The following is a 57,396-nucleotide window of genomic DNA, read 5'->3' as shown; positions in this document are numbered from 1 at the left end:
ATGAAGATGCATGAGGGGTCGGCGATGAGGCCGCGCACGCGGCCGAGATAATCGGCGAGCGCAACCCGAAGGACGGAACTCCCGCGAATTTCGCCATAGCCGAGATCGCTCGCCGGAAGCGTCTGGAGTACCTGCCTGACGGCGCTCACCCAAGCTTTGCGCGGAAAATGGCCCACGTCCGGCATGGCCGGTCGCAGGTCGTAGCGGATCACTTGATCGGCGGACCGCTGCTCTGCCGGGGCGGCGACATTCGCCAAGCCGGCGGCGACCATCGGCCGTGCGCCCTGACGCACGGTCAGGAATCCTTCGGCGGCGAGTTGCGCATACACGTCGACCACAAGTGGCCGCGAGACACCCAGTTGAGCGGCAAGCGCGCGGGTCGAGGGAAGGAGGACGCCAGGCCGCAAGGCCCCGGATCGAATTCGGGTCAGCAGGCCGCGGCGGAGCTGGCTGCCGAGGCTCTCATCGATGGAGCGGTCAAGGCTGAGAGCGATATCCGCGTTCAAACTGGTCAACAAAACTCCTCGACAACTGGCCATGTCGTTAAGACCAGTAGCACGGTAAGCCTGGCCTCGTCATCTGTGAGAACAAGGCCATGCCGACAACCGCAATTACCGCGCCACGGGCGCGAACCGCTCCTGAACCAATTTTGATGGCTCCCATGCTGAGCGTTGCAGGAGTGATGCTTTCAGCAATGAGCAGCTTCTATCTGCTCCTGTCGGCCATTCCGGCGCATGCGTCGGCTATCGGAGGGACCGGCGGCGCAGGCGCCGCAACCGGCGCTTTGATGGCGGCCACCATCGTCGGCGAAATTGCCGCGCCGCATGTGACCAACCGCGTCGGTCGCAAGGGCGCGCTGGCGCTCGCCCTCGGGTTGCTCGGTCTAGCCTGCTTTACGGCCTTTCCTGCTTCGCTTGCGCTGCTGCTCCTGAATTGCGCAGTTCGCGGGCTTGCACTTGGCGTGCTGCTCGTCGCCGCCAGCGGTCTCTCGGCCCAGATGGCACCGCCGTCGCGGCGTGCCGAAGCCATGAGCATATATGGGGTCGCGTCGGCGGTTCCGGCGATCGTGGCCGTTCCCCTTGGCCCTTGGGTGCTGACCAATCTCGCTGCACCGGGGACAGCCGTCTGCGCGGCGGCGCTTGCCTTTGCCGCCCTTGCCGCGACCGCGGTCCTTCCTTCCGAGAGGAAGATCGGAACGCACGAGGCTCATTGCTTTCCGCCTTTGGCCGTGGCGATCTGGCCGGCAATCTCGCTCGGCTGCGGCGCGGTCCTTGTCGGTGCAACGGTCACCTTCCTTCCTCTCGCCCATCCGGAGGCGACCAGCGGGACGATCACACTGGGCCTGCTGCTTCAGGGTTTGGGAGCACCCGTTAGCCGCTGGCTTTCGGCACGGCATGTCGACAGGCACGGCACGCGCCTGCCTATGCTCGCCGGCCTCGCCGCGTGTGTCGTCGCCGCAATCGGCCTGGCCGCCACGGGCGAGGCAGAGGTGCTCTCCGGCATGCTCTTGAGCGGGATAGCCTTCGGCGTGCTGCAAACCGCGACGCTCGCCGAGCTGCTCGCCCGCGCGGCTCCCTCGCAGGTGGATGGTGCAAGCGCACTGTGGAACGGCGCTTATGACGCGGGCCTCGGTCTCGGCGGGTTTGCGTTCGGCGGCCTTGCGACAGCGATCGGGTTCAGTACGGCGTCCGTCGCGACAGCTGGCGTTTTCACGCTCGTTGCCCTCCTCCATCTCGCCACAACGAGAGGGGGCCGTGAATGCTGAGGCGCCAATTTCTTTCAGATATCGTCACCGGACTTCGTGACCAGATGGATGCGATCCCTGGACTGAATCGGGCCGGAACGCGCCAGGGGCGCCGGTTGATCGATGTTCGCCACAGCGACGTCCATGTGCCGATCGCTACCGGCGCGCTGAGGCGTCATGTCGGTAGCCAATCCGCTTCGCAAGAAGGGCGACGGGACCGGCGATGGTTAGCGCAATCGAGTACTCCTCGCCGACGACAGGTGGAGAGATTAAAAGGCGCGACCCAGATGGGCCCGCCTGTGTTTTGGCACGCAACACAAGGAGTGATGACATGAGAAAACTGCTGGTTTCGAGCTTCGTCTCCCTCGACGGCATCGTCGAGTCGCCGATGACCTGGGCCTCACGGTTTTTCGACGACGAGGTCAAAGCGTTTGCCCATCGGAAGCTAGACGACGTCGAGTTCTTCCTTCTCGGGCGCAAAGCCTATGAATACTTCGTTCCGGTGTGGCCAAACGCGACCGGAAGCGCTTACATGGATCGCATCAACGGGCTGAAGAAGCTGGTAGCGTCAACGACGCTCAACGAGGTCAAGTGGAACGCGTCACTTATCAAAGGCGATGTGGCCGAAGGACTTGCCACGCTCAAGAGGCAGGCCGGCGGGCATATCCTGAAATACGGTATCACCGGGCTAGACAAGACACTGTTGGACAACAACTTAGTCGATGAATACGACCTTTTAATCATGCCTACCAAAGTCGGTGAGGGCAGGCGCGCTTTTGCGGACATCGATGCGGACAAGATGAACATGGAACTCGTCCGCACGCACCGCTTCGCGAATGGTGTCGTGGCGCTCACATATCGTCCGCACTGAGCAAGGCGGCGTCTGAACCTTCAGGAATGACGCCGTCGCGCGCGGAGCAATTGGCGGTAGCCGCGCTCGACCATCTTCAGGCCGTCGCGCACTAAGCGATGCGTCTGATAGCGAAAAGCCGAGTCGTGCCAGTCGGCGGCGCTGACCAGCCGTCGGCCGAACAAAGCGGTCGCGACTTCGAAATGGGACGCCTGCTCTTCCCGACCATCGAGGCATCGCAGCATGTGGGCAAGGCGCCGGCGCTGCGCCGCGGTCAACCGCGCGTCGGGAAGGTGCGGCCTGTGGATCGAGCGGATGAACCGTTCGATGGCTTGCAGCCGATCGTGCGCCATGTCGTCGAGCGGGATGAGGGCGGCAAGCGGTTCGGCTGGCTTGGTGTCGCCGAGAAGCGCCAGTTGCGTGCCGCCCGGTGAAGAGCGCATGTGAAGGCCGACTTCGTCACGTCGGCCCGCGGCAAGCGGTACGTCGAAGGCGCTGCCCTCCCGCGTTTGCAGATCCGGCGGAACCTCGACAAGGTTCACGACCCCAGGGTTGATCTCCGGTGCCCAATAGACGGGCTGCTCTACCGCGGACTGGTCAGGCCGGGCGGCGAAACTGCAAACCCCAGCGCTTGCGGAATGCGCGCATCGCCTTAGCCGAGCGCGAGGTGGCGAAGTCCTGCTGATACCGCGGATTGCGGCGCAGGAATTCCCAGGCAATCTCATCGGCGGCTGCGCCTTTGATGAATGCATATGCCTGTGGGTCACGCCACTGCGATGTATCCGGCTTCATCCGCATCCTTCCCTTCTCAAGGATTTGATAGGGAGATGCGGCGTTAAGCGAAATCCTTGGATTCCGTCATTGACGAACGGACGAGGAGAGAACCCGGCGGCGAGCGATCAGGCCGGGGCGCTAGCAAGGCCTATTGGCTTGCGCCCTGCAGTATTTTGAATGTGTTCGTCCAGCTGCGATAGGCCTCGTCATCACCTTGGCTCCACGCGCTGAAGGCGCGCCAGGCCGCGAAGGACGAGGCGGGCTGCTCGAACAGCGAGCCGATCGACTGGTCGCCGGCGGGCCAGCCGACCGGCTGGTCGCATATCGTGACATCAGCGAGGCGCCGCAGATCGGCCAAGGCAGAGCGGATCTGCGGAAGCGGAAATTCGCAAAGATCGGTGTTGTCCTTCGCTTCCCGAACTACGACCGCAAGCTTGGCGACCACGCCTGCCAACGATTGTGCCGGCGTCGCGGCAATCTCAGCCAACAGGGCGTCGGCCTTGTCCGCGGCATTCTCTTCCCGGCCATCGAGATCGTCGCAGTCGGCGCTAGCCCCCTCCCCGCGCCCAATAAGAGCGCCGACGGACAAGAATTCGTGCTCTAACAGCCTCTCCTCTTCTTCATGCTGCTGCCGGACGCACGAAGCCAGCATCTCTATATGGGCATCAATCCAGGCAAGGGACAGGAGAAGTGCGGGATCGAGTGACGACGGAGCTTCGGCTGAAGAGCCAGCACGGTCTTTGGTCAACAGAGATTGCATCTCCCGTCCAAGCGTGACGGAAGGCAAAGTCGTGGTATTGTCGGAATCAGCCATGATCCGAGCTCCCACACAGCTTGGCTTTGGTCAGGTCGGGCAAGGTGTTCCTGCACCCTGCTCGACCGTTTCACCCCCGTCCATGACCTGGAGATGATCTCTCGTGGGTCGCAGGCGGTGGCAACTAGCGGTGATTTAAGTGAACGCAGGCAAAAAATCAAGCCCTATGGCATCAAATGATACTTTTGGTATAGCTGAACTTACAAGCGGACAAATTCGAGCCGCACGTGCTTTGCTTCAATGGGATCAGAAAACGCTTGCGGAACGGTCCAAGGTTTCGCTCGCTACGATCAAACGACTAGAGCCTCTAACCGGTCCAATAAGTGCAAACAGGGTAACCATTGACGCGTTGCGACGCGCACTCGAATCCGCAGGCATTCAGTTCATCCCGGAGAATGGCGGTGGTGCGGGCGTCCGGCTCGCCAGCCGCTCTGATCCATCGTAGTAAGGTTTCGCAGTCAGCATCAGAGGACGCCTCGCCCGGTGTCGGGCGAGGCGTCTGCCGATTCACTCGCCGCTGCGGCGGTTGGGGCGGGACCAGATCAGGCTATGGCCCTCGCCTTCCTCGTCGGCGAAGAGATTGGCGTAGATCGGAGCGGTGAAGCTCGGATCGTCCAGCTTGAGCCCGAGATAGTCGCGGCCTTCGTTGGAGCGCTTGGACCAGGCGGCGCCTATCTCGGCCTTGCCGACCACCACGCGGTGGCTTGGGGCGTTCTCGCCGCTGGCCCGGGTGTCGGGGATGATGCGCACGCCCTTGGCCTGGACGCTGAGGGTGATGATCTCGCCGGTGAACTCGTTCGCATTGGTCTTCTTGAAGGTGCCGATGGTGGCCATTTTTCAGTCTCCGTTTTCGTTTCCGAGCCCGCACCATGCGGCCTCGATGGCGATCGTGAGGCCGAAGGCGACCGCCGCCGCATCGCTTGCGACCGCAGCAGAGCGGAGGATGGCGCAGGCGCGCGTTTCTTGGTTGCGCGAGGAATGGGCTTCGCCCAGGGGAAGAAACGCGCGCCGCGCCATTGCGGCATAGGCGGTCGAGGCTTCAGCCGTCCTTCGGCCAGATCAGCCCGTTCGAGAGGTCGCTGGTGCGCTCTGAGAAGTGGCCACGGAGGCAATGGCGGCATGGCGGCTCAGAAACAGAGCGGATTGGTCCGTCAAGTTATGAGCTACAACGGCTTGCCTACATCAAGCCTTCGCCTACCCGGCGACAAGCGCCCATAACGACGACCATGAACGTCTTATTTGGGCCGGAAGCGGACTGGCGGCTGCTGGACTTCAAAGGTCGGAAGGCTGCCATTGATCTTGGTCAACCAAGACCGTCGGTCTACAAGAAGCGCTCCGCGGCACGCGTCGTTGGGACAACGGCTTGGCGTGGCGACTGCACGATGGCCACCATATCGGAACGACACGATTGAGCAGCAATCAGATCATAGAAAGAGCGATCGGCAGCTTAGCGAACATCATGCGAATGTATGTCGAGACGCATATGCGCTTTGGTGAGCTATTCAAAGTTGATCCCGAGGAGGCGATTGACAACCTAGATCGCACTTTCGAAATGAAGCTTGAGGCCTTTCACACGCTCTATGATGTCTCGAAGGGTCTGTTCCCATATTTCGGTCACGGCGATACCACCGTGCTCTTAGCGGTACGCAATGCCATCCATCATCGTAATCATCCCCTGTTCCACAGTTTGAATCGTCGTCTGTACCTCGATACCGATCTGGATCGCTGGTGCGGCGCTTCCTTCCTTCTTGCGCGCCACCCCACGCTTCATGGCACTCCAATCCAGACGTCCCATTGCGTCAGGCTGGACGATCTTGACGCGCGGCTTGATCCTTCATGCGCCTCGCCGTACCTCGACACCACCGTCGGCAGCGACAAGGCAGTGCGGAGGATGGAAGGGATCGATATGCAGCTCAAACTTCCGGCAATCCGCGACCGCGGCTTACGTGACCGATACCCGAAGGATCAAATCTATTTGGACTTGATGCCCATCTTCGTTTCTGCCGTTTGCAAGGTATTCAAGGCGATGAAGGCTGCCGGAGTCGCTTTCAGGGGATTCGACGCCGAAACTTACGCAGTTCCCTTCACGTCAGAAATTGAAGTCGATCTCAGCAGCCCGTCACTGAAACGACTACGGGTTGGCGGCTTAGGACCTCCCGTTATCGTCGACGTTTAGCTGGTGCCCGAGGGGCCAAGTCCTGCCAGTCCGCTCCCGGAACTCAAACGCGCTAGACTAGGCGTATCCAACGGGCGCGGTCGCAGTTCAAATGTTGTTGCGACGGAAGTCCAGTTTGAGTTTCTCCTGGTAGACGCCAATGCGTTTTTTGGCGCGGTCGATCACATCACTGAAATGCAGTATCTCGAAATAGGTCTCGCCCAGCGATTGTCGCGTCTCGGGATCCTTCAGTTCGCTTGATTGAAACCAGCCCTTGCCGGTCGGGAACGGCGTCCAGTTCCCGCTCAGACGCAGCGTATTGACGCTATCGCCGATCAGATAGCCATAGAATTTTCTAAGTTTGCCGCCGGATTTCGCCGCAAGCAGCTGAGCATATTCAGAAAGATCGCCGATATGCTCATCAGTGGAAACACCAGGCGCCTTGAATTCGACGATGATCGCCGAGCCCTCCTTGCTGAACACCGCGATGTCGGGACGCTTGCCCCCGTTGTCACTCGTGCGTTTCGCAAGAATTTTTCGAAGTGCCTCATCGATATCACTTTCGAATACACTGGTGTCATCGTTCCATTTGATGTTCGCGAGCGGCAAGTCCGACGCGATATAGTCATAATATTGGTACTCTTCGCTCAGCAACCAGATATCGTGATCAGTCGTTTCGGTGCTGTCCTTGCGCATCGGGAAAAAGATGCTGTGGATGATCTGCTCATCCTTGCGTCTGATGCCGTCGGCGGCCGCCTGCATGGCAAGCCGCTGGCCGCAGGCGAGATCGAGGATATCGACGATCGCGGCGCGACGCACGATTAGCTGCGACAGGTTGGCCATGTCGAAGTTCTTGAGCGATGACGTATATTTCCAGGAAAGCTCATGGATCTTCTGGCGGAACTCGTCGGAGTCCGGCTCGGCTGCCATGATCTCCTCCTTGAGGCTGAAGATCGCGGCAGTCTCGTCGATGACGGCCTTCTGGTATTTGCTCAACACGCGTTCAGCGACCGACTGGGCGGATTCGCCGTACACGATCCTGGTCTTGGTATCCTGTAGCATCGCTTCGCTGATGCCGAACTGGAGGGTGGCCTCCTTGAGCACCGCCTCCTTCTTCCAGTCGGCAGGAGTGACCATCTCGTCGATGACCGGATCGAGCGCCTCATGAATGTCGGCGTAGGACAATTTTTCCGACGAAAACATATCGCCGCTCGGAATCTCGTCGGGAATATTGTCGAAGTCGTCACGCTGCTCGTTGACGCGTGCGTCCAGATAGTCAGCCTCGATCAGCACGATATGATGGAAACCGCCCACCGGGTTGTTTTGCTCGGTACGCGTCCTGAGGTAGTGACCCGTGATGTCCTTCACAGGCGTGGACTTGGCACAGAAGGCGATGGCGTTGCGCGGAAGATCATACTGTTCGGCATCGAGCTGATAGTGGGAGAGGTTGAATGTTTGCCGCGTGCCGAGACGGTCCCCTGAGGCAGGATCACGCTCTTCGACATCAATAACACGCTCGGCAGTGACTGCCGGCAGGTCTGCGAGCCGTAGCACTTCGATCTTCGCTTGGTCGTCCTTCCAGTGCCGTGTGGTGAACCGAATCTCGAAATTGCCCAGCTGTTCACTGAGTCCGACGAGCCGCTGCAGGAAAGCGACGAGCATCTGCTTTTTCAGCGCCGGCGCCGAGAAGAGGGTGCTGAGGGCCTCGCCGTGGGATATGCGCGGGCGAACCGCCTCTTTGAATTGCTCAAGCCGGATGACGGTCCCGATGTCGGCTTCAGCGACCGGCACCGTGGTAAAATCATCAGCCTCGATTTGCTTCTGCGGTTCGCAATACCGAAACACGCGCTTCAGAAGAGCGTCGCCGTCCCGGTAGGTACTGGTGATCGTCATTGCTGCGAAATGATGGAAGAACTGGATACGTCCCGCGCCCTTGCATTTTCCGATGCCAGAGATGGAGAGATCATCCTTGTAGGACGTATCCTTTGTCAGGAAGGCCTTGAGTTGGTCGTCGCCGAGACCGCATCCGTTGTCGCCGCACGACACGTTCATCAGTTCGCGATCCTCGAGCAAGTCTGCACGCAAGAAATCGACTTCGATTGTAATATTCATGTCCGGCGCGGATTGGTCGCTCGCTCGCCGAATGAGATAGGCATCGATCGCATTGGCGATAAGTTCTTCAAAGACCACGTATTGGTTCAAGCTGAGCTTGGTGTTCTTGATGCTTCCCCTGATGTCGAGCGTCATTTCGTTTCGATCCAAACCCCTAACATAAGCCAGCCTGCTTCTGGCCGCCTGCGCATGTGCAAGTCAAGCGATGCCAGTTCCCAGCCTCCACCGCAACTCATGACGAGCGTACCGTCGATAGTGTTCCTCATGCCAGCCTAAGCGGAGCTAAATCCTACGTCCGCATTTGGCGACTTCCGATGGCACCTCGAATGGCCGAAATGAGGCGCATAGCTGCCGTTTGGGTTGCGTGGAAGCTGCATGTCATTTCGCAAGCGGCGGCGCGAATACAGACCGAGCGGCCGGCGCGTCCCCACTTGACTCCCACCGCCCAATCGTAGAACAAATGGAGAACATGCTCATATACCCTTTCATGGAGGTCAACGACCATCTTGCGGCAGGAGCCCGCCATAGACGACTTGCGCGCACGGATCGAAAAGATCGAGGGTCGGCGCCGACCCGCCAGATCGGTGCTTCCTTTCGGGATCGCCGATCTGGACGCACGACTTCCGGGCGGCGGATTGGCGCTTGGCGCGCTGCATGAAATCTCGGGCGGCGGCAACGGAGCCATCGATGGCGCGGCCGCGGCGCTGTTTGCGGCCGGTGTGGCCGCGCGCACGCGCGGCAAGGTCTTGTGGTGCATCACCCGGCCCGACCTGTTCGCTCCGGCGCTGGCGCAGGCCGGCCTGAAACCGGACCGCGTCATCTATGTCGAGGCCGGCGATGACAAGACGATCCTCGCCTGCATGGAGGAAGGCATCCGGCATGGCGGCCTGGGCGCGGTTGTCGGTGAAGTCGCGCGGCTGACCATGACAGCCTCGCGGCGGCTGCAGCTTGCCGCCGAAGAAGCCCACACGATCGGGATCGCGCTGCGAAGATGGCGACGGCAGACGGAGGCGGCCGATTTCGGCCAGCCGACGGCCGCCATGACCCGCTGGCGCATCTCGGTCCTGCCCTCGGCGCCGCTGCCCGTGCCCGGTGTCGGCCGGCACCGATGGCTCGTCGAATTGATCCGCGCCCGCGCGGGTGAAAGTGCCGATTTCGAATTGGAGGCGTGCGATGGCACGGGTCGTCTCGCTGTTCCTGCCGACCTGGCCGACCGACAGGGTGCGGCGCAAGGCCGGCAACGCAGCGCCGCCGGCTGAGGTTCCGCTCGTCCTGATCGGCCGCGACAAGAACAGGCGCGTGGTGCTCGCGGCCGATGCCGCAGCACTCGCCGCCGGCCTGCAGCCCGGCATGCCCGTGACGAAGGCGCAGGTGCTGGTGCCGGGCCTTGCGATCCAGGACGCCGACCAAGAAGCGGACGCCGAAGCGCTCGAGCGGCTCGCCGTCTGGATGCTTCGATTTGCGCCGATCGTCGCGCCCGATCCTCCTGACGGGATCGTCATCGACACGACGGGCGCCGACCATCTCCATGGCGGCGAGGCTGCGATGCTCGAGGGCATGGTCGGGCGTCTTGCCATGTCCGGCATCGTCGCCCGCGCGGCGATCGCGGACAGCTGGGGCGCGGCGCATGCGCTGGCCCGGTATGGCCGCCAAGAAATTTTCATCGCGCCACCCGGTCACGGCCAACCCATTTTGGAACCGCTTGCGCTCGAGGCGCTGCGGATCGCGCTTTCGACGGCCGCCGAACTGCGCAGGCTTGGTTTCCAACGGATCGGCGATCTCCTGAAACAGCCGCGCGCGCCGCTTGCCCTGCGCTTCGGTCCGGAGATTCCCCGCCGCCTCGATCAGGCTCTTGGCAACACAGCCGAACCGATCGACCCGGTGCGCCCGCCGGACATCGTCGAGGTCCGCCGTGCCTTCGCCGAGCCGATCGGCGCGGCCGAGACAATAGCGCGCTACATCGGCAAGCTCGTCGCCCAGCTCTGCACGCTGATGGAGCAGCGCGGTCTCGGCGCGCGCCGGCTCGATCTCATCTGCCATCGCGTCGACAGTCAGGCCCAGGCGGTTCGTGTCGGCATGGCGATGCCCGTCCGGGATGCCAAGCGGCTGACCCGGCTGCTTTGCGACAAGGTCGAGACCATCGCGCCGGGCTTCGGTATCGAGATGATGGTCCTGGCGGCAACAGCGGCCGAACCCCTGGAGCGCAGCCAGGTCGTGAACTCCCTCGTCGAGGAAACCGCGCCGGACGTGTCTGACCTCATCGATACGCTGATGAACCGCGTCGGCGAGCGCGCCGTCTACCGGCTTGCGCCTGTCGCCAGCGACGTGCCGGAGCGTTCGGTTAGCAAGATCCCGGCAATGGCGGCCGACACCGGCGCGGGCTGGCCTGGCCACTGGCCCCGGCCAGCCCGCCTGCTGCCGCAGCCGGACCCGGTTGAGACGGTGGCGCTGTTGCCCGACCATCCACCGGTGTCCTTCACCTGGCGCGGCGTGCGCCGGCGCGTGAAGCGCGCGGACGGTCCGGAGCGGGTCTTCGGCGAATGGTGGAAGCGCGACGCCGAGCTGGTGGCGGTGCGCGATTATTTCCGGGTCGAGGATGACGCCGGCGAGCGCTACTGGCTCTACCGCGCCGGCGACGGCGAGGATGCGGCGACGGGCTCGCACCGGTGGTTCCTGCACGGGGTGTTCGGATGAACGACGCGCGTTATGCCGAGCTGCAGGTCACCTCGCATTTCAGCTTCCTGCGCGGCGCATCCTCGGCCGAGGAGCTGTTTTCGCAGGCGGCACTTCTCGGTATCGAGGCGCTCGCCGTCGTCGACCGCAACAGCCTCGCCGGGATCGTCCGCGCCCACGAGGCGGCCAAGACCACCGGCGTGCGCCTCATCGTCGGTTGCCGCCTCGACCTGACCGACGGCCTGTCGCTGCTCGCCTACCCGACCGACCGCGATGCCTATTCCCGGCTCTGCCGGCTGCTCTCGCTCGGCAAGGCCCGGGCCGGAAAGGCGAAATGCCATCTCGAATGGAGCGATGTCGTCGCCTATGGAGAAGGCCTCATCGCCGTGCTCCTGCCCGATATGGCCGATGAGACCCTGGCGCTGCGCCTGAGACATCTGCGCGAGGCATTCGGCGACCGCGCCTATATGGCGCTGACGCTCAGGCGCCGGCCCAACGACCAGCTTCGCATCCACGACCTGGCTGCGCTTGCCTGCAAGATGAAGGTGCCGAGCGTCGTCACCAACGACGTGCTCTTCCATGAGCCGGACCGCCGCATCCTGCAGGACGTCGTCACCGCGATCCGGCACAATGTCACCATCGACGCGCTCGGCGAGCGCCGCGAGCGGCATGCCGACCGTTACCTCAAGCCGCCTCAGGAAATGCACCGGCTTTTTGCACGCTACCCGGAAGCGCTGGCGCGCACGATCGAGATCGCCGACCGCTGCCGGTTCTCTCTCGGCGAGCTCGCCTACCAATATCCGGAGGAGCGCGACGACCCATCGCTGACACCGCAGCAGGCGCTCGAAAAGCTGACATGGCAGGGCGCCGCGACGCGCTACCCGGAAGGCGTGCCGGACAGCATCGCCCGCTCGCTGCGCCACGAATTGCGGCTGATCGAGAAGCTCGACTACGCACCCTATTTCCTGACCGTGAATTCGATCGTGCGCTTCGCGCGCTCGAAGGACATCCTCTGCCAGGGCCGCGGCTCCGCCGCCAATTCGGCGGTCTGCTACGTGCTCGGCATCACCTCGATCGATCCCGGGCGCAACGATCTGTTGTTCGAGCGTTTCGTCTCCGAGGAGCGCCGCGAGCCGCCCGACATCGACGTCGATTTCGAGCATGAGCGGCGCGAGATCGTCATGCAGTGGGTGTTCGACACCTATGGACGCGACCACGCGGCGTTGTGTTCGACGGTGGTGCGCTACCGCACCAAGGGCGCGCTGCGCGATGTCGGCAAGGCGCTCGGCCTGCCGGAGGATCTCATCCGCACGCTCTCCGGCCAGGTCTGGGGCTGGTCCGAAGAGGGCGTCGAGGAGCGGCATGTCGAGGAACTCAATCTCAACCTTGCCGATCGCCGGCTGCGACTGACGCTCGACCTCGCGCCTCAGTTGATGGGCGCGCCGCGTCACCTCAGCCAGCACCCAGGCGGCTTCGTGCTCACTCATGACCGTCTCGACGATCTGGTGCCGATCGAGCCGGCAAGCATGAAGGATCGTCAGGTGATCGAGTGGGACAAGGACGACATCGACGCGCTCAAATTCATGAAGGTCGACGTGCTGGCGCTCGGCATGCTGACCTGCATGAAGAAAGGCCTCGATCTGCTCGCCGACTGCAAGGACATCCGGCTCGACCTTGCCACCATACCGGCGGAGGATCCGCGCACCTATGCCATGATCAGGAAAGCCGATACGCTCGGCACTTTCCAGATCGAGAGCCGGGCGCAGATGTCGATGCTGCCGCGGCTGAAGCCAAGGACCTTTTACGATCTCGTGGTGCAGGTCGCGATCGTGCGGCCCGGGCCGATCCAGGGTGACATGGTCCACCCCTATCTGCGCCGCCGGGAAGGCATCGAGCCGGTGCATTACCCAAGGCCGGAGCTCGAGAAGGTGCTCGGCAAGACGCTCGGCGTGCCGCTGTTCCAGGAGCAGGCAATGCGGGTTGCCATCGAATGCGCGGGCTTCACGCCAGGCGAAGCGGACATGCTTCGCAAGTCGATGGCCACCTTCAAGTTCACCGGCGGCGTTTCGTCCTTCAAGACGAAGCTGATCGACGGGATGGTGGACAATGGCTATGAGCCCGCCTTCGCCGAGCAGACATTCAAGCAGCTCGAAGGTTTCGGCTCCTATGGTTTTCCGGAGAGCCACGCCGCTTCCTTCGCGCTGATCGCCTATGCCTCGGCCTGGCTCAAATGCTGGCATCCCGATGTCTTCTGCGCGGCGCTGTTGAACAGCCAGCCGATGGGCTTCTACGCGCCCGCCCAGATCGTGCGCGACGCGGCCGCGCACGGGACCGAGATCCGGCCGGCCTGCGTCAACGCCTCGCGCTGGGACTGCACGCTGGAGCCCATTTCCGATGACGGACATTTCGCCGTCCGGCTTGGGTTGCGCATGGTGCGCGGCCTCGCAAATGCCCATGCAAGCACAATCGTCGCAACGCGAGCCGACCAGCCCTTCGCCTCGGTCGACGATCTGTGGCGGCGTGCCGGTGTGCCGCAGGCAGCACTTGTCCAGCTCGCCGAGGCGGATGCGTTCCGGCCAGCACTTGGTCTTGCGCGGCGGGATGCGCTTTGGGCGATCAAGGCGCTGCGCGACGAGCCCCTGCCCCTGTTCGCGGCCGCATCGGCCCGTGAAGCGGAGTTGGTTCCGGAGATCAAGGAACCGACGGTGGCGCTTCGGCCTATGACGGCCGGCGGCGAGGTCGTGGAAGACTACCGCCATATCGGCCTGACACTGCGCAGCCATCCGATCTCTTTCCTGCGCGACGATCTGCGCCGTCGCCGCATCGTTTCCTGCGCCGAGGCGATGGAGGCGCGCGACGGCCGCTGGTTGGAAACGGCAGGCATAGTGCTCGTGCGGCAGCGCCCGGGCTCGGCCAAGGGTGTCATGTTCATCACCCTCGAGGACGAGACCGGGATCGCGAACCTCGTCGTCTGGCCGAAAGTGTTCGAGCAGCACCGGCGCACGGTTCTGTCGGCGGGCATGATCGCGGTAAGGGGCCGGATCCAGCGCGAGGGCGAAGTGGTCCACCTCGTGGCTCGCAAGATCAGCGATCTGTCAGCCGAGCTCGCCAGCGTCGGCGAACGCGAGGGCAGCTTTCCCGTGCCGCACGGCCGCGGCGACCAGGTGCGCAATGGCGACTCGGGACCCGATCCGCGCGAGCTGCCGCCCAAGGGGCTGCGCAGCCGCGACATCTACATACCCGACCTCCACATCGACAACATCAAGGTCAAGACGCGGGATTTCAGGTGAAACGCCGAATTTCTTGCCCGGCTCAGGATCGCAAGACGACCCAAAGCGTTAGAGGTCGAACGTCGTGACCGCGCGGCCAAGGAGCAGAGACGATAATGGCAGACAACAAATCGAAGCGAGGCGCCGCAGACCGTCGGCAGGTCTCCGGCGGTGAAGGCTACGAGGTCAATTATTTCGCCCACAAGCACGGTATCAGCAGAGAGCAGGCCGAAGCCCTGATCAAGCGGGTCGGCAACGACCGCGACAAGCTCAATGCCGCCGCGGAGAAACTGAAGAAATAGGCTGCGGATTACGAATGGCGCATCGGGCAGTTGGGTTTTGTTCGAGTGAGGTCAGGTGAGCAAGTCAGCTTTACGTCGGCCCGGAACCAAAGGATCTTCAACTCTCCTTGCGAAGCCAGTCTCGCGCGGCGCAGCCGAACTCGCGCCACCCGCGTTCCGCCCGGTCCAGCTTGCAAAACTGGTGGATACGGTTCCCCCTGGCGACCGCTGGATCCACGAGATGAAATATGATGGCTACCGCATTCTCGTCGCGGTGGGCGGAGGCGAGGCGCGCGCCTACACGCGCTCCGGCCTGGACTGGTCCGACCGCTTTCCGTCCATTTTGGCGGAGGCGCGCAAGCTCAAGGTTGGCTCCGCCCTGATCGACGGAGAGGCGGTGGTCATGGATGCGGAGGGCCGATCCAGCTTCCAGGCGCTGCAGAACGCGTTGAAGAGCGCTCCCGCGATCATTGATTTTTATGCCTTCGACCTGCTCCAGCTCGATGGGGAAGACCTGACGAGGTTGCCGCTCCTGCAGCGCAAGCAGAAACTGGAGAAAATCCTGCCGGCGAAGCACCCCGTCCTCCGCTACTCCGATCATATCCAGGGCCGTGGGGAAGAGTTGCTGAACCGCTTCTGCGACGCCGGCCTCGAGGGGGTGATCTCGAAGCTGGCGGATTCGGCCTATGTCGGCGCCCGCGATGGAAGCTGGTTGAAGATCAAGTGCATCAAGCGTCAGGAATTCGTGCTCGTTGGCTGGACGCCGTCAGACAAGGATCGCGCGTTTCGATCGCTGATCCTCGGCGTCTATGACGGCGCAAAGCTGCGCTATGCCGGCAAGGTCGGGACCGGTTTCGATGCCGCCGGGATGGCCCGGCTCATGAAGACCATGGCGCCGCTCGAGCAGAAGGCGGCTACGGTCGAGGCGCCGCGCGCGGAGGTCCGCGGCGCGCACTGGCTGCGTCCCAGGCTTGTCGCCGAGATCGCCTTCACCGAGATGACCAATGAAGGGACACTGCGCCATCCAAGCTATCTCGGCCTGCGCGAGGACAAGAAGCCGGAAGCGGTCGTGCTCGAGACGGAACACCGCACGGCGACCCTGCCGCCGCCGGCGACAAGCGCGGTCGCGATCAGCAATCGCGGCCGCGTGATCTACCCCGAATCCAACATCACCAAGGGGCAGCTTGCCGATCATTATTCCGAGGTTGCCGCGATCATGCTTCCCTGGGCCGCCAGCAGACCGATCAGCCTGGTCCGCTGCCCGCAGGGGCGGGCGAAGAAATGTTTTTTTCAGAAGCATGACGCCGGCAGCTTCGGCGACAAGGTGCATCACGTCGGGATCACCGAAAAGGACGGCCATGAGGAGCCCTATCTTTACGTCGACGATGCCGAGGGGCTTCTAACCTGTGTCCAGATGGGAACGATCGAATTCCATGGATGGGGAGCACGCATCGAAGACGTCGAGAAGGCCGATCGCCTCGTGTTCGACCTCGACCCCGACGAGGGACTGGATTTCGAGGCGGTCCGCGCTGCCGCATTCCAGTTCCGGGACATTCTGAAATCCATCGGCTTGACCACGTTCCCGATGCTGACGGGCGGCAAGGGTGTGCATGTGATCGCCCCGCTCACGCCGCAAGCCGAATGGCCCGAGGTGAAGGCCTTCGCCTCCGGGCTTGCTCAGGCGGTCGCGCATAGCGACCCCAGCCACTTCACGGCGGTGATGTCGAAGGCAAAACGCAAGGGGCGGATCTTCGTCGACTATCTGCGCAACCAGCGCGGCGCCACCGCAATCATGCCTTATAGCGCCAGGTCGCGGCCGGGCGCCCCGGTCGCAGCACCTGTGACCTGGGCGGAGATGAAGACGATCGATACGCCCTCGCATTTCCATGTCGGCGATGCGCCCGAGCTGAAGAAGCGCGCCGCATCGAAGGCCCTCGCGGACTGGGGCCGGGCCGATCAGTTCCTGCCGGACCTCATGAAGCCATGAGGATCGCCACCTACAACGTCAACGGCGTCAATGGCCGCCTGCGGGTGCTGCTGCGCTGGCTTAAAGAGGCTGCGCCGGACATTGCCTGTCTCCAGGAACTCAAGGCGCCGCAGGAGAAGTTCCCGGAAGGGCCGATCCGCGACCTCGGCTATGACGTGGTCTGGCATGGCCAGAAAAGCTGGAACGGCGTCGCGATCCTGAGCCGGGTCGGCAACATCCACGAAACGCGGCGCGGCCTCCCCGGCGACCCCGACGACAGCCATAGCCGCTACATCGAAGCAGCAGTCAACGGCATTCTGATCGCATGCCTTTATCTTCCTAATGGAAATCCAAGGCCCGGCCCGAAATTCGACTACAAGCTGCGTTGGTTCGACCGCCTCATCGGCCACGCAGCCGAACTTGTCGCGTGCAAACAGCCGGTGGTGCTGGCGGGCGATTTCAACGTCATGCCGACCGAACTCGATGTCTACAAGCCCGAGCGCTGGCTGGACGACGCTCTGTTCGCACCCGAGGCGCGCGCTGCCTACGCGACGCTGCTTAAACAAGGCTGGACCGACGCGCTGCGCGCGCGTCATCCCCGTGAGAAGATCTACACATTCTGGGATTATTTCCGCAACGCCTTCGGCCGCACGCAGGCCTGCGCATCGACCACCTTCTGCTGAGCCCGTCGCTCAGGAAGCGGCTGATCGATGCCCAGGTCGACGTCGAGGTGCGCGGCTGGGAAAAGAGCAGCGATCACGCGCCGGTCTGGATCGAGCTCTCGTAAAAAACAGCGCCTCGCGGGCGTTCAACGCCTGACGACAGGAGCAGCCCAGGGCGCGGCTGGAGCATTGGTTGCTCGCCGATGATGAAACCTTCACGATGTATAGCTGCGGCGCCGACAGGGGTTCGTGCGCCTAAAATGCCGACGCCCACGTCGCGGCCGCATTCAGCAGCGCACCGCCTCGCATCACCCGACCTGCTCCACGACCAGCGTCCCCGGCTGAAGCGGCTTGATCAGCGATTTGGCGGATACCGACGGATCAAGCCAGCTCGCCCAATCCTTGCGCTCCAAGATCACGATCTGCCGATCGTGATACAGCGCGATATCGGGACCGGGTTCCATCGTGAGCATGGTGAACGCCTCCCCGACATCATCGGTGTCGCGCCAGATCCCGGCGATGCAGAAGATCGGCTCGTCCCTCTTGGTGAAGAGCCACTTGTCCTTGCGCTTCTTGCCCTTGTCTGTCGGCTCGGTGAATTCGTAAAATCCATCGGCTGGTATCAGGCAGCGGTTCGAGGCGAACTCGCGACCGTCCGAGCGGAAGTTGTAGACTGGTCTCTTGTTCGGTCCAGGCCAGCTCCACCGGCGCTGAACAAGGTCACCCTCGCTGTCCGCGCCGTCGACCGAGCGGATGATCGGCCCGATGTCGGTTATCTTGATGTCCTCGCGCGCCTGGATGTTCGGCGCTCCTTCACTAAAGCGAATTTTTATCTTGAGATCGGCGAAGTCCTCCACGATCGAGGCGACATCCACCATCAGCCGATAATCATTGCACATGTCTCACCTGTCTCTGCGGCATTGCGCGGCGGCTTCGTTCCTGTTATGTTCTTTTTGCTATGAGCGCAACAGTTTTCGATTCCGACAGCCCGCTGGACGAGCTCCGCGTCATCATAAGGCGCTACGGCGGCGATGTTGAGATGCTCAAGCTGCCGTGGGGACTTCAACCGAAGGAACCAGGGGGACGCCCTTTCACTGTGGTGCGCGCGGAGGACCGATCGTTCCCGAGCCATCGCTGCCTCGTGCCGGCGTCCGAATTCCGGCACCGAAGCCAGGGGAAGAACTACAGCTTTCGCCTCGCCGACGGTGACTGGTTCTATTTCGCCGGCATCTGGCGGCCGGCGAGCCGCGATTGGCCGGAAGCCTACGCAATCCTCACGATCCAGGCCAATGACGACATCGCGCCCTATCATGATCGCCAGATGGCGGTGCTGCGCCGAGACCAGCGCTCGGCATGGCTGGACATGACGCGTCCCGAACACGAATTGCTTCGTCCCCTTGCCAAGGACAGTTTTCGGATTGACCGCCTCCATCAGGGCCGCGCGCAGGCTGAATTTGCAATTTGAGTTGTAGATCCGGCAGCACGAAGCGCATGTCCAGGCGAAACGCACTTCAGGCATATGGCCCCCGACCGCAGCGCCGACCTGCGTAAGATCATCCATGTCGACATGGATGCGTTCTACGCGTCTGTCGAACAGCGCGACAACCCGGACCTGCGCGGCAAGCCGCTTGCCGTTGGCGGGGCCGCCGCGGGCGGCGTGGTGGCTGCTGCAAGCTACGAGGCTCGCGCCTTCGGCGTTCGCTCCGCGATGCCTTCGGTCACGGCAAAGCGCAAATGCCCCGGGCTGGTCTTCGTGCCGCCCCGCTTCGACGTCTACCGTTCCGTCTCGGCCCAAATCCGCGAGGTGTTCGCCGAACATACCGATCTCATCGAACCGCTCTCGCTCGACGAGGCCTATCTCGACGTGACGCAGAACAGGCTCAAGATTTCCTCTGCCACGACGATCGCCGAGATGATCAGGGCGAAGATCCTGCTGGTGACCGGTCTCACCGCTTCCGCCGGCATCTCATACAACAAATTCCTGGCCAAGATGGCCTCCGGCCAGAACAAGCCAAACGGCCAGTTCGTCATCACGCCCCGTCATGGGCCAGCCTTCGTGGAGACGCTGCCAGTCAAGAAATTTCATGGCGTCGGTCCCGCAACGGCCGCCAAGATGGAGGCGCTGGGTATTAAGACCGGCGCCGATCTCAAGGACCGCTCGCTTGCCTTCCTGCAGCAGCATTTCGGCAAGTCAGGGCTCTGGTACTATCAGATCGCGCGCGCCATCGACGAGCGCGCTGTCGAGCCGGATCGGCCGCGCAAATCGATCGGCGCCGAGGATACGTTCGCAGCAGACATCTCCGAACTGCCAGCAGCAATCGCCGAACTTAAGCCGCTGACAGCCAAGGTCTGGGGGTACTGTGAAGGCAAGGGCATCCGGGGCCGGACGATCACGCTCAAGGTCAAGTTTGCCGATTTCCAGCAGATCACGCGCAGTCGCACGGTTTCGGTGCCAATCGAGTTCTCTGACATCGAAGCTCTCGCAGCCGATCTCCTGAGCTCGGTGTTTCCGGTTCGGAAGGGAATTCGGCTGCTGGGCGTCACGCTTTCGTCGCTAGACGATGTATGGTCGGCAGAACAACGGCAACTTCGGTTCGAACTTTAGGATGGATCGGATTTGGCGATTGTCTTGGATAGCTAGTCCGGCATGATCATCGGCCCACACGGCCGTGCGAAGCAGAGGGGAAGGCGCATGGCCTCCCCTTCCAAGGGTTCATGCGTGAAACATCAGGCGGCCTCGCATTCTTCCGCGGCCTCCGGCTGGAGCCCGTGCAGGAAAGCGACGGCGCGCTGCGCATGGGCAGCGGCCGAAAAGATTGCGCGCTTGTCGCAGCGTAGGACTTTCAGCCACGAGCCGAGGTAGCTCGCGTGGTCCGGCCGGGGCTCGAGTTCGGGCACGATGCCAAGATCGGCGCAGAGGAAGCAGCTTCCGAACTCGGCAATCAGTTCCTCGCGCGCTCGCTCGCTGCGATCCTTGGCGTAGCGACTAAGGTCGCGGTTCACGCGATGCGGCGCCGAAGTCCAATGGGTAAGCTCGTGACTGAGCGTGGCGACGTATGACGCGGCGTCCCGGAACGTCTGAAGCGGCGGCATCTGGATGTGGTCCGTCGCCGGGGCAAAGTAGGCGCGATCCCCGCCGTGCCGGATTACCGCCCCGGTATTGGCAAAGAACCGGTCGGCATGCTCGATCGGGGCGATCGGATCGCGCACCGGCTCCGCCCGCCTTTGATAGAACTGGTCCGGCAGGCCATCGATCTGCGCAATGTTGAAAACGGAATACGCCTTGAGGAACGGGATCTCGTGCTCGATTTCCTCGCCCCTGGTGTCCCTCTTCGTCCTTGTAAAGCGGCTGGCGAAGACCACCACCGAGCCGGTCTCGCCCCTGCGAACCCCGCCGCCAAGTTCGAGCGCCTGCCTGAATGTCATCCACATCGGGTTGGAAAAGCCTCGGGCGACAGCCTCCGACCAAAGCAGCAGCACATTCATGCCGTTATAGGGCAGACCATTGTGCCTGAGCGGCCGGGTGACGCGGCCGGAGACGTTGCTCGATTGCCACGGCTGCATCCAAGGACGGACACCCTTCTCCAGCTCGGCTACGATGCGATCGGTGATCCGCGCATAGATATCGATGCGTTCTGCATTTTCTTTCCTGGTCACTTCATGAACCTCCAATTGGAGGCCGCGCCGATCGCGGCCCCGTCGCGGAGGTCCGCTTGGGCGGAGCAGGAAGGCGGGCCGCGCACCCGACCCGAGTCCCGTCGTGCTTGCACGATTGGGTAGTCATGGGCCGCAGCGACAGCGGAGGACGGCGAAGCCGTTGCGCTGACTGCCTGGCTTCGCCAGGACCTCGAGGCAGGACGGGGCGCGAGCGGGCGTCAGAAAGCAGAAAGGCGGCGCCCGGCGGGGACTTCGTTTCGCGAAACAAGGCCTTTCCGCATTTGGGCAGGAACAGCACTATCGCGGCCTCGCAGACAGCATAGGCCGTCTTCCAGTCCCCAGCAGCATCCGACGATCCGAAAGCAGTCTCCAGCGCCGCGTGTGGCGTGGCGGCGTTGACGCCCTGGCCGCGTTAGAGATGCGGAAGGAGAAGTCTCGCTGCAACGACGACGGCGGTTTGCGAGGCGGATAAGGCGGCCGCCCGAAGAGGAAAGGCTGCGGACGATTGAGTCATATTCATGGATCGAACCTCGGTGAGCGGAATGGGGAGCGAGCCAGGCGTGCTCTCTCTAAACCTTGCCCGGCTCAAATTGGACCCGGACCGCCTCTCCCTCTCGACGGAAAGATTCACAGTGTCTGCAACGCAGCTCTTTTTGCGATTGGCGAAAGCCGAAATGAGCGCTGATTTCGCCTCTTTCTTCTGGGGGAAGGAGATGTGGCAGGACAGCGAGGACGCGACGAATCGCGGCTTACCCAATTGGCCGACCGGCGCCGTTACGCGGAGCGGCGCAGCATCAGTTCGGCGTTGAGCAGGATGCGCTCACCCTTGTGTCTGGCGGGGGCGTTTTCATCCAGCCGCTGCAGCAGGAGCTCTATAGCGAGGCGGCCGATCTCGTTGTAGTTCTGCGCCACCGTCGTGATAGGCGGGCAGGCATAGCGCGACAAGGGATGGTCGTCATGGCCGGCGACGCGCAGGTCGCAATCGGCGCCGTGGCCGATCTTGAGGCCGAGCGTGTAGGCCGCGCTGATGACGCCGAAGGCGATGCGGTCGTTGGCGCACAGCACGGTTCCGGTCGGGAAACCCTGCCCCTTCAGAATGCGCAGCGCCTCGTCATGGCCGAACTTCTCGAAATCCCACGAGCCGGCATCCTCGACAGCCACGATCGACGGCGTCATCTTGAATTCGCGCATGGCCTCGACATAGGCCTCCTGCCTGGCCGTGGCGTTGTTGTTGACCAGCGGCATGGCGAAATAGCAGGGCGGCTCGCCCGAGCGGCAGAGATAGTCGACGATCAGCCGAAAGCTCTGCCGGTTGTCGGTGCCGACGAAGGACGACGTCTCGTCGAGCGGCGAGTCGACATAGATCAGAGGGATCGACGCGCCGAGCTCGGCAAGCACGCGATGGTGCGAGCGCACGCCGAGCGGGGCGATGATGGCGCCGGCGATGTTCATCGAGCGGAACGTCTGGATCGCCTGGTCCTCCATCTCGGCGCGGCCGTCGGAGGACAGCACGAAGGCGAGGAAGCCGGCCTCGTTGGCGATCGTCTCGATGCGGCGCGTCAGCGCCATGTAGAACGGATCGGTCGAATTGGGGATGATGACGCCGAGGATGTTGGAGCGGCGGCGGTTCAGATTGACCGCGAATATGCTGGGCCGGAAGTCCGACTTCTTCAGCGCCGCCTCGATGACGCTGCGGGTCTTCTGCCGCACGGAACCCGGATCGTTGAAGTATTTCGAGACCGTGGTGCGGGACAGGCCGACAAAAGCGGAGAAATCCTCCATCGTCCTGATCGTCTTTGCCATCCTTCTGCCCCCGTCGGTACCGCCGTCACGACTGTCTACTTGAGTCACCGCTCGGCGCAAAGGCGGGCAATCGTGCTCTCCGTTCAAGCCTCGGCCGAGAACTGGACCTTCATCGTCGCAGGACTGTCGCCGCTCTTGGCGAAGAACGGCAGCACCTCGCCAAGCGGCAGCCGGTGACTGACCAGCTTCGCCATCGTGCCGTCGTCGCAGCTCAAGATCGCAAGCGCCTGCGGGATATTGCGGTTCAGCGAATGCGATCCGGCCAGCCTGATCTGGCGACGGAATATCTCGAACGGCGCGACCGCGATGCGAGCGTCCGGCGGGCAAACGCCGAAAACCAGCGCCGTGCCGCCATCGGTCGTGAGGCCGATCATGCCTTCGACCACCTTGGCGATGCCGGTCGCGTCGGCGACGAAGTCGAAGCCGCGCGCCCGCGCCGCGATATCCTGCGATCCGGACACCAGCGGTTCCAGTCCAAGGGAGGCTGCGAAGGCAAGACGCGGCTCGCTGATATCGGCCACCGCCACTTTCGGCACGCCGCTGGCCTTCAGCGACAGCGCCATCAGCAGACCGATCGGTCCGCCGCCGAAGACGAGCGCGTTGCCGGGCACGTGGCCGCGCGCCCCTACCCCGGCCGCGCCGAGGCCGTTCAGCACGCAGGCCAGCGGCTCGGCGAGCGCCGCCGTCTCGAAAGCGAGATCGCCGATGCCATGGAGATGATCGACGGCGACGAGGCTGTACTCGGCAAAACCGCCATTCTCCGTCACGCCATAGGCCTTCAGCGTGGAGCAGAGGTTGGTCAGGCCTTTTGCGCAAGCCGGGCAGTGCCCGCACGGGATGTTGGGGTCGACAGCGACGCGATCGCCGGGCTTCACCGACGTCACGTCCTCGGCGACGGCCTCGATCGTTCCGGCATATTCATGGCCGGGCACCAGCGGAAATGCGCCTGAACCGTAACGACCATGCAGCACGTCGATATCGGTGTGGCAAAGGCCCGCCGCGCGCACCCTGACCAGAGCGTGGCCGGGCCGGATGCCCGGCATATCGAGTTCCGCCATGCCGGCAACGCCCGCGGCGGCAAATCGGATCGCCTTCATCGTCGTCTCCTGCTTGACGCAATTCCGGACGGAAAACCGCTTCGCACTTTTTCCAGAATTGCTTTGCGTCTCAGCTCATCCAATTGCCGCCGTCGACATTATAGGTCTGCGCGAGGATGTAATCGCTGTCGGATGAGGCCAGGAACGCGGCGAGCCCGGCAATATCCTCGGGCTGCGCGAAACGGCCGATCGGCACCGACTTCGCCACCGCCGCCTTCTTCTCGCCCGGCTCCAAACCTTCCCATCTGGCGAAATGCGCGTCGACCACATCCCAATGCTCGCCGTCGACGACGCCCGGCGCAATGGCGTTGACGTTGATGCCGTGCTTGACCAGCGCAAGCGCCGCCGACTGCGTCGCAGAGATGATCGCCGCCTTCGAGGCGCAATAGAGCGTCACCAGCGCCTCGCCGCGGCGGCCGGCCTGGCTTGCCATGTTGATGATCTTGCCGCCGCGGCCGCGCGCAATCATCAGATTGGACACCGCCATCATCATGAAAAGCGGCCCCTTGAGATTGATGCCGAAGACGCGCTCATAGCTTTGTTCGGTGATGTCTGTGATCGGCGCCATGTCGAAGATAGCAGCGTTGTTGACCAGGATGTCGATACCGCCGAACTCACGGTCGACGTGCGCCGCGACGCTCTCGATGGCGGCGAGATCAGTGACGTCGAGCTTCTTCGCGCTGGCCGCCGGACCGATTTCGGCCGCCCCCCGTGTCGCACGCTCGATGTCGACATCGGCGATCACCACTTTGGCGCCTTCGCGCGCAAAAGCCTGCGCGAAACCGAGGCCGATGCCGCGCGCGCCCCCGGTGATCAGGGCAGTTTTGTCCTTCAGCTTCATTCCAGGATCCGATTCTTCCACGTTTCGAAAAATGATGTCGGCACAGGTGCTCGCGAGGAACGCACGGATCCACCTTTGCTCAAGCGATTGCGAAGGAAGAAGCGCTGCGCGCTTCTCCTCGAAATGCCAGGCGGATCCGCGCATCCTCCGGCCCGGCCGCAAGGGAGTTCTGCGGCGGGTCGGATGACCGGGAGCGGCGCACGTTCCGCTTCCCGGCTTGCCTCGAGCGGACGCCTATTTGATGTAGCCCGCTTCCTCCATCGTCTTCTCCACCGAGGCTTGCGCAGTGTTCAGCGCGTCGTCGACCGACTGCTCGCCGGTGACCGCCGCGGCGACCGCCTGGCCGACCTGGGTGCCGATGCCTTGGAATTCAGGGATGGCGACGAACTGGATGCCGGTATAGGGGACAGGATCCTTCGTCTGCTTGGTCGGATCGGCGGATTCGATCGCGGCAAGCACGGTCGCGGCGAACGGCGCCGCCTTCTGGTAGTCCGCACTGGCATAGGTCGACTTGCGCGTTCCCGGCGGTGCCGCGACCCAGCCTTCGGTCTCGCCGACACGCTGGACATAGGCCTTCGACGTCGCCCATTTGACGAAGGATTTCGCCGTGTCCGCCTTCTTGGTCGAAGTCGGAATGGCGAGGCTCCAGGCCCAGCCCCAGGCCGACCCGTTGGGCGTGACCGCAACCGGGGCCTTGGCGAAGGCGACCTTGTCGGCGACTTTGCTCTGCTTCGGATCGTAGACGCGGCCGGCGGCGGAGGTGGCATCGATCCAGATCGCGCAATGACCGGAAGCAAACAGCGTCTGGTTCTCGTTGAAGCCGTTGGAGCTGACGCCGGGAGGGCCGTCCTTCTTCATGGTGTCGACATACCAGCCGATCGCCATCTTCCACGCTTCGGAATTGAGCTGCGGCTTCCAGTCCATGTCGAACCAGCGGCCGCCGAACGTGTTCACCAGCGTGCCGACAAAGGCCATGTTCTCGCCCCAGCCCGGCTTGCCGCGCAGGCACAGCCCGTATTGCTGCTTCGATTTGTCGGTGAGCTTGCCGGCGAATTCCGTGATCTGGTCGTAGGTCGGCTGCTCCGGCATCTTCAGACCGGCGGCGTCAAACAGGTCCTTGCGGTAGAGCGTGAACGAGCTCTCGGCATAGAAGGGCACGGCATAGAGATTGCCATCGACGGTCAGGCCGCTGCGCACTGGCGCAATCAGGTCGTCATAGTCGTAGTCGGCGCCGAGGTCGTTGAGCGGCGTCAGCCAGCCGGCCTTGCCCCAGATCGGCGTTTCATAGCCGCCGATGGTCATGACGTCGAACTGGCCACCCTTGGTGGCGATGTCGGTGGTAACGCGCTCGCGCAGCACGTTTTCTTCGAGCACCACCCAGTTGACCTTGTTGCCGGTCGCCTTTTCCCACTCCGGCGTCAGTTTCTGCATGATGATCATGTCGCCATTGTTGACGGTGGCGACAGTGACTTCCTCAGCGAGCGCTGCGCCCGCCATCAGCACCGAGGCGGCGGTGGCCGCGGCGAGAATTCCCATAGACCTACGCATTGGCATTTCGTCTCCTCCTTTACGAATGCGCATGCAAAACTGAACATGCGTCCATATTCTATTGCGCTACACGATCCGACAGTCAAGCCCCGTTTATAAGCTTCTGCGGCCACCTGCTGAAGAAGCGCCTTCTTTGTCCGGAACGAACGCCATCGCGTACCGGCTTTAAAATGGACATACGTATAGTTTCTGTTGACATCGTCGATGCCGCGATTTAGCTCCATTGGAGTCCGGCGCTATCGTGGCCGGCCGCACACCGGCGATGGTCCGGCCAAGGGAGAAGGAAGCCTGAGAATGAGCCGAGGGAAGATCGCCCCCGAAGCTACAGGGCCGACGATCGTTGCCGGCGAGATCCTAGTCGAGATCATGGCGAGCGAGCGCGGCCTTGGCTTCCTCAAACCGCTGGCGCTGACCGGGCCCTACCCCAGCGGCGCGCCGGCCATCTTCATCGACCAGGTGGCGAAGCTCGGCGGCGGCGCCGGCATCATCGCCTGCGTCGGTCGCGACGATTTCGGCACCATCAACCTCGAACGGCTGCGGCATGACGGTGTCGACGTTTCGGCCGTATCGGTCAGCGAGCGCTACCCGACGGGAAGCGCCTTCGTGCGCTACCGGCCCGATGGCGGCCGCGACTTCATATACAACATTGCCGAATCCGCCGCCGGCCGCATCACGCTGACCGATGCTGGGCGGCGGCTTGCCGACGGCGCAGGCCATCTACATGTGATGGGCTCGGCGCTGTCGATCGCCGGCCTGAAGGAGATCGTCGCCTATGCCTTGAGGGCGATCCGCGCGCGTGGCGGCTCGACCTCTTTCGATCCGAATGTGCGCAAGGAACTGATCGACGGCGCCGACGGCGGGCATTTTTCCGCCCTGGTCGATGATGCAGACCTTTTGTTGCCCTCTGGCGACGAATTGCTCGCGGCGGCCGGCGTCGAGGACGAGCGGCAGGCGGTAGCGGCGCTGATTGCGCGCGGCGTCGGCGAGATCGTGCTGAAGCGCGGCGCAGCCGGCTCGACCCGCTTCGGCGCCGACGGCAGCCGCACAGATTGCGCCGGCTTCCTGGTCGAGGAAATCGATCCCACCGGCGCCGGCGACTGTTTTGGCGCCACCTATCTCACCTGTCGGCGCAAGGGCATCGAGCCCGGCAAGGCGCTGCTCTACGCCAATGCGGCCGGCGCGCTCAACGTGACGCGGCTCGGGCCGATGGAAGGGCCGGCCGGCTTCGACGCGCTCGATCAGTTCATTGCCGGGACAGATCGAGCCCTATGACGATGACGGCCAATCCGCTTCAAGGCCTCGCCACTGCCCGCCGCAACGGCAAGCCTTACGGCATCACTTCGGTCTGCTCGGCGCATCCGCTGGTGATCCAGGCGGCGATCCGGCGTGCCATCGCCCACCGGGACTCGGTGCTCCTGATCGAGGCAACCTGCAACCAGGTCAACCAGTTCGGCGGTTACACCGGCATGACTCCGGACCTATTCGTCGCCTTCGTCAAGGAGATCGCCGGGCGAGAGGGGCTCGATGCCTCGCGCATCATCTTCGGCGGCGATCATCTGGGGCCGAATCCGTGGAAGGGCGAGCCGGCGGCGCCAGCGATGGCCAAGGCTGAAGCGATGGTCACGGCCTATGTCTGGGCCGGCTTCAGCAAGATCCATCTCGACACCTCGATGGGCTGCGCAGGTGAACCGGCTGCGCTCGACGACGAGACCATCGCCGCACGCGCGGCAAGGCTCGCCAAGGCGGTCGAGAAGGCCGCGCGGGCGCGGGGCGGCGCCTTGCCGCTCTACATCATCGGCACCGAGGTGCCGGTGCCGGGGGGTGCCGACCACGTCATCAGCGGCTTGAAACCCACTGAGGCTGCCGCCGCGCGCCGCACCATCGATATCCATCGCCACATCTTCGCCCGCGAAGGACTGAACGAGGCGTTCGAGCGCGTCATCGCGGTCGTCGTCCAGCCCGGCGTCGAGTTCGGCAGCGAAAATGTCATCCGCTATCGGCCGGAAGCGTCGGCGCCGCTGACTAGGCTGCTCGATACTGAACGGTCGCTCGTCTACGAGGCGCATTCGACGGACTATCAGAGCCGCGCGGCGTTGACGGCGCTGGTCGCCAACGGCTTTCCGATCCTTAAAGTGGGGCCCGGCCTGACGTTTGCGTTGCGCGAGGCGCTTTACGGGCTCGACCTAATCGCATCGGAGATGGTCGCCGGCTACGGCGAGCGCTCGCTCGCCATAGCAATGGAAAAGCTGATGCTGTCGGTGCCCGGCCACTGGCGCAGCCACTACCACGGCAGCGAAAAGCGCCTTTATCTGCAGCGGCATTACAGCTACAGCGACCGCATCCGATATTATTGGACAAACCCGGTGGCCAGCATCGCCGTCGCCAGGCTGATCGATGCGCTGAACGGCAGTGCCATTCCCGAGACGCTGATGCGGCAGTTCCTGCCCACACTGCCGGCGGAGCTCGGCGCTACCGGCGACCCGCAAGCCGTGCTGCTCGCCGCGGTCGACTTGGTGCTTGCCGACTACGACGCCGCCTGCCGGGGCGGTTGAGCCGACGCTGATCCTGTTGGACCTATCTAACAGGAGGCCGCGTGGATTGGCCGTCGACCTTCGACGAAATCGGCGCAGACCTCGTCAGCGGACACCTCGTCAACCAAGCCCTGTGGTGGTTTTTGTTGAGCCACAGGACGGCGGCCTCGCGGCTTTCGGCGAGGTGCAGCAATTCGAGATTGTCGCCGACCGAGCGCAGCACACCGATCAGCTGACGCGCGCAATCAGAAGGGCGCACCTACCCGAAAATCGACCCCTTCCAAATCATCCGAAAGACTCTCTAGAGGTGACCAACGCCGGAAAGGGACAACTTTGCTGGGGTGATGCTGTCGGATAGAAAGCGGGAAGGCCGGACGCAATGGCTGCGCTTCAGGCCCGTTGCCCGAGCCTGCGGACATGATCTCGCTTGAGACATCGTGGCAAACGAGCGAACGGTCGCAGTCAGCATATTCGGGCTCGTGGCGATGCCGCTGTGATGAAGCGGCTATTCTTAAAAGAATCCGACGACCGCGCCATCGCAGCGCTCAGGAAAGGCTTGGACTTCCTTCCCCCTCGAACTTCGTGCCTCGAAACGACCTCGATCCTGGCGAAAGCATCGGAGCAGGTTAAGGAAACGCTCGGCGTCCATGCCAGGCTTGCTCAAGCAACGTTTCCATAGGCGGCATCGTGGAAGGCAATCTCCAGCGCCTGCACGCGGCCGAAGACGGCGCTGAGCTGCGCCTGCCCTGCATCATCGAGGCTGGCGTTCGCCTCGTCGATCTGCTGCCTCAGCCATCCAGCCTGCTTGGCGAAGGTATCGCCGGCGTGCATAGCCACCCACTCCTTGACCAGCGGATCGGCGATGGCCGCCGCCGCGACACGCGTCGACCAGGTCCAGTACATCCATTCCGCCGCAAACATCGCAACGATGGTATCGAGGAATGCTCCCTTTTCGGCTATGTCCAACATCCCGGAGCAGAATGCCTTCACGCGCGGATCGCCTAAATCGAAGCGGCTGGGATCGATGGCGCGGGCCGCCAGTGTCCGTTCGAAATAGGCGATCTGCTGGTTGGCCAGATCGTCCAGCACACAGATTAGCCAGCGCTTCTGTTCGATCGTGCCGGCCTTGGCAGTGGCAAGCGCGAAGATGGAGATGGCCGTATCCACGAAGTCGCCCTCGTAGACAAGATAGCGATCGAACACCTCGCCCGGCAGATGCCCGGCTTCGATGTCCGTGGTGAAGCGGTGGTGAACCATGGCTTCGAAGACGACCTTGTTTTCGCGCAAAATGCGCTCCGAAAGCGTTTCGCCCATCACCCCTCAGGCTCCCAGGACCGGCTCGGCAGCTGCGCGGAAGGCACGCACGCGCTCGATGTCGACCGGGTTCCACCACACGCCGCCTGCTTTCAGCGACGAGGCGACGATGACGCCGCTTGTGCGCTTGAGGATCTCCACGACATTGGTCTTGTCCACACCCGAGCCGACCAGCAGCGGCAGATGCGTGGCGGCAGCGATCTCCTCGATCTCCTCGATGGTTGCCGCGTTGCCGGTCCGCTGGCCGGTGGCGATTACGACATCGGCATCAAAAAAGGCGAGGTCTCGCGTCAACTCGGCAATGGTTCGATCGGCGACAATGGCGTGGCTGCCGTGCTTGACATGGCTGTCGGCGAAGACCTTGATGTGCTCGGCCCTGAGAAGCGATCGATAACGCATGGCCTCCGCCGCGCGACCCTCCATGAAGCCCTCATTCGCGACATAGGCGTTCGCCCATTGGTTGACGCGGATGAACTTCGCGCCTCCCGCCAGGGCAATGGCAAAGGCCGGTATCGGTGCATTGGCCAGCACATTGACGCCAAGCGGCACGCCGACGGCGCGCGCGATGCGGTCGCTGACGACCGACATGAAAGCCGCCGTCTCATAGCCAATGTCCTCGGGCTTGGAGAAGGGCACGTCGCCATGGTTTTCGATTATCAGGCCATGCATTCCGCCCTCGATAAGAGCTTCGGCATCTCGCATGCAGCTGTCGTAGACGGTTTTCATATCGGCGCCGCGATAGCGGGGGGCGCCGGGGAAGGCCGGGCAATGAACCATGCCGATCAGCGCCTTGTCGCGCCCGAATATTTCCCTTATGGCGCTGGCGGGATTGTCCGAGATTTGCTGCATTTCAAAGTCCTTCGGAAGAGTGTTCATGCATGCTTATGTCATAGGCAATGTGGCGGTCGACGAGACCATCCGGGTCGAACAGTGGCCATTGGCCGGAGCCTCGATCTTCGGCAGCCACTGCTCCAGCGATGTCGGCGGCAAGGGCGCGAACCAAGCGGTGGTTATGGCACGCTGCAGCCTGAGCACTACTCTCATCGCACCCGTGGGTGCGGACTTCCGCGCCCAGAGCATTGCCGAACGTCTCAGCGCCGAGCCTGTCGAATGCCGACTCCTGCGACAGGAGGGCCGGAGCAGCGACTTCTCCATCATTTTCACAACTCCCGACGGGGAGAACGCAATCGTCACCACGACGGACGCGGCCGAGAACCTTCGGCCCGCCGATGCGCTGTTTGCCATCCGTGAAGCTCGGCCGGGTGACCTGGCGGTCTTGCAGGGCAATCTGAGCGAGACGACGACGGAGGCGCTGCTGCGCGAAGCGCGTCGGCGCAGCATCGTCACCGCCTTTAATCCCTCGCCGCTCAGGCCTTCCTTTCAGGACCTGTGGCCGCTGGTGGACATTGCTTTCCTCAATGCCGGTGAGGCGATGGCGCTGACGGGCGCTTCGGGCGAGGCGGCCGCCGCCGTGCTGCATACGCGAGGCGTCCGCGACGTGGTGCTGACGCTCGGCGCGGATGGCGCGCTGCTCAGCGGCGGCGGCGCTCCGCTGAAGATGGCCGCGACGCCCGCCGACGTCGTGGACACCACCGGAGCGGGGGACACGTTCATGGGCGTGGCCCTGGCCTCCGCCTTCTTGCGCGGCGCTCGCCTTGACGAGCTGGCGCTGATCCACGCGGCGCGTGCGAGCGCACTCACCGTGTCGCGGAAAGGCACGTTGGGCGCCTTTCCGAGCATCGAGGACATGAGAGCGATCCTGGCGCACCTTTGAGGTCAGCGCTCGGCGGTAAGCCAGCCTAGGATGTTCTTCCAGAGCCTGCCGTAGCCTTCCCAGGCACAGAAGGCCGGCGACAGCCAGTGCGGGCCGATGTCGGACGTCCAGGCCGCCGTGCGGCCCTTGCCGTAGCTGCCGACTACCAGCAGGGGGAAGCCACCCTGGTCCTGCGGCAGGCGCGCGAGCAGCTCGACGTTCGAATTGGAGCGAAGTTCAACCTCGTTGACACCAAGCAGCGGCGGCCATGCCTGGCCGGTCAGCCCAGCCATGACCGGATGATCCCTGGCGACGATCTCGGCCACTGTGCCTTCGGGTATCTCGACGCGATCGTCATAGGGCAGGCAAGTGACAGGCAGTGTGTCTTCCACCGGCGTGCGGCGCCAGCGGGCCTTGCCGTCGATACCCTGGAAAGAGAAGTAGCCGCCGACCATGAGCAGGCCCCCGCCCTTTTCAACCCAGGCCTTGAGCAGTTTCAGCCGGTTCGGAACGGTGCGCGAGTGCAGCCACACCTCCGGCGGCAGAAGCAGCGAATTCGCCCCGATGTCGGACAGGATGATGGTGTCATAGCGGTCGAGCTCCGCCATTTCGAAGGGCAGCTTCTCCACCGCTTCGTGGGCCGGCATGTAAGTCAGCTCATATTCTGAGCCTTCAAGCGCCTTTACCAGCGGCTCGGCGCCGAGATGGAAAGTGACGGAGCCGAACTGGTCGAAGCCCTTGTAGTGGGTGGCTGAACTTACCCAGCTTTCGCCGACCAGGAGAACCTTCTTTGTCATGTCGTCTTTCGCTTTCTTCAGTGGGAAATTGAGCCCTTCCAGCGTCAGGCCGTCGCGTCGAAGACCGAGCGCGGATTGTCGTGCATGAGGCGCTTGAGCGCGGCCTCCGCCACGCCATGTCGCCCCAGGCGCGGAAGGAAGTGCTTCGGCACGTAGGCATAGCCGTTGCCGCCATAGTGGGTGAGCATCATCTTCAGGAACACGTCGTGAGAGATCAGGATGCGATCGAGATAACCGGCGTTGATCAAGCGCACGATGCCGCGCGCCGCCTCGTCGTCGCTCGGACACTGCACCTGCTGGTCGGCATAGAAGAAGTCCATACCGACCATGTCGTATTCGATGAACGCGCCGCGAGCGGCCAACGACGATTGATAGGCGAAATCGTCATGCGAGGGGTTCATGTGGCACAGCACCGTATGGCGCAGCTCCGCCCCCTCCTCCTCAACGATGTCGAGCACCTTGTGGCCGAAACGGAACCAGCCGGGCAGATGCACCATCAGCGGCAGTCCCGTCAGTCGCTGGGCGCGGGCGGCTCCGCGCAGCGACTTCTCTTCGCTTCTTGTGAAGTCGGCGGAAACGCCGATCTCGCCGATCAGCCCGATCCTCACTCCGGTGCCGTCAACGCCGTCCACCGCCTCGCGCTCGATCTCGGCAGCGATGTCGTCGGCTGACATCGACGCCACCTTGGCCGGTTGGGAGGATGCGAGATAGTAGCCCGCGCCCATGACGATGTTGAGCCCGCTCGCCGCCGAAATTCGGCGCATTGCCAGCGGGTCGCGACCGATGCCCTGGCAGGTGGGCTCGACCAGCGTGCGCCCGCCGACGGCGGCGAACTGCTTCAGTTCCTTCACCGCCAGAGCCTCGTCATCCAAGGTGATGTTGTGGCGGTTGACGAACGGATCCTGGCGAAGCTCCGACAGGATCTCCATGCACACGAATCCGCCGGCCAGATATTGCCGCTCGGGCTCCTTCGGCCTGTGCCACCAGCAAAGACAATCGTTCAGCACATGCTCGTGCATGAGCGTCATGCCAAGGTCGGCGGCGGCGACCGGCCCCGCCACCGTCATCACCTTGCCCGAGCGTACATGCGCCTCGGAGAGCGGGGCGGCCGTCATTTCGCTTTGCCTCCCGCTTTGCCCGGAAGCCGGAACTTGGCATTGAAGATGCGGGTGTTCAGCCAGATGGCGATCAGGATGATGGCGCCGGTGACGATCTGGGTGAAGAAGGGCGAAATGTGCATCAGAATAAGGCCATTGCCTATCACAGCGATGGTGAGCGTGCCGAGCAGGGTACCGAGAATGGTGCCGCGCCCGCCCATCAGCGAGGTGCCGCCAAGGACAACGGCTGCGATCACTTGCAATTCGAAGCCGACGGCCGCGTTGGACGAACCCGAACCGAGACGAGCGGCGATAAGCAGGCCAGCGACCGCGCAGGAAATGCCAGAAATCATATAGACCGAGGCGATGACCCAGCGCGCCGGCATGCCTACGCGACGCGCCGCCTCCATGTTGGAGCCGACCGCCACCACCTGCCGGCCATAGCGGGTCGAGCGGATCGTGACATAGCCGACGACGGCGACGACCACAGCAATGAGCGCGGGAACGGGAATGCCGAGGACTTCGCCGCGGCCCAGCATGAGGAAGCCTGGAGCGTTCTCGATCGGGATCGAATAGCCCTGGGTGAGATAAAGTGCCAGCCCGCGCAGGATGGAAAGGCCGGCGAGCGTGACAATGAAGGCTGGCACGTCCTGATAGGCCACGAACCAGCCTTGGCCGAGCCCCATCAGCACGCCGAGCACCAGCATGGCCAGCACCGCGACGGGCCATGGCAGGCCTGCGGCCACCAGGATGGCAGCAAGCGCATTGACCAATGCCACCTGGGAGCCGACCGACAGGTCGATCCCAGCTGTGATGATAACGAAGGTCATCGCCACGGCGACGATCAGAATCGGGGCCGCCTGCCGCAGGATGTTGAGAATGTTGCCAACGGTGAGGAAGGTGCTCGTGCCGACGGCAAAGAAGACGATGCAAGCGAAGAAGAAGATCGCGATGGAGAGGATCTGAGCGTTTTCAGTGAGGAAGTCGGCCCATGGCGAGCCTTTCGCCCTTTCGGTGTAGACGGTCATTGGTGCGCGCCTTCTCCGACGATGAGCTTGACGATGTCTTCGAGGTCCGTTTCGCCAATGCGGCGCTCGGCAACTTTGGTGCCTTCATACATGACGGCGATCCGGTCGCAGACGCGAAACAGGTCCTGAAGACGATGGGTGATGAGAATGACCGAAACGCCGCGCGCCTTGACGCGGTTGATCAGCGCCAGCACGGCTTCCACTTCCGCCACGGCGAGCGCCGAGGTGGGCTCGTCCATGATCAGCACTTTCGGGTTGAAGGCCGCCGCGCGGGCGATGGCGATCGCCTGCCGCTGACCGCCGGATAGCTTTTCCACCTTGGCGGTGAGACGAGGAATGCGGATCTCAAGCGCCTCCAGCATGCCGCGTGCTCCTTCGAGCATGGCCTGGTGATCGAGGAATGGCCCCTTGGTGCGCTCTCGCCCAAGGAAGAGATTGCCTACCACGTCGATATGATCGCAAAGGGAAAGGTCCTGGAACACCATCTCGATGTTGCGCGCACGCGCGTCTCCAGGGCCGGAAAGCACCACCGGCTGGCCTTCGATGGTGATGGTGCCACCGTCGGGAATGTAGGTGCCCGATATGACCTTGGTCAGCGTCGACTTGCCGGCGGCGTTGTCGCCGACCAGGCCCAGACACTCACCCGGATAGATGTCGAGATCGACACCCCGGAGCGCCTGGTGCGAGCCGAAGGTCTTGACGATACCGCGCAACGAGACCCGCGGCGCGGCACCGCCCGCGAGCTCGCCGGCAGGCCGGGGGGAGGTCCCCCCGGCAGCGGCAGGCATTGTGGCCTGGTGCTCGGTCATTTGAAGACGGCCCGGTATGGCTCGACATTGGCCTTGGTGACGATAGTGACCGGCACCGCGACGTTCTTGTCCACGCTGCCGCCCTTGGTGATGGTGTCGAGCGCTTTTACGGCTGCCTCGCCCATGCCGGCAGGATCCTGCTGGACGACGGCCGCGACGTAGCCCTTGTCGATGCCCGCGATCGCCTGGGCCGTCAGGTCCCAGCCAAAGATCTTGATCTTGTCCTGCTTGCCCTGGCTTTCCACGGCAGCGATGGCACCGAGCAGCGCCGGTTCGCCGGTGGCGTAGATGGCGTTCATATCGGGATTGCCGGTGATCAGATTTTCAGCAGCGGCAAGTGCGGTGTCTTGCACGTTCTGCCCGTCGACCACCGCAACCGTTTCGATGCCATCCTTGCCCTTGATGGCGTCCTCGAAGCCCTTCTGGCGCACGTTCTGGATATAGGAGTTGAGGGCACCGACAATGCCGACCTTGGCCTTGCCACCCATATTCGCCTTAACATAGTCGAGGAAATGCGCGCCCATGTCGGCACCGGCCTTGGCGTTGTCGACACCGATCTGCGCTTTTTGCGGACCCTTGGGCAGGATGGCGTCGATCGCCACCACCGGAATTTTGGCGTCCGCCGCCTGGTTGACAGCCGCCATGATGCCGTTGACGTCGATCGCCACGACAATCAGGCCGTTCACCTTCTGCTGAATATAGGTCTCTATCGCGCTGTTTTGGGCTGCGGCGTCGTTGTTGGCGTTGAAGATTACCAGCTTGGCGCCGACCGCGTCCGCAGCCTTCTGTGCGCCTTGGTTGATCTGGTTGAAGAACAAGGCCTGCTGGTTGATCTGCACCAGCGCGTAGGTCTTCTGGTCTTGCGCGACGGCAGGCGAAACCGCGCTGGCAAAGAGGCCGAGCGCGCTTAAGCCGATGGCTGCGGCGAAAGTTCTGCGAGTTGTGGTCAAGGTCATATTCGATTCTCCTCTGTGAAGTTTTCTTCCATTGCCGGCTTAACGTTTCGCGGGCGGGGCAACGGATTCCCGCACCACGATCTCGACTGGCATCAGTTCCTGCGGCGCCGGCGACGCGAGATCTTGCCAATTCGTTTCGAGAAGCAGCGCCAGCGACCGTCTGCCGATGTCCCGCACGGGCTGGCGAATGGCTGTCACTGACGGCGCGAAGAGATGGAAGGGCGCTACGTCGTCGAACCCAACAATGGAGAGATTGCCGGGGACCGAGATGCCTTCCGCCCGGAAGACCTCGATCATGCCGATGGTGATCTCGTCGGATGTCGCGAAGATCGCGGTGCCTGGCATGCCATTGGCAATGAAGCGGCGGGCGGCCTCGCGGCCGAACTCGACCGTGTAGTTTCCGCGATAGCTTGCCGGCACGATGTCCTCGCCCCAACGCTCGCGCAGCGCGCGGCGCAAGCCGTCGAAACGTCGGCGGCCGCTGATCATCTCGTGCTCGCTGCCGACGAACAGCACTTCGCGATGCCCGTGCGCGGCTAGGTGGAGACCAGCGAGGTAACCGCCCTGTTCGTTATCGCAGAACAGTTTCGGCACATCCGCACCAGGTACATCTTCGTCGGCGATGACGACCTTGCCGACCTGGTTGATGTGAGTTGCGAGTTGGCCGTCGTCGGCATGGTTGGTGACGAAGATCAGCCCGTCCACATGCTTGCGCTCGATCAGCTCCAGATAAGCTATCTCGCGGCCGGTTCGGTTGAGCGTGGCAAAGAGCGAGACTGCGAGGTTGCGGCTGTCGGCTTCCGCCTCGATCGCGGCTACGAAGGTGGCGAAGAACGGATTGGCGATGTCGGGCACGACCAGGCCGATCGTGTCCGAGCGCCCGCGGCTGAGGCGACGCGCATGCGGGTTGGGTCTGTAGTTGAGGTCGCGGATTGCGTCCTCGATGCGCTTGCGGGTCTCTTCGGGAAGAGAGAGCGAGCCATTGAGCAGGCGAGAGACGGTCGTCACGGAAACGCCGGCTGCCCCGGCGACATCTTTCAGGCTGGCGGTTTTGTCGCTCATGCCGTTTCCCCTGCAACAGCGTCTTGTAAAGCGCTTTAGTAAACCGCTTTACAATTTATCGAGAGCCGAGCGTTGTCAAGCCTTGCGATGGCGAGGTGCCATGACCCGCTCGGCCGATGGTGGCTCCGAACTCCGCCGCGGAAAGATCAGCGGTGGCGCGTCTGTAGCCTGGGCGGTTGGTTTTTCCCTGGCTCGCCGGATTGGCCTAGCGCGCGGTTCAGGGAGGATCAAGCGCTGTGCCACCCGCCGAAAACGCGGCGATGATCGCCTCCAGCGACACGTTCAATGCGCTGGAGAAGGTGCGGCCCTTCAGCGCCTCGATGCTCTACGAGATCGCCACCGTCCTGCGCGTCCCCGTCAGCGCAAGCCGCAGCATCTGCGGCCCGATGACGAGAAGCCAGCGCTGCCAAGCGCTCAGGCCAAGCGTCTTGGCAGCTTCGGTCTGGCCGGCGGGCACCGCGGCGATCGCACCGCGGAACACTTCGGTCGCATAGCCGCTGAAAACCACTGAAAGCGCGATGACGCCGGCACTGAACGCGTTCACCTCGACATAGCGCCCGGCCAGCCTGCTTGCGAGCGTGGTGCCGCCGAAATAGATGAGCAGGATGATGAGAAGCTCAGGCACGCCGCGCACAATCGTGGTGTAGGCCGTCACGATGCGGGCGAGCGACGAGTGCGCCGTGCCTTTCGAGATCGCCAGAAGCAATCCCACGGCCGTCCCCAGGCAGCCGCTGATCAGTCCAAGGCTGACGGTTACGGTGAGGGCGGCAGCAAATTGAGCAGTAAAACCACCCATCGGGCGTTTTCCTTGAAGCGCAATAGGCTAAGGGACGCCTGCCGATTGAAGATCATAGTCGGCTGGAGTACCTACGGTTGCGGTTTGTGTTACCAATAATTCTGAGTTAATTGTTAGGTTTGTGCTATAGTACGATCCAGGTTATTGGCACTCAATCTATAATTTTCACAATTTTTGCTATAAGAAATCCTTCTAGCGTGACATTAATCTCGAAGGAAATTGTCGTTCTGCGACGGTCGCGTTGCTCGATTGGCATTGCGCCTCAAAGAAGGCGGGCGGTGCTTTCAAGGCCGACGAGCCAAGCCCATCCGCCGCCCGGCCCGAGCGCCGGTCCCGGCTATTCGAGTAGAGGCGATCGAGGGGCGGACTCCTGATCTGGAGCCGGCTATTTGTCTGCTGAGCTCACGCGGAAGTTCGCTCCAAATATCTCCGCCAGGCGCATGCGCGCATAGCGATAAGCAAACCTTCAGCTTTACCAGTCACTATAGTGACCATATTATAGTGTGTCGCGAGATCGCCCGTGGTCTCGGGGGCGTACCCGTTGATGCGCTCCTGGAATTTCTCGATTCTGGAAAGAATGTTGTCGAATGACGGCGGGGTTTTGTCGAACATCATCGGCGCCATTGCCCGATAATCCGCTCTGAGATCCTTGGATCCGAGCCTCGCTGGGCAGCCCGCTGCCACTGATGTCGAGCTGCTGGCAACTGCGGCAAAGCACAAGGCCTTTCGCTCGCGCTGGGCCAACTACGATACAGCACGCCCAGGCACTTTGCGGCTGATGCTTGCCCTCGTCGGAATCAGGCGGCATCATGGCGAGTTCGTAAAGTGGCGGGAGAAATATTGCGGCGTCGCCGACTCTGCCGGACGGTGGGCTTCAAGAGACGTGTTCAAATAGGCGGCTACCGCCGCAGGTCTACGATCAGCTTCTGCCTGGAGAGGACCCATCAATTGCCTTTTACGCAACTTCCGGAGCGCAACCGGCAGACGTTTAAAGGCGCCATAACTTTTCGCCCTTTCCGCAGTTCTGGCGATCATTAGCGCTGCGCCCACCCGCCAGCGGCGAAACTAAAAAAGCGGTCCTGCGTTGGAGGACGTCAAGCCATTCCTCGTGAGTATGGACGGTGGGCGTGATCGAGCGAAGGGAGTTGATGGGTCGAGCATTCTTCAAACGAAGTCCCCTCCCCGTGACCAAGCCCCATTAAGGCCGCCCAATTTTCGGCCCGTCCAACTGGCAACGCTCGTCGACGTAGTCCCTGCCGGCGACCGCTGGATCCACGAAATGAAATATGACGGCTATCGCATTCTCGTTGCCGTCGGCAGCGGCGAAGCGCGCGCCTAACCGCGATCTGGCCTGGACTGGTCTGGTCGTTTTCCCTCCATCCTTTCGGAAGCCCGCAAGCTCAAGGTCCGCTCCGCCCTAATCGACGGCGAGGCCGTGGTCGTCGATGCCGACGGAAGATCAAACTTCCAGGCGCTTCAGAACGCATTAAAGGGTGCCGACCATCGACTTTTATGCCTTCGACCTGCTTCAGCTCGACGGCGAAGATCTCACGAGGCGTCCTCTCCTTGAACGCAAGGAAAAGCTCAAGGCAATTTTGCCCGCGAAGCACCCTGTGCTTCGGTACTCTGATCATATCCTGGGTCGCGGAGAAGAGCTGCTCGAGCGCTTTTGCGCGGCCGGTCTCGAGGGGGTGGTTTCGAAGCTCGCCGATTCGCATTATGTGGCGGCCCGCGGCAGAAACTGGCTCAAGATCAAGTGCATCAAGCGTCAGGAATTCGTGATTGCCGGCTGGACGCCGTCCGACAAGGTCCGCGTTCCGCTCATTGATCCTTGCAGTGCATGACGGCGGCAGGTTGCGTTATGCGGGGAAAGTCGGCACCGGCTTCGATACAGCTGAACTTTTCCGTCTCATGAAGATCATGGCACCGCTCGAGCAGAAGGCCGCGACGGTCGAGGCGCCGCGAGCCGAAGTTCGCGGAGCACATTGGCTTCGCCCCAAGCTGGTCGCGGAGGTTGCCTTCACCGAGATGACCAACGAAGGAACGTTGAGACATCCGAGCTATCTCGGTCTGCGCGAAGACAAGAAGCCGGAGGCGGTCGTGCTGGAGACGGAACGTCGCACGGCCAAGCTGACCGGGTCGCCGGCGAACGCCATCGCCATCAGCAACCGTGACCGCGTCATCTATCCGGAGGCCAATATCACCAAGGGAGAGCTCGCCGACCACTACGCGGCCGTCGCCGAGATCATGCTCCCTTGGGTCGGCAGCAGGCCGATCAGCCTTGTCCGCTGTCCGCAGGGCCGCGCGAAGAAGTGCTTCTTCCAGAAGCATGATGCCGGGAGCTTTGGCGACAAAGTCCACCACGTCGGTATCACGGAAAAGGACGGTCACGAGGAGCCGTACCTTTATGTCGACGATGCCGATGGGTTGATGATCTGCGTCCAGATGGGAACGATCGAGCTGCATGGGTGGGGCGCCCGGATCGAGGATATCGAGAAGGCCGATCGCCTTGTCTTCGACCTTGACCCAGATGAGGGTCTCGATTTCGAAGCTGTCCGCGCCGCCGCTTTCCAGTTTCGTGACATTTTGAAATCGCTGGGACTTACGACTTTCCCTATACTGACTGGAGGCAAAGGAGTGCATGTCATCGCGCCGCTCACCCCTCAGGCCGAGTGGCCGCAAGTGAAAGACTTCGCGCATCGTCTCGCTCAAGCGGTCGCTCAGAGTGATCCCTCTCACTTTACGGCCGCGTTGCCGAAGGCGCGCCGCAAGGGTCGCATCTTTGTGGACTATTTGCGCAACCAGCGTGGGGCGACCGCGATCATGCCTTATAGCGCAAGGTCCCGACCGGCCGCTCCGGTCGCGGCGCCGATCACCTGGGCGGAGATGAAGACGATAGATGCGCCTTCGCATTTCCACGTTGGCGATGCTGCTGAATTGAAGAAACGCGCAGCCAGCAAATCCCTGGCGGGATGGGGTCGAGCCGACCAATCATTGCCAAATCTGTAGCCCTATTCCGCGAAAGGCAGCAAGACTGGATTAAGGTTTCGCTCCCTTGGCCTGATGGAACCTGCGAAGATTAGCCCCGTTTGCCTCGACCATGGCAAAAACCGATACGCGGAAGGTCGCCAGCCTCTTAAGGGAATATGCACATCGCACGTCGCTGCGCGGGGACAATCCCTATCGCACCAAGGCTTACTTGCGCGCGGCCGATAGTCTGGCTGCGTTGTCGCAGCCGCTCGATCGGATCATCGCGGCAGGCGCCCTCACCAGGATCCCGGGTATCGGTGACGCAATCGCAGATATCGTGCGCAAGCTCTATGAAACGGGCACGCACCCGAGCCTTGAGAAACTGCGCGAGGAGGTGCCGGCAGGTGTGCTGGAGCTGTTTGCCATACCGGGCCTTCGGCCCGACAAGATCCTGAAGCTTCATCAGGCGCTCGGCGTGAACTCGTTGGCTGAGCTCGAAGCCGCGGCAAAGGCAGATCGCATCCGGCCAGTCAAAGGCCTCGGCGCTTCGCTTCAGACAAAAATCCTGCAAAATCTGGCTATCGCGCGAAGCAGCGAAACCCGGCTACACCTGCACAAGGCCGCCGCTCTTCTTGAGCATGCGGTCATGTCAGTGGCGCAAGAGCACCCCGAGTTTTCGCGCGTGGAAATCGCCGGGGATTTCCGGCGCGGTTGCGAACTTGTTTCCGACCTCGCGCTGGTCGCTCTTGGGAAGAGGCGGACCGAAATCGAGCAGTCCACCCTCAGGCTTGTGGTCGCCGACAACAAGCACTTTGGCGCGAGCTTACTCGAAGCAACCGGTTCGGCGGCCCATCTTGAGCAATTGAGGATGCACGCGACCGAGAGGGGGTTCGCCCTCAGACCCGATGGGCTCTACCGCGGCAGAAAGCTGATCGCGTCAGCAACAGAACAGGAAATCTACCAGGCGTTGGACCTGCAGTTCATCGAACCTGAACTGCGCGAAGGCAAGGGCGAGATTGAGCGGGCAGCGAGGCGGCAACTTCCTACCCTCGTCCGGGACGAAGATCTGCATGGCATCCTGCATTCTCATACGACTGCATCCGATGGCACCGAGACGCTTGAGGCAATGGCCGAAGCGACCCGTAAGCGCGGGTTCGAGTACTATGGTGTCGCCGACCATTCACAGTCGGCCCACTACGCGGGTGGGCTCTCATCGCACGAGATTGCCGAACAGCACCGCGAAGCCGATCGGTTGAACAGGCAGTACGGTGGCGAATTCCGTATCCTGAAGGGCATCGAGGCAGACATCCTGGCCGACGGCTCGCTTGACTATCCGGAGCACATCTTGAAGCAGTTTGATTTCGTTGTCGCGAGCGTGCACAGCCGCTTCCGGTTGTCTGAGAAAGAGCAGACGGAGCGGATCGTTGAGGCAATCGCGAACCCTCTCACGACAATCATCGGGCACATGACCGGTCGCCAATTGTTGCGTCGTCCAGGCTACGAGCTCGACGTCGACAAGGTCCTCAGAGCGTGCGCTAAACATGGCGTCGCTGTCGAAATCAACGCCCATCCGTGGCGGCTCGATCTCGACTGGCGGTGGCATCAAAAGGCACTCGACTATGGCTGCATCTTCAGCATCAATCCGGACGCTCATTCAATCCGCGAACTCGACCACATGCATTGGGGTGTCGAGATGGCCCGCAAGGGAGGTGTCCCCAGGACGCGGGTTCTCAATGCGATGGGTTTGGCGGCTCTGCTTGCGCACCTTTCAAAGCGCAAGTGCACGTCCAAGACCGGCGGCAGGCGCCGCTCGCCTACGCGGAAAGCTGTCGCATGAGGCTCGCGTTCTTGTCGGCAGAACAGGCAACGGCTCTCGGGCGGGCCGCTGCCCAGTATGGTTCCCTAGCGCGCCACCAACGCTAGCAAGGAGCCTCATAACGCCCTCTTTCCCGTTGCGGTCAGCATGCCCATCGCAGGTCAAGTGAGAACAGGCAGAGGCGCTCTGCCTCTCAGCGTTTAGACCGGCGTTTTACGTTTTGGATGCCGAGGAGCTTTTGCCCGTGAACCAAGTTCGGGATTGTCTTCGTTTGGGATGGGGACCGTAAACCCCGTGCAAAGTCGAAAGCTCGTCGAGGCGCGCTTGTCAATCAAATCGATGCGGTTCGGCAAAGTATTTCATTGTTACAGGCATAGCTATGCACCGGCTCCAAATCCTGGCGTTCTGGAATGAGCTGAACGCTAAAACGGCGCGTCTTTTCCGCTGGAGACCGTGCTGGCGAACTATCCATCAGGGCAAGGTCAGAGTCGCGCTCGGATCTCAATTTGAGAGCCAGCTCGCGGAAAGCCACCGCCTGAAAACCCCCAAGAACGCTATGCCGCCGGGGGACATGGGATGGCACCCGCGCCAGAAATTGTCGCGCAGCCTATTGGCAATCTAGCACAGGTTCTGCGTGAGCCTTCAGTCTGGCGCCGGCTGCGACATTGGCCCCCTGCCGGAACGGAAGGCAGTTCCTTCCGTTGGATGAATTGACGTTGGCAGATACCGACCTCAATCGACCAGGCAACAGGAGGAATTTCACAATGGTCCGCAAGCTACTAGCTACGGCCGCCACGGCTGCTCTCATGTCGACGGCGCTCTGCACAGCGGGTGCTCACGCCGCAAATACCAACAAGCCCGCTACCCAGACGGGGGTTGTTGCCCCGGTCACTGATGGCAAGCTTGTCTCCAAGATCATGGGGGCAGCGGTCTATGACAGCACCGCTGATGACGCGACGAAGATCGGCAATGTCAATGACATCGTCCTGGACAAGGACGGGAACGCCAAACTGGTCGTCATTGGCGTCGGCGGGTTCCTTGGCGTGGGGGAAAAGAATGTGGCCTATGATTTCGGCAAGCTCGAATGGGTCAACAAGAAGGGCGATCTCTGGTTAGTCGCAAAAACGACGAAGGATGAGCTCAAAGCTCAACCCAATTTCGATACGAAGGCTTATGATTCCGCGGCAGCGTCGACGACCCAACCGACCAACAGCCAGGCGGCCGATGGCAAAACCGATACCACTGCGACGGCCTCGATCGACAAGTCGACCTTGACCGAAATGCCGTCAGACAAAATCAGTGCGGCAAATCTGATCGGAACCAACGTCTATGGCGCAGATGATGCGAAGGTAGGCGAGATCGGCGACGTTATCCTGACGGGTGACAAGAAGGTCGACTCGATAATCGTTGATGTAGGAGGCTTTCTTGGCATTGGCGAAAAGAAGGTCGCCGTCGGTATGGAGAACCTCAAGTTCATGACCGACAAGAACGGTAACCGTTATCTCTATACGAACTTCACCAAGGACCAGTTGGAGGCGCAAACTGCCTACGATAAGGCCACTTACGCCCAAAACCGGGACAAGCAGCGCATCATCGTCAACAAGTAAAAAACGATCGCTAAGCGCTCGCCCGTGTGGCGGATGCTTCGAGCTGGAGAACGCAGGAGCGGACTTGAAGCTAGACGACGAGGTCCATCATAGCTCTGAAGATATCAGCGACCTCGTTCTGTCTGATGTCGTTTCTGCGCTTCATCGACGACTCAAGGTTAGCCACGAGTTCGACATTCCCTACATTGCTGGGTACAGCAGGAATGCAATGACGATTTACATCGACCGGCATCTGCCGCGCACCATCAGGTGGAGGGGCAAGGACGTGCGGCTCGAACCATTTCTGGTGTGCCACGAAATTGTTGAAAAAACTCTCTTGGACAATTTGCGGCTTCATTATCTGCACGCCCATCAAATCGCCTCGCGCATCGAAAGAGATGCGGTCAAAGCGGCTGGCCTGACCTGGCGGCACTACCAAGGCGTCAACAAGGGGCATGAGAAAGCGATCGATGAGGAACAGCTTCGCGGCGTGCCAGGGGAGTTAGATCTCACGCCTTACAAGGACCTGAAGGATTACCCATTGCTCCGACGGCTGGTCCAAGCATCGCAGTAGCTCGTAGCTTGGGATGGTCCAAGGTACCGAGACGGCGGGAAATTGAAGCAGGCACACTGTCAAATTTTCTCGCCAATGGAACTTCCCGACGCACTGCTGGTTCGCCTGCATAGGGACGACTGAGGCCCATTCCGACCTGTGCATTCTGCAGGCAAAGCGCCTCGCCAACAGGAGACGGCCATGAAACATCAGACACTTGAAGAACTGCATGAGGTCGCGGAAGTCGAAGCATCTTTTTCGGCTATGACGCGGCGTCAGCGTTTGGAACATTGGGCCATGCTGCTCGAGCGAAATCCCGAGCGGTGCCTCGCCGCCTTCCCCGGGACGGAATACATGACCCTGGACGTGCGTGACAAGGCGCGGTCCTTGGACTCCGCACTCAGCGTCGCTTTCGCCGATCCCATATTGCGCGCGCAAGGATTGAAGAACGATACCTATGGCGAAGCGAAGCGCTTCTTCGAGCTTACGGATTGGCAGTTGCACGCTATTGTCTGCCATTGCCATGTCGGCGGGACCATGAAAGCCGGATGGGCTGCCATTCAAGTTCGGTCTGCCATCGGCATCGAAGGGAAGCTTTTCAGCAAGTTGCGCGAAGCGATCTTTCATTGGCCGGTATTCCGCATGCGAACTCATGCGAGGGAGTAAGACGCACCCGAGTGAGCCAAAGCTGCAACGGTCAGGCACCCCGAACACTATATTTTGGACTTGATCGCTGAATTGCGACAATAACGGGCGACACTTGCGAATATGTCATCGCGGCGCCCGTTTTTCTCGCGCCGCTCGCCGAGGCCGGCAGGCGGTCGCGGCCGGCCCGTTTTCCCGTCTTTCTGGCGCAGATCAGCCTGGCGGGGTGCCTTCGCATTTTTGGTCTGCCTCGCGCTCGGCCGCGATCTTCTTTTCCTTATCGGCCGCCACGCGCTTCAAACGAGAGTGGTTCCAATCTTTTGAAGGGCAATTTAGCCATGAAAGCGATGCGTCCCTCGGACCGGGCCGCACACGCAATTACGAACAGTGGCAAATCCTAACCAGACAAAATACGCCCAATCCATAAGGGATGACGAGAAGTCCGAGAGCGATCCAATAGCCCGGCTGCGCTATTGCGGCGAAATCTGAGCGAAGCTGTTCCATCTGCCCCAAACGATGCGCCAACATCGTTGTTCCAAGGGGCAACAATCCGAGCGGCATATGACCTTCCCGATTTGCGGGCAAGATGTTCTGAGCTTCCAGCTCGAGGCAGGAACAAGCTATTGAGACATTGGGTGTCCTCCTCCAGCGCCAGAACGGGTTACGGCAGCCTTGTTGAGCGGATCACGGTGCTTGGAGCACAATTTGATTTGAGCAAAGCAAGTCCGCGTTCGAGCGCGGTGGCCGTCTCCCCTCGCCGGAAGAGCCGCTTGATGCGCCAGGCGTTTTCCAGCGAGGCTGGGATAATCGGCAAAAGCGCATATAACCACTCTCACCATCTCGGTCGGCGTGCCGAGCGGTTCAGGGGATCATGTTTCAGACAGGTCCGATAGCTTTGCAACCTGCCGCGGTCGCGACAAATGGCCAAGCCTGTCCAACGCCATAATCCGGCCTGTCGCCGACGCTTGATGCGGCCAGTGATCCAACTGGATCCGCGCCCCGGCGTCCTTTACAGGCCAGCGGACTTGGTCGGCTACAAATCTTTTCATGAAGGAGGAACAAAGCAGCCGGTTGTCAGTTCGGTAACATCCAACAAATGTTTGCGGGTCATGGCTCATTGTCGGTTTTCGGTACTAGCTTTGGGCCTTCTGGTCTTGGCCTTTGGCTCGATGCAGCAGAGTGCCGCTCACGCCCAAGCGCCCTGCCCAGCCGATCACGACAAGCTGCTCGAGGCTTTGAAAACCAATGTCAAGGCGAGCGGCGGCACCGCGAATGGCGGCTTCGAGACCAATGAATGGGCGGCAATCGTTGCCCGCGACGGTACGGTCTGCGCCATTGCCTTCAGCGGACCCACGGCCGATGCGCAGTGGCCGGGCAGCCGACTGGTCGCGGCCGAGAAGGCCAACACGGCCAACGGGCTCAGCCTGGCAAACATGGCGCTTTCGACAGCCAATCTCTATGCCGGGGTGCAGCCAGGCGGTCCGTTGTTCGGCCTGGAGGCCACCAATCCGGTCAACCAGGCAGTGGCTTACGCAGGCGACCCCACGACGTTCGGCAGCGCCAACGATCCGCTGATCGGCAAGCCGATCGGAGGCCTCGTCGTGTTCGGCGGAGGCTTGGCCCTGTATGACGGCAAGGCAATTGTCGGTGGTCTCGGCGTCAGCGGCGATTCCTCCTGCGCCGACCACAATGTCGCCTGGCGCGTTCGTGCAGCCCTGGGCCTCGACAAGGTTCCCGCGGGCGTCAACCCCAATCGCAAGGATGCCATCATCTACGATCTCGATCCCGGCGGGAAAAGCGCCTCAGGCTGGGGCCACCCGCTTTGTGCCGGGCACGAGGCCGATATAGCGGCGGAAATCGGTTCCGGCGTCGGAGGTTCGGCGCCGAAATGAAGCAAGCAGCGCAACCGGCACGATCCTGCGGCGACGCCCCGCTGACCAAGCGCTCGTCGGCGCCCCGAAAACGTTCACTGGGCGCCTTTGCAGCGATGCTGTTGGTCTGCGCCCCCTTGCTGACAGCCGCTTCGGAATCGCCGCCGGCACCCGCGATCTCACCGCCTGCCGCGGCCGCACCGCCCGATGACGGGCAATGGACGATGCCTGCCAAGAACTACGCCTCGACCCGCTATAGCGAGCTCGCCGAGATCAACGAAGGCAACGTCAAGAATCTGCAGGTCGCCTTCACCTTTTCCACCGGCGTGAACAAGGGCCAGGAAGCGGCGCCGCTGGTGGTCGGCAGCACGATGTATATCGTGAGCCCGTTTCCCAACACCGTCTACGCGCTCGACCTTTCCAAGTCTGGCGCGCCGATGAAATGGAAATACGAGCCCAATCCTGAGCCTGCCGCGCAAGGGGTTGCCTGCTGCGATGTTGTCAACCGCGGCGCTGCCTTCGCGAATGGACGCATATTCTTCAACACGCTCGACGGCCACACCATCGCGCTCGATGCCAACACCGGCCAGCCGGTCTGGAACGCCCATGTCGGCAACATCAATATCGGCGAAACTATCACCATGGCGCCGCTTGTGGTGAAAGGCAAAGTGCTGGTCGGCAATTCCGGCGGCGAGATGGGCGTTCGCGGCTGGGTCAAAGCGCTCGACGCTGGCGACGGTCATGTCGTCTGGACGGCTTACAACACGGGCCCCGACAAGGAGGTGCTGATCGGCCCGGATTTCAAGCCGCATTACGACACGGACAAGGGCAAAGACCTTGGCGTCTCGACATGGCCGCCGGAAGCCTGGAAGATCGGCGGCGGCAATATGTGGGGCTGGATTTCCTATGATCCGGATCTCAACCTTATCTTCCACGGCACCGGCAACCCCGGCCCCTGGAATCCCGATCTGCGGCCCGGCGACAACAAATGGACATCGGGCATCTTCGCCCGCGATCCCGATACCGGAGCGGCGAAATGGTTCTACCAGTGGACCCCGCACGATCTGCACGATTATGACGGCATCAACGAGCAGATCCTGCTCGACATGAACTGGCAGGGCAAGCCGCGCAAGGTGCTGGTCCGGCCCGAACGCAACGGCTATCTCTACGTCCTTGATCGCACCACCGGTGAGGTCCTGTCTGCAAAGCCTTATGGCCCCGTGAACTCCAGCAAGGGCGTGGATCTCAAGACCGGCCGCCTGATCGAAAACCCGGACAAGCTGACGGGCACCGGCAAGGTCGTCCGCGACATCTGTCCGACCGCGTCGGGCCTCAAAGACTGGCAGCCTTCCGCCTTCTCTCCGAAGACCGGCCTACTCTACATCCCGCACAACAATCTGTGCATGGACGAAGAAGGCGTCGAGGTGAATTACATCGCCGGCACGCCCTATGTCGGAATGAACGTCCGCATGATCCCGGGGCCGGGCGGCAACCGCGGCGCCTTCACGGCGTGGGATATCGCGGCCGAAAAACCCACCTGGAGCCTCAAGGAGAATTTCCCGGTGTGGAGCGGCGCTGTCGTGACCGCCGGCGACGTGGTCTTTTATGGAACGATGGAAGGCTGGTTCAAGGCGGTGAGCGCCAAGACTGGCGACCTGCTCTGGCAGTTCAAGACCTCGTCCGGCATTATCGGCCAGCCTATTACCTATCGCGGCCCGGACGGCCACCAATATGTCGCTGTATTGTCCGGCGTGGGCGGCTGGGCTGGCGCCATCGTGTCGGGCGACCTCGATCCGCGTGATGCCACCGCCGCGCTCGGTTTCGTCAATGCGATGAAGGACCTGAAGAACGCGACCACGGCGGGAGGCACGCTCTATGTGTTCCGGCTGCCCTGATGTGTTCGGCGTGATCCGGAACGTGGCACGAAAGGCTTTTCCGCCGATAGCGCTCGGCATCACCGCGCTCGCCTTGCTGCTCTTGCCGGCGACGGCCGGCGCTCGTGAACTCAGGGTCTGCGCCGACCCGAACAACCTGCCCTTTTCCAATGCAGCCGGACAGGGATTCGAGAACAGGATCGCCGAAATCATCGCGGCCGATCTCGGCGCGAAGCTGACCTACACCTGGTGGGCGCAGCGCCGCGGCTTCGTGCGCAACACGCTGAAGGCGGGTCTATGCGATCTCGTGCCCGGCACGCCGGCCAATCTCGAAATGCTGCGCACCACGAGGCCTTATTACCGCTCGTCCTATGTCTTCGTGACCCGCCAGAACGACCCCGACGTTGCCTCCTTCAACGACCCGCGGCTGCGCGACATGCGCATCGGCGTTCAACTCATCGGCGACGACGGCGCCAACTCGCCTCCGGTCCAGGCTCTCGGTCGTCGTGGCATAGTCGGACACCTCGTCGGCTATCCGGTCTATGGCGATTACTCCGCCCCCAATCCGCCGGCCCGCATCGTCGAGGCCGTGGCGAGCGGCGAGATCGACCTAGCCGTGGTATGGGGCCCGCTTGCCGGCTATTTTGCGCAGAAGCAGAAGGTGCCACTGCGGATCACGCCCGTTGCGCCTCGCATCGACGGACCGCAATTACCCATGATCTACGATATTTCGATGGGGGTGCGGCGCGAGGACGACGCGTTGCGCGGCGACGTGAACAATGCCTTGGCCAGGCACAAGGCGGAGATCGATGCATTGCTGGCGCAGTATGGTGTGCCGCGCCTCGATGCCTTGGGGAGCACGGTGCGATGAGGTGCGCTGTCGCCGTGCTCTTTCCTGTAGTGCTGATGCTCGTCGCCTGCCAGCGCGAGGAGCGGGACACGCGCCCCCAATCGGCCCTCGGCTCGGGCGAGCAGCCGACGCCGGTGACAACTCTGGAACCCGGCGGGCAGCGGCCCTCTCCCACAGACAACAAAGCGGCGAGCTTCGAGGCCAATGCCTTTCATCTGAGCGAAGGCAAGCGCCTGTTCGGTTGGTTCAACTGTTCAGGATGCCATGCCAATGGCGGCGGCGGCATGGGCCCGGCGCTGATGGACGAAAAATGGATCTATGGCAGCTCGATGGAAAGCATTCACGCCACCATCCGCGACGGCCGGCCGAACGGCATGCCCAGCTTCCGCGACAAGATCCCGGACGACCAGATCTGGGAGCTTGCGGCCTTCGTTCGCTCGTTGAGCGGCAACGCGCCCTCCTCCGCTGCGCCGTCGCGCAATGACGACATGATGGCGCACCCATCGGAAAACCGTATGCCGAATGCCGCCACGCTGGGGAAGTCGCCGTGAACCGCTTCGCCCCGATTGCGTTGGTTGCGACAATCGCCCTGTTTCTTCAGGGATGCGCCGGCTGGCAATCGGCGCTCGACCCGAAAGGTCCCGCGGCAAGCGAGCTCGCATGGCTGATCTGGTTCTTCACCGGCCTGTGCGCGGCGGTGTGGGTGCTGGTGATGATCGCCCTTGCCTTGCCATTGATGATGCGGCCACGAGCGCGCGTCGAGCCGCTTGTAATCGACGCCGATGCCGACAATCGCAAGCTGCGCGTGGTGTTAACCGCGGTCGGGTTGACGGTCGTGATCCTGGTCGGGCTCACGCTGCTCAGCTTCTTTGCCAACCGGACACTTGCGGCGATCGGCTCGCATGCCGCGTTGACCATTCGCGTCACAGGTCATCAATGGTGGTGGGAGGTGCGCTACGAGGATGCCACACCGAGCCACATCCTGACCACGGCCAACGAGATCCATATTCCCGCCGGTGAGCCGGTGCGGCTTCTTCTCACTTCGACCGACGTCATCCATTCCTTTTGGGTCCCGAGCCTTTCCGGCAAGCTCGACCTCATTCCCGGGCGCATGAACGTGCTCGACATCAAAGCGGACAAGCCCGGCGTCTATCGGGGCCAATGCGCCGAGTTCTGCGGCGCGCAGCACGCCAATATGGGCACCTTCATCATCGCCGAACCGCGCGAAAAGTTCGACGCCTGGTGGAACGATCAGTTGGAGCCGGCCGCCGCGCCAATGAGCGACGAGGCCAAGACCGGCGAGAACCTCTTCCTGAAACGCCCCTGTGTGATGTGTCACAAGATCGGCGGCACCCCCGCAGGCGGAACGGTCGCGCCCGATCTCACCCATATAGCCAGCCGGCAGACGCTTGCTGCCGGAACATTGACGATGAGCCGCGGCAATCTCGCCGCCTGGATAGCCGACCCACAGGGCGTGAAGCCCGGCTCGCACATGCCGGTGGTCGATCTCAACGGCGACGAGCTCAACGCCATCGTCGCCTACCTCGAGGGGCTGAAATGAGCAGCGCCGATATCACCAGCGAACGCGATCTGCCTCCCGAAAGCGAAGCGTCCGCCAAAGGCGATATCGCCCCCGAACGCGACGGACCGCGCGACACCGGCTTGGACGATGCCAGCCTGCATCGCTGGCTGGCGCGGACATGGCGCACGCCTCGCGGTATCATCGGCGCGCTGTCGAGCGTCGACCATAAGGTCATCGCCCGCCGATACCTGATCACCGCCTTCCTGTTTCTGTGTTTGGGCGGGCTCAACGCCGTTGTCATGCGCATCCAACTCTCGGGCCCGCAGCGCGGCCTGATCGGGCCGGATCTGTACAACCAGCTGTTTACCATGCATGGCGTCACCATGATGTTCCTGTTCGCTGTGCCCATCGTCCAGGCGACCGGCATCTACCTGGTGCCGTTGATGGTCGGCACCCGCAACATCGCCTTCCCGCGCCTCAATGCCTTCAGCTATTGGGTCTATGTCTCAGGAGGCCTTTTCGCCTGGGTGTCCTTCGCCCTCTCGATGGCGCCGGATGTGGGCTGGTTCGCCTATGTGCCGCTGTCCGGGCCGGAATACGCTCCAGGCAAGCGCGCAGACGTCTGGGCGCAGATGATCACCTATACTGAGGTATCATCCCTGGCGGTCGCCGTCGCGACAATCGTCACCGTGTTCAAGCAGCGGGCACCCGGCATGTCGCTCGACAAGATCCCGCTCTACGTCTGGGCATTGCTGGTCACGTCCTTCGTCGTCGTCTTCGCCATGCCGGCGGTGATGATCACCTCGACCTTCCTGATCCTCGACCGGCTCGTCGGCACGCATATCTTCAACCCGGCCGAAGGCGGCGACGCGCTCCTGTTCCAGCATCTCTTCTGGTTCTTCGGCCATCCCGAAGTCTACATTATCTTCCTGCCGGCGACCGGCATGGTCTCCGCCATCATCCCGGCCTTCGCCCGGCGCCCGATGTTCGGCCATCTCGGCTTGGTCCTGTCGTTGATCGCCGTCGGCTTCCTGTCGTTCGGCCTCTGGGTCCACCACATGTTCGCGACCGGGCTGCCGAAACTGGGGGCCAGCTTCTTCACCGCCTCGAGCATGATGATCGCAATCCCCAACGGCGTTCAAATCTTCTGCTGGCTGGCGACTCTCTGGGACAGCAGACCGGTGATCCGCACGCCGCTGCTGTTCGTCTTCGGCTTCTTCTTCATCTTCGTCATCGGCGGCCTGACTGGCGTCATGCTTGCCTCAGTGCCGCTCGACCTGCAGGTGCACGACACCTATTTCGTCGTCGCTCACTTCCATTACGTGCTGATCGGCGGCTCGGTCTTTCCGCTGCTCGGAGCTGCCTATTTCTGGTTTCCCAAAATCACCGGCCGTATGATGAGCGAGCGGCTCGGGCGTTGGCACTTTTGGCTGGCGATGGTCGGCTTCAACGCGGCTTTCTTCCCCATGCACATCGTCGGCCTGTGGGGCATGCCGCGCAGGGTCTACACCTATCCGGCCGAGCTCGGCTGGGGGAACATTAATTTCTTCATCAGCGCCGGCGCGGTGCTTTTCTTCCTGAGCTTCGTGCTGTTTGCCTTCAACCTCGTCCACAGCGCATTGAGGGGTGCGCCTACCGGCGACAATCCCTGGGACGCCGGCACGCTCGAATGGGCGACGTCCTCGCCGCCGCCCAGCTATAATTTCGCGCGCATTCCGATCGTGACGAATGTCGAGCCGCTCTGGGCCGAACGCGAGGCGCTCCCCGTCGCGACCGGGCTTCGCGTCGACGTGCGCGAGTTAGTCGTCTCGACGGTGGCGGAAGCCCATCCCGACATCCGCGAGAAATCGGCGACGCCGTCGATCTGGCCGCTGCTGGCGGCGATCGCCGTCGGTGCCACCTTCCTCTACTCGATCTTCACGCCCTGGGCGATCGTCTGGGGCGCCGCGCCGATCGCCGTCACGTTGATCGGATGGTTCTGGCCCAAGGGCGATCCGGAGGACGAGGGATGAACCAGCGCCCCGCCATGGATCTTTCCGGCCTTCCGACCTTTGGACATGGCCCGCGCAGCCCGACCTGGTGGGGTACGCTTGGCTTCATGGCGTTGGAGGGCACGGGCTTTGCGCTGGCCGCCGGGGCCTATCTCTATCTCGCGACCTTGTGGCCCAACTGGCGGCTAAGCGCTCCGCAGCCCAACCATTGGCCCGGAACGATCGTAACGCTGCTTCTCATCGCCAGCCTGGTTCCCAACCACATACTGAACGGCTACGCCAAGCAATGCGCTATAGGACCGGTGCGGATCGGCATGGTGGTGATGTCGCTGCTCGGCATCGCGCCGCTCGTCGTGCGCTGGTTCGAGTTTCCGGCGCTGAACATCTATTGGGACACGAACGCCTACGGCTCGATGCTGTGGGTGCTGCTCGGTCTTCACACGACGCATCTCATCACCGACGTCGGCGACACAATCGTTCTGACGGTGCTGATGTTCACGCACCATGGCTACAGCGGCCGCCGCTTCGGCGACGTCGGCGACAATGTCTTCTACTGGGACTTCGTGGTCCTTACCTGGATCCCGATCTACCTGCTCATCTACTGGCTTCCGAGGCTAGGCTGAGATGCGCGCGCTGCGGCTGGGCACGTCCTGGGGAGGTTTGTTGTCGGGGCCTTTGGCCTGGGCAATCTCGACGCAGCTGAACTACACGCTCGTGCACTGGCAATGCAATCGCCAGGTTCAGGTCGTGCTCCCGGTGGCGCTGTTGCTGGTCGTATTTTCTCTGCTGGGCGGCGCGCTATCATGGCGGGCGAAGCGGCGAGGCGGCGCCGCCTTCAAGCCGGAGCGCACGCGCAGCACCGAGCGTTTCGTCGCCGATCTCGGCCTGCTTGCGGCGCTGCTGTTTGCCCTCGTCATCGTCATGCAGGGCAGCGCGGCGCTTATTCTCGACGAGTGCCTGCGATGAGCCTCGAGGCCTTCTTTTCGACCTCGATCTGCTATGGCGCCGGCGCGCCCGAGGCCGGATGGACGTTGGCGCTTCCCCTCACGCTTCCCTTGGCAGTGCTCGCGCTTATTTATGCGCTCGGCGCAAGCCGGCTATGGCGCCGCAGCGGCCGGGGCCGACCCGAGCGGCTACGCCAAGCTCTATTGTTCGCCGCCGGCTGGGGCGTTTTGACGGGAGCGCTGGTCAGCCCGATCCATGCGCTCGGCGAGCGGGTGTTCTCAGCCCATATGATCGAGCACGAGTTGCTGATGGCCGTAGCGGCGCCGCTTCTTGTCGCCGCCTGCCCCGGCGCAGCCTTGATGTGGGCATTGCCGGCCAAATTTCGCAGAGGGACGGGAAAGCTCACCCACCGCAAGGTGCTGCAGGCGCTCTGGGCCCTCGCCGCGCGCCCGCTCAGCGCGACGGTGCTTCATGGGGTTGCGATCTGGATCTGGCATATTCCGGCGCTGTTCGAGGCAGCGCTGCAGCAGGGGGTGCTGCATTATGCACAGCACGCGAGTTTCCTCGGCACTGCCTTGCTGTTCTGGTGGGCGCTTCTACGACGCTCTGGTCGACGTCAAACCTATGGCAGCTCCGTCATGCATCTTTTCTTCACCTCGCTGCACACCGGCCTGCTCGGCGTGCTGCTGCTGGTCTCGCCAAAACTCTGGTATCCGGCGAATGCCTCCGGCGCGGCGCTGTGGGGCCTGAGCCCGATCGAGGACCAGCAACTGGCCGGGCTTGTGATGTGGGTTCCGGCCGGCCTGATCTATGGTGGAGCGGCCTTGCTGCTCGCGGGCCTTTGGATAAGCAACAGTGGAACCAGGGAGGCAACGCATGCGCTCCGACCTGGCTAGGCTGATCGGCGGCGCCCTTGCCGCGATCCTCCTGCTGGCCGCGGCAGTCGGCGCGGCGGCCTTATGGACCGACCGGCGCGAGCGCGTCCGGCACGAGTCGGATGTGGCGACCGGCGGCGTGAGCGCACGCGCCATTCCGATCATGACCGCGAATGGCTGTTCCGGCTGCCATACGATTCCCGGCGTGCCGGGAGCGCAAGGCCAGGTCGGGCCGCGCCTCGACGGCAGCTTCGCCGGGCGTGTCTATATCGGCGGCGTCCTGGCAAACAATCCGGAGAACCTGATCCGCTGGATCCGCTCGGCAAGGGAAATCAACCCGCACACCGCCATGCCGTCGACAAGGATCACCGAGCAGCAGGCGCGCGATATCGCTGCCTATCTCTATGCCCTCAGATAATCAGCCTTCGCCGCCGCGCCGGGACCACAGGCCGCGGCCTGGATCGTAGCCGACCATCGCCGCCAGGAAGAATACCACAAGGCAGGCGACAACGACGAGCATGGAAACCACGTCGAACCGCAGGTAGAGCGCGAAGCGGATCAGCTCGACCGCCGAGCTGAATGGGTTCCAGGCGGCGATCGTCGCTAGCACCGGACCGGCTTCGGCGAGCCGCCAAATCGGATAGAGCGCCGTCGAGGCAAAGAACATCGGGAAAATGACGAAGTTCATCACGCCGGCGAAGTTCTCCATCTGGGTCGAGATCGAGGACACCAGTAGGCCGAACGCACCGAGCATCAGACCCGACAGCACGAGCGCCGGAAACACGGCGACATAGCCCAGGATCGGCGGCCGCACGTCCCAGAAACGCGCCACGAAAAGGAACAGGTAGACCAGCGGCAGGCCGACGATCACGCTGGCCAGCAGGCGCGCGGCAAGCAGGTACCAACGCGGCAGAGGTGCCGTCAGCAGCAGGCGCATGCTGCCCATCTCGCGGTCGTAGACCATGGCCAGCGAGCTTGCCATGGCATGAAACAGCAGCATCATGGCCGCCAGCCCGGGCACAACATAGACCTCGTAGAGGACATAAGTCTGGTAAGGCGGCGTGATCGACAGGCCGAGTACCGAGCGGAAGCCGGCGGCGAAGATCGTCAGCCAGACAAGCGGACGGACCATCGCGGAGAACAGGCGTGCGCGCTGCCGCAGCGTGCGCAGCATTTCCCGCTGCAAGATGCCGTGGAGCGCCCGCAATGCGTGATGCGTCTTCATGGCGACCCCGTCAGTGAGGCAAATGCCTCCGCGATGCTTTCGACCCCAAGCTCGGGGGAGATGCGATCAGCGCGACCGGCCCACCGCACCCTGCCCTGATGCAGCACGACGATGTCGTCATCGGCTCCCACTTCTTCGAGAAAATGCGTCGCCCACACAACGGCAATGCCGCGCTCGCGGCAAAGCTCTCTCACATGCCGCTCGAGCGCGCGCCGTCCCGGCACGTCGAGCCCGGCGGTCGGCTCGTCGAGCAGAAGCAGACGCGGACCATGCATCAGCGCCCT

General features: G+C 62.7%; 52 protein-coding genes and 1 pseudogene (2 of these 53 only partly in view). 30 read left to right on the top strand and 23 right to left on the bottom strand.

Annotated features, from left to right (window positions below):
- Positions 1-515, bottom strand: partial view of a PLP-dependent aminotransferase family protein gene (locus tag LB565_RS08780; protein WP_224582863.1) — the 5' portion only. Its footprint begins 889 nt before the window's first position; only the first 515 of its 1,404 coding nucleotides appear in the window; its start codon is at positions 513-515; its stop codon lies off the left edge, out of view.
- 80 nt (positions 516-595) lie between these two features.
- On the opposite strand from LB565_RS08780, the gene LB565_RS08775 reads away from it, so the two are divergent.
- Complete coding sequence (locus LB565_RS08775; RefSeq protein WP_318012135.1) at positions 596-1,765, top strand: MFS transporter; 1,170 nt, start codon at positions 596-598, stop codon at positions 1,763-1,765.
- A gap of 310 nt (positions 1,766-2,075) precedes the next feature.
- Positions 2,076-2,615 carry a dihydrofolate reductase family protein gene (locus LB565_RS08770; protein WP_224517480.1) on the top strand — a complete coding sequence of 180 codons (540 nt, stop codon included), beginning with the start codon at positions 2,076-2,078 and terminating at the stop codon, positions 2,613-2,615.
- A gap of 20 nt (positions 2,616-2,635) precedes the next feature.
- Here LB565_RS08770 and LB565_RS08765 read toward each other — a convergent pair whose 3' ends face one another.
- From LB565_RS08765 to LB565_RS08745, 4 genes are all read right to left on the bottom strand, one after another.
- Positions 2,636-3,136, bottom strand: a complete 501-nt coding sequence (locus tag LB565_RS08765) for a DUF2285 domain-containing protein (protein ID WP_224582858.1) — start codon at positions 3,134-3,136, stop codon at positions 2,636-2,638.
- A gap of 55 nt (positions 3,137-3,191) precedes the next feature.
- A complete protein-coding gene (locus LB565_RS08760) occupies positions 3,192-3,386 on the bottom strand; it encodes a transcriptional regulator domain-containing protein (protein WP_224517484.1) in 195 nt (64 codons plus the stop codon).
- Positions 3,387-3,516: 130 nt separating this feature from the next.
- Positions 3,517-4,182, bottom strand: a complete 666-nt coding sequence (locus LB565_RS08755) for a hypothetical protein (RefSeq protein WP_224582856.1) — start codon at positions 4,180-4,182, stop codon at positions 3,517-3,519.
- 507 nt (positions 4,183-4,689) lie between these two features.
- Positions 4,690-5,016 carry a DUF736 domain-containing protein gene (locus tag LB565_RS08745; protein WP_224517488.1) on the bottom strand — a complete coding sequence of 109 codons (327 nt, stop codon included), beginning with the start codon at positions 5,014-5,016 and terminating at the stop codon, positions 4,690-4,692.
- A 574-nt stretch (positions 5,017-5,590) separates the two neighbouring features.
- On the opposite strand from LB565_RS08745, the gene LB565_RS08740 reads away from it, so the two are divergent.
- Positions 5,591-6,358 (top strand): hypothetical protein, encoded by a 768-nt coding sequence (locus LB565_RS08740; RefSeq protein ID WP_224582853.1) that lies wholly within the window; start codon positions 5,591-5,593, stop codon positions 6,356-6,358.
- A gap of 87 nt (positions 6,359-6,445) precedes the next feature.
- Here the strand turns inward: LB565_RS08740 and LB565_RS08735 are convergent, their stop codons facing one another.
- Positions 6,446-8,584, bottom strand: a complete 2,139-nt coding sequence (locus tag LB565_RS08735; protein ID WP_224582852.1) for a type I restriction enzyme HsdR N-terminal domain-containing protein — start codon at positions 8,582-8,584, stop codon at positions 6,446-6,448.
- A gap of 371 nt (positions 8,585-8,955) precedes the next feature.
- Between LB565_RS08735 and LB565_RS08730 the strand changes: the two genes are divergently transcribed.
- From LB565_RS08730 to xth, 6 genes and pseudogenes are all read left to right on the top strand, one after another.
- Complete coding sequence (locus LB565_RS08730; protein WP_224582850.1) at positions 8,956-9,708, top strand: ImuA family protein; 753 nt, start codon at positions 8,956-8,958, stop codon at positions 9,706-9,708.
- The gene (locus tag LB565_RS08725; protein ID WP_224582848.1) at positions 9,623-11,143 is read left to right on the top strand and encodes a DUF6504 family protein; all 1,521 of its coding nucleotides are present in this window, start codon (positions 9,623-9,625) and stop codon (positions 11,141-11,143) included. The genes LB565_RS08730 and LB565_RS08725 overlap by 86 nt, the downstream gene beginning before the upstream one ends.
- The gene (locus LB565_RS08720) at positions 11,140-14,412 is read left to right on the top strand and encodes an error-prone DNA polymerase (protein WP_224582846.1); all 3,273 of its coding nucleotides are present in this window, start codon (positions 11,140-11,142) and stop codon (positions 14,410-14,412) included. Before LB565_RS08725 ends, LB565_RS08720 begins: the two co-directional genes overlap by 4 nt.
- A gap of 95 nt (positions 14,413-14,507) precedes the next feature.
- Entirely contained in the window at positions 14,508-14,693 is a 186-nt protein-coding gene (locus LB565_RS08715) for a DUF3606 domain-containing protein (RefSeq protein WP_224582844.1), read from the top strand.
- Positions 14,694-14,748: 55 nt separating this feature from the next.
- A complete protein-coding gene (gene ligD, locus LB565_RS08710) occupies positions 14,749-16,659 on the top strand; it encodes a DNA ligase D (protein ID WP_224582842.1) in 1,911 nt (636 codons plus the stop codon).
- A pseudogene (gene xth, locus LB565_RS08705) lies at positions 16,656-17,425 on the top strand (exodeoxyribonuclease III). Before ligD (LB565_RS08710) ends, xth begins: the two are co-directional and overlap by 4 nt.
- A 183-nt stretch (positions 17,426-17,608) precedes the next feature.
- Here the strand turns inward: xth and LB565_RS08700 are convergent.
- The gene (locus tag LB565_RS08700; protein WP_224582840.1) at positions 17,609-18,199 is read right to left on the bottom strand and encodes an SOS response-associated peptidase; all 591 of its coding nucleotides are present in this window, start codon (positions 18,197-18,199) and stop codon (positions 17,609-17,611) included.
- A 59-nt stretch (positions 18,200-18,258) separates the two neighbouring features.
- Here LB565_RS08700 and LB565_RS08695 point away from each other — a divergent pair, with 59 nt between their 5' ends.
- Positions 18,259-18,765 carry an SOS response-associated peptidase family protein gene (locus LB565_RS08695; protein WP_224582839.1) on the top strand — a complete coding sequence of 169 codons (507 nt, stop codon included), beginning with the start codon at positions 18,259-18,261 and terminating at the stop codon, positions 18,763-18,765.
- 54 nt (positions 18,766-18,819) lie between these two features.
- A complete protein-coding gene (dinB, locus tag LB565_RS08690; RefSeq protein ID WP_224582837.1) occupies positions 18,820-19,905 on the top strand; it encodes a DNA polymerase IV in 1,086 nt (361 codons plus the stop codon).
- A 122-nt stretch (positions 19,906-20,027) separates the two neighbouring features.
- Here dinB and LB565_RS08685 read toward each other — a convergent pair whose 3' ends face one another.
- The 5 genes from LB565_RS08685 to LB565_RS08665 all read right to left on the bottom strand — a co-directional run bounded on the left by LB565_RS08685 (position 20,028) and on the right by LB565_RS08665 (position 26,246).
- Entirely contained in the window at positions 20,028-20,957 is a 930-nt protein-coding gene (locus LB565_RS08685; RefSeq protein WP_224582835.1) for an ArdC family protein, read from the bottom strand.
- Between the two features lie 774 nt (positions 20,958-21,731).
- On the bottom strand, positions 21,732-22,739 hold the full coding sequence (locus LB565_RS08680; protein WP_224583111.1) for a LacI family DNA-binding transcriptional regulator: 1,008 nt from the start codon (positions 22,737-22,739) through the stop codon (positions 21,732-21,734).
- Positions 22,740-22,843: 104 nt separating this feature from the next.
- Positions 22,844-23,857 carry a zinc-dependent alcohol dehydrogenase family protein gene (locus tag LB565_RS08675; RefSeq protein WP_224582833.1) on the bottom strand — a complete coding sequence of 338 codons (1,014 nt, stop codon included), beginning with the start codon at positions 23,855-23,857 and terminating at the stop codon, positions 22,844-22,846.
- A 70-nt stretch (positions 23,858-23,927) separates the two neighbouring features.
- Positions 23,928-24,698, bottom strand: a complete 771-nt coding sequence (locus tag LB565_RS08670) for an L-iditol 2-dehydrogenase (RefSeq protein WP_224582830.1) — start codon at positions 24,696-24,698, stop codon at positions 23,928-23,930.
- A gap of 234 nt (positions 24,699-24,932) precedes the next feature.
- On the bottom strand, positions 24,933-26,246 hold the full coding sequence (locus LB565_RS08665; protein WP_224583109.1) for an ABC transporter substrate-binding protein: 1,314 nt from the start codon (positions 26,244-26,246) through the stop codon (positions 24,933-24,935).
- A gap of 294 nt (positions 26,247-26,540) precedes the next feature.
- Between LB565_RS08665 and LB565_RS08660 the strand changes: the two genes are divergently transcribed.
- Together LB565_RS08660 and LB565_RS08655 are read left to right on the top strand one after the other, a co-directional pair.
- A complete protein-coding gene (locus LB565_RS08660) occupies positions 26,541-27,518 on the top strand; it encodes a sugar kinase (protein WP_224582827.1) in 978 nt (325 codons plus the stop codon).
- Complete coding sequence (locus tag LB565_RS08655) at positions 27,515-28,798, top strand: D-tagatose-bisphosphate aldolase, class II, non-catalytic subunit (protein ID WP_411970620.1); 1,284 nt, start codon at positions 27,515-27,517, stop codon at positions 28,796-28,798. The genes LB565_RS08660 and LB565_RS08655 overlap by 4 nt, the downstream gene beginning before the upstream one ends.
- Positions 28,799-29,437: 639 nt before the next feature.
- On the opposite strand, the gene LB565_RS08650 is transcribed toward LB565_RS08655, so the two are convergent.
- Positions 29,438-30,091 (bottom strand): TenA family protein, encoded by a 654-nt coding sequence (locus tag LB565_RS08650; protein WP_263488412.1) that lies wholly within the window; start codon positions 30,089-30,091, stop codon positions 29,438-29,440.
- 6 nt (positions 30,092-30,097) lie between these two features.
- Positions 30,098-30,940 (bottom strand): BtpA/SgcQ family protein, encoded by an 843-nt coding sequence (locus LB565_RS08645; protein WP_224582823.1) that lies wholly within the window; start codon positions 30,938-30,940, stop codon positions 30,098-30,100.
- Positions 30,941-30,965: 25 nt separating this feature from the next.
- On the opposite strand from LB565_RS08645, the gene LB565_RS08640 reads away from it, so the two are divergent.
- Entirely contained in the window at positions 30,966-31,865 is a 900-nt protein-coding gene (locus LB565_RS08640; RefSeq protein ID WP_224582821.1) for a ribokinase, read from the top strand.
- A gap of 2 nt (positions 31,866-31,867) precedes the next feature.
- Here the strand turns inward: LB565_RS08640 and LB565_RS08635 are convergent, their stop codons facing one another.
- The 7 genes from LB565_RS08635 to LB565_RS08605 all read right to left on the bottom strand — a co-directional run bounded on the left by LB565_RS08635 (position 31,868) and on the right by LB565_RS08605 (position 38,389).
- The gene (locus LB565_RS08635; RefSeq protein WP_224582819.1) at positions 31,868-32,641 is read right to left on the bottom strand and encodes a glutamine amidotransferase; all 774 of its coding nucleotides are present in this window, start codon (positions 32,639-32,641) and stop codon (positions 31,868-31,870) included.
- Positions 32,642-32,685: 44 nt separating this feature from the next.
- Positions 32,686-33,756 (bottom strand): phosphotriesterase, encoded by a 1,071-nt coding sequence (locus LB565_RS08630; RefSeq protein ID WP_224582817.1) that lies wholly within the window; start codon positions 33,754-33,756, stop codon positions 32,686-32,688.
- A complete protein-coding gene (locus LB565_RS08625; RefSeq protein ID WP_224582815.1) occupies positions 33,753-34,766 on the bottom strand; it encodes an ABC transporter permease in 1,014 nt (337 codons plus the stop codon). The genes LB565_RS08630 and LB565_RS08625 overlap by 4 nt, the downstream gene beginning before the upstream one ends.
- Complete coding sequence (locus LB565_RS08620; protein WP_411970623.1) at positions 34,763-35,554, bottom strand: ATP-binding cassette domain-containing protein; 792 nt, start codon at positions 35,552-35,554, stop codon at positions 34,763-34,765. The genes LB565_RS08625 and LB565_RS08620 overlap by 4 nt, the downstream gene beginning before the upstream one ends.
- 17 nt (positions 35,555-35,571) lie before the next feature.
- A complete protein-coding gene (locus LB565_RS08615) occupies positions 35,572-36,531 on the bottom strand; it encodes a substrate-binding domain-containing protein (protein WP_224582811.1) in 960 nt (319 codons plus the stop codon).
- 39 nt (positions 36,532-36,570) lie between these two features.
- Positions 36,571-37,593 carry a LacI family DNA-binding transcriptional regulator gene (locus tag LB565_RS08610; RefSeq protein WP_224582809.1) on the bottom strand — a complete coding sequence of 341 codons (1,023 nt, stop codon included), beginning with the start codon at positions 37,591-37,593 and terminating at the stop codon, positions 36,571-36,573.
- Positions 37,594-37,918: 325 nt separating this feature from the next.
- Positions 37,919-38,389, bottom strand: a complete 471-nt coding sequence (locus LB565_RS08605; RefSeq protein ID WP_224582807.1) for an ABC transporter permease subunit — start codon at positions 38,387-38,389, stop codon at positions 37,919-37,921.
- Between the two features lie 1,493 nt (positions 38,390-39,882).
- On the opposite strand from LB565_RS08605, the gene LB565_RS08600 reads away from it, so the two are divergent.
- The 16 genes from LB565_RS08600 (at position 39,883) to LB565_RS08525 (ending at position 56,305) form a co-directional block, all read left to right on the top strand.
- Complete coding sequence (locus LB565_RS08600) at positions 39,883-40,233, top strand: hypothetical protein (protein ID WP_224582805.1); 351 nt, start codon at positions 39,883-39,885, stop codon at positions 40,231-40,233.
- Positions 40,214-41,398, top strand: coding sequence for a DNA ligase D (ligD, locus tag LB565_RS08595; protein ID WP_263488411.1), 1,185 nt, complete (start codon positions 40,214-40,216; stop codon positions 41,396-41,398). The genes LB565_RS08600 and ligD (LB565_RS08595) overlap by 20 nt, the downstream gene beginning before the upstream one ends.
- A 91-nt stretch (positions 41,399-41,489) precedes the next feature.
- Positions 41,490-43,196, top strand: a complete 1,707-nt coding sequence (locus tag LB565_RS08590; protein WP_224582801.1) for a DNA polymerase/3'-5' exonuclease PolX — start codon at positions 41,490-41,492, stop codon at positions 43,194-43,196.
- A 743-nt stretch (positions 43,197-43,939) separates the two neighbouring features.
- Complete coding sequence (locus LB565_RS08585; RefSeq protein ID WP_318012133.1) at positions 43,940-44,782, top strand: PRC-barrel domain-containing protein; 843 nt, start codon at positions 43,940-43,942, stop codon at positions 44,780-44,782.
- A 64-nt stretch (positions 44,783-44,846) separates the two neighbouring features.
- On the top strand, positions 44,847-45,335 hold the full coding sequence (locus LB565_RS08580) for a hypothetical protein (RefSeq protein ID WP_224582800.1): 489 nt from the start codon (positions 44,847-44,849) through the stop codon (positions 45,333-45,335).
- A gap of 180 nt (positions 45,336-45,515) precedes the next feature.
- Positions 45,516-45,980 (top strand): hypothetical protein, encoded by a 465-nt coding sequence (locus tag LB565_RS08575; RefSeq protein ID WP_224582798.1) that lies wholly within the window; start codon positions 45,516-45,518, stop codon positions 45,978-45,980.
- A gap of 1,148 nt (positions 45,981-47,128) precedes the next feature.
- Positions 47,129-47,851, top strand: a complete 723-nt coding sequence (locus LB565_RS08570) for a heme-binding protein (RefSeq protein WP_224582795.1) — start codon at positions 47,129-47,131, stop codon at positions 47,849-47,851.
- 95 nt (positions 47,852-47,946) lie between these two features.
- Positions 47,947-49,725: a methanol/ethanol family PQQ-dependent dehydrogenase gene (locus LB565_RS08565; protein WP_224583105.1), complete on the top strand. Its 1,779-nt coding sequence runs from the start codon at positions 47,947-47,949 to the stop codon at positions 49,723-49,725.
- On the top strand, positions 49,706-50,575 hold the full coding sequence (locus tag LB565_RS08560; RefSeq protein WP_224582794.1) for a substrate-binding domain-containing protein: 870 nt from the start codon (positions 49,706-49,708) through the stop codon (positions 50,573-50,575). The genes LB565_RS08565 and LB565_RS08560 overlap by 20 nt, the downstream gene beginning before the upstream one ends.
- On the top strand, positions 50,572-51,105 hold the full coding sequence (locus tag LB565_RS08555; protein WP_095768543.1) for a c-type cytochrome: 534 nt from the start codon (positions 50,572-50,574) through the stop codon (positions 51,103-51,105). Before LB565_RS08560 ends, LB565_RS08555 begins: the two co-directional genes overlap by 4 nt.
- Positions 51,102-52,115 carry a cytochrome c oxidase subunit II gene (gene coxB / locus LB565_RS08550; RefSeq protein ID WP_224582791.1) on the top strand — a complete coding sequence of 338 codons (1,014 nt, stop codon included), beginning with the start codon at positions 51,102-51,104 and terminating at the stop codon, positions 52,113-52,115. The genes LB565_RS08555 and coxB overlap by 4 nt, the downstream gene beginning before the upstream one ends.
- Positions 52,112-54,088: a cytochrome c oxidase subunit I gene (ctaD, locus tag LB565_RS08545; RefSeq protein WP_224582789.1), complete on the top strand. Its 1,977-nt coding sequence runs from the start codon at positions 52,112-52,114 to the stop codon at positions 54,086-54,088. Before coxB ends, ctaD begins: the two co-directional genes overlap by 4 nt.
- Complete coding sequence (locus LB565_RS08540) at positions 54,085-54,690, top strand: heme-copper oxidase subunit III (protein WP_224582780.1); 606 nt, start codon at positions 54,085-54,087, stop codon at positions 54,688-54,690. Before ctaD ends, LB565_RS08540 begins: the two co-directional genes overlap by 4 nt.
- Before the next feature lies 1 nt (position 54,691).
- On the top strand, positions 54,692-55,033 hold the full coding sequence (locus LB565_RS08535) for a hypothetical protein (protein ID WP_224582768.1): 342 nt from the start codon (positions 54,692-54,694) through the stop codon (positions 55,031-55,033).
- Positions 55,030-55,908, top strand: a complete 879-nt coding sequence (locus LB565_RS08530; RefSeq protein WP_224582766.1) for a cytochrome c oxidase assembly protein — start codon at positions 55,030-55,032, stop codon at positions 55,906-55,908. The genes LB565_RS08535 and LB565_RS08530 overlap by 4 nt, the downstream gene beginning before the upstream one ends.
- Positions 55,889-56,305, top strand: a complete 417-nt coding sequence (locus tag LB565_RS08525; protein ID WP_224582763.1) for a c-type cytochrome — start codon at positions 55,889-55,891, stop codon at positions 56,303-56,305. Before LB565_RS08530 ends, LB565_RS08525 begins: the two co-directional genes overlap by 20 nt.
- On the opposite strand, the gene LB565_RS08520 is transcribed toward LB565_RS08525, so the two are convergent.
- Together LB565_RS08520 and LB565_RS08515 are read right to left on the bottom strand one after the other, a co-directional pair.
- Positions 56,306-57,112 carry an ABC transporter permease gene (locus LB565_RS08520; protein ID WP_224582761.1) on the bottom strand — a complete coding sequence of 269 codons (807 nt, stop codon included), beginning with the start codon at positions 57,110-57,112 and terminating at the stop codon, positions 56,306-56,308. It abuts the gene before it with no gap.
- Positions 57,109-57,396, bottom strand: the 3' portion of a protein-coding gene (locus LB565_RS08515; RefSeq protein ID WP_224582759.1) for an ABC transporter ATP-binding protein. It continues 438 nt past the right edge of the window; the window shows 288 of its 726 coding nt (coding positions 439-726); its start codon lies off the right edge, out of view; it ends in the stop codon at positions 57,109-57,111. The genes LB565_RS08520 and LB565_RS08515 overlap by 4 nt, the downstream gene beginning before the upstream one ends.

The sequence above is a fragment of the Mesorhizobium sp. CA14 genome (assembly GCF_020165195.1).
Classification (GTDB): Bacteria; Pseudomonadota; Alphaproteobacteria; order Rhizobiales; family Rhizobiaceae; genus Mesorhizobium.
Note: the sequence above shows the minus strand (reverse complement) of the source record. Positions and strands in the feature narration are given on the sequence as shown.

Bases quoted from the DNA above. Each gene is read 5' to 3' on its own strand.
- LB565_RS08565 (WP_224583105.1), top strand. From the start codon at position 47,947: ATGCTGTTGGTCTGCGCCCCCTTGCTGACAGCCGCTTCGGAATCGCCG.
- LB565_RS08720 (WP_224582846.1), top strand. From the start codon at position 11,140: ATGAACGACGCGCGTTATGCCGAGCTGCAGGTCACCTCGCATTTCAGC.
- LB565_RS08605 (WP_224582807.1), bottom strand. From the start codon at position 38,389: ATGGGTGGTTTTACTGCTCAATTTGCTGCCGCCCTCACCGTAACCGTC.
- LB565_RS08555 (WP_095768543.1), top strand. From the start codon at position 50,572: ATGAGGTGCGCTGTCGCCGTGCTCTTTCCTGTAGTGCTGATGCTCGTC.
- LB565_RS08570 (WP_224582795.1), top strand. From the start codon at position 47,129: ATGCAGCAGAGTGCCGCTCACGCCCAAGCGCCCTGCCCAGCCGATCAC.
- LB565_RS08615 (WP_224582811.1), bottom strand. From the start codon at position 36,531: ATGACCTTGACCACAACTCGCAGAACTTTCGCCGCAGCCATCGGCTTA.
- LB565_RS08590 (WP_224582801.1), top strand. From the start codon at position 41,490: ATGGCAAAAACCGATACGCGGAAGGTCGCCAGCCTCTTAAGGGAATAT.
- LB565_RS08670 (WP_224582830.1), bottom strand. From the start codon at position 24,698: ATGAAGCTGAAGGACAAAACTGCCCTGATCACCGGGGGCGCGCGCGGC.
- LB565_RS08640 (WP_224582821.1), top strand. From the start codon at position 30,966: ATGCATGCTTATGTCATAGGCAATGTGGCGGTCGACGAGACCATCCGG.
- LB565_RS08635 (WP_224582819.1), bottom strand. From the start codon at position 32,641: ATGACAAAGAAGGTTCTCCTGGTCGGCGAAAGCTGGGTAAGTTCAGCC.
- LB565_RS08530 (WP_224582766.1), top strand. From the start codon at position 55,030: ATGAGCCTCGAGGCCTTCTTTTCGACCTCGATCTGCTATGGCGCCGGC.
- LB565_RS08695 (WP_224582839.1), top strand. From the start codon at position 18,259: ATGAGCGCAACAGTTTTCGATTCCGACAGCCCGCTGGACGAGCTCCGC.
- ctaD (WP_224582789.1), top strand. From the start codon at position 52,112: ATGAGCAGCGCCGATATCACCAGCGAACGCGATCTGCCTCCCGAAAGC.
- LB565_RS08645 (WP_224582823.1), bottom strand. From the start codon at position 30,940: ATGCAGCAAATCTCGGACAATCCCGCCAGCGCCATAAGGGAAATATTC.
- LB565_RS08665 (WP_224583109.1), bottom strand. From the start codon at position 26,246: ATGCGTAGGTCTATGGGAATTCTCGCCGCGGCCACCGCCGCCTCGGTG.
- LB565_RS08650 (WP_263488412.1), bottom strand. From the start codon at position 30,091: ATGGGCGAAACGCTTTCGGAGCGCATTTTGCGCGAAAACAAGGTCGTC.
- LB565_RS08585 (WP_318012133.1), top strand. From the start codon at position 43,940: ATGGTCCGCAAGCTACTAGCTACGGCCGCCACGGCTGCTCTCATGTCG.
- LB565_RS08700 (WP_224582840.1), bottom strand. From the start codon at position 18,199: ATGTGCAATGATTATCGGCTGATGGTGGATGTCGCCTCGATCGTGGAG.
- LB565_RS08755 (WP_224582856.1), bottom strand. From the start codon at position 4,182: ATGGCTGATTCCGACAATACCACGACTTTGCCTTCCGTCACGCTTGGA.
- LB565_RS08655 (WP_411970620.1), top strand. From the start codon at position 27,515: ATGACGATGACGGCCAATCCGCTTCAAGGCCTCGCCACTGCCCGCCGC.
- LB565_RS08620 (WP_411970623.1), bottom strand. From the start codon at position 35,554: ATGCCTGCCGCTGCCGGGGGGACCTCCCCCCGGCCTGCCGGCGAGCTC.
- LB565_RS08675 (WP_224582833.1), bottom strand. From the start codon at position 23,857: ATGAAGGCGATCCGATTTGCCGCCGCGGGCGTTGCCGGCATGGCGGAA.
- LB565_RS08540 (WP_224582780.1), top strand. From the start codon at position 54,085: ATGAACCAGCGCCCCGCCATGGATCTTTCCGGCCTTCCGACCTTTGGA.
- LB565_RS08560 (WP_224582794.1), top strand. From the start codon at position 49,706: ATGTGTTCCGGCTGCCCTGATGTGTTCGGCGTGATCCGGAACGTGGCA.
- LB565_RS08625 (WP_224582815.1), bottom strand. From the start codon at position 34,766: ATGACCGTCTACACCGAAAGGGCGAAAGGCTCGCCATGGGCCGACTTC.
- LB565_RS08745 (WP_224517488.1), bottom strand. From the start codon at position 5,016: ATGGCCACCATCGGCACCTTCAAGAAGACCAATGCGAACGAGTTCACC.
- dinB (WP_224582837.1), top strand. From the start codon at position 18,820: ATGGCCCCCGACCGCAGCGCCGACCTGCGTAAGATCATCCATGTCGAC.
- LB565_RS08725 (WP_224582848.1), top strand. From the start codon at position 9,623: ATGGCACGGGTCGTCTCGCTGTTCCTGCCGACCTGGCCGACCGACAGG.
- LB565_RS08735 (WP_224582852.1), bottom strand. From the start codon at position 8,584: ATGACGCTCGACATCAGGGGAAGCATCAAGAACACCAAGCTCAGCTTG.
- LB565_RS08660 (WP_224582827.1), top strand. From the start codon at position 26,541: ATGAGCCGAGGGAAGATCGCCCCCGAAGCTACAGGGCCGACGATCGTT.
- LB565_RS08680 (WP_224583111.1), bottom strand. From the start codon at position 22,739: ATGGAGGATTTCTCCGCTTTTGTCGGCCTGTCCCGCACCACGGTCTCG.
- LB565_RS08715 (WP_224582844.1), top strand. From the start codon at position 14,508: ATGGCAGACAACAAATCGAAGCGAGGCGCCGCAGACCGTCGGCAGGTC.
- LB565_RS08775 (WP_318012135.1), top strand. From the start codon at position 596: ATGCCGACAACCGCAATTACCGCGCCACGGGCGCGAACCGCTCCTGAA.
- LB565_RS08760 (WP_224517484.1), bottom strand. From the start codon at position 3,386: ATGAAGCCGGATACATCGCAGTGGCGTGACCCACAGGCATATGCATTC.
- LB565_RS08520 (WP_224582761.1), bottom strand. From the start codon at position 57,112: ATGAAGACGCATCACGCATTGCGGGCGCTCCACGGCATCTTGCAGCGG.
- LB565_RS08575 (WP_224582798.1), top strand. From the start codon at position 45,516: ATGAAACATCAGACACTTGAAGAACTGCATGAGGTCGCGGAAGTCGAA.
- LB565_RS08525 (WP_224582763.1), top strand. From the start codon at position 55,889: ATGCGCTCCGACCTGGCTAGGCTGATCGGCGGCGCCCTTGCCGCGATC.
- LB565_RS08610 (WP_224582809.1), bottom strand. From the start codon at position 37,593: ATGAGCGACAAAACCGCCAGCCTGAAAGATGTCGCCGGGGCAGCCGGC.
- LB565_RS08535 (WP_224582768.1), top strand. From the start codon at position 54,692: ATGCGCGCGCTGCGGCTGGGCACGTCCTGGGGAGGTTTGTTGTCGGGG.
- LB565_RS08630 (WP_224582817.1), bottom strand. From the start codon at position 33,756: ATGACGGCCGCCCCGCTCTCCGAGGCGCATGTACGCTCGGGCAAGGTG.
- LB565_RS08770 (WP_224517480.1), top strand. From the start codon at position 2,076: ATGAGAAAACTGCTGGTTTCGAGCTTCGTCTCCCTCGACGGCATCGTC.